General features: G+C 58.7%; 53 protein-coding genes and 1 pseudogene (2 of these 54 running past the window's edge). 26 read left to right on the top strand and 28 right to left on the bottom strand.

The genetic code is table 11. From position 1 onward, the window contains the following. Together AU182_RS09000 and AU182_RS08995 are read left to right on the top strand one after the other, a co-directional pair. Nucleotides 1-243 carry the end of a UDP-2,3-diacylglucosamine diphosphatase gene (locus tag AU182_RS09000; protein ID WP_066963917.1) on the top strand. 504 nt of this gene lie to the left of the window's left edge, so only the last 243 of its 747 coding nucleotides appear in the window; its start codon lies beyond the left edge, outside the window; the stop codon is at nt 241-243. A 42-nt stretch (nt 244-285) separates the two neighbouring features. Next, nucleotides 286-1,455 carry a saccharopine dehydrogenase NADP-binding domain-containing protein gene (locus tag AU182_RS08995; RefSeq protein ID WP_153039196.1) on the top strand — a complete coding sequence of 390 codons (1,170 nt, stop codon included), beginning with the start codon at nt 286-288 and terminating at the stop codon, nt 1,453-1,455. 141 nt (nt 1,456-1,596) lie between these two features. Here the strand turns inward: AU182_RS08995 and AU182_RS08990 are convergent, their stop codons facing one another. Then, nucleotides 1,597-2,265 carry a carbonic anhydrase gene (locus AU182_RS08990; RefSeq protein ID WP_066963911.1) on the bottom strand — a complete coding sequence of 223 codons (669 nt, stop codon included), beginning with the start codon at nt 2,263-2,265 and terminating at the stop codon, nt 1,597-1,599. A gap of 120 nt (nt 2,266-2,385) precedes the next feature. Between AU182_RS08990 and AU182_RS08985 the strand changes: the two genes are divergently transcribed. Next, nucleotides 2,386-3,336, top strand: coding sequence for a hydrogen peroxide-inducible genes activator (locus tag AU182_RS08985; protein WP_066963908.1), 951 nt, complete (start codon nt 2,386-2,388; stop codon nt 3,334-3,336). 13 nt (nt 3,337-3,349) lie between these two features. Here the strand turns inward: AU182_RS08985 and AU182_RS08980 are convergent, their stop codons facing one another. Continuing rightward, nucleotides 3,350-3,814, bottom strand: coding sequence for a DUF3429 domain-containing protein (locus AU182_RS08980; RefSeq protein ID WP_066963905.1), 465 nt, complete (start codon nt 3,812-3,814; stop codon nt 3,350-3,352). Between the two features lie 102 nt (nt 3,815-3,916). On the opposite strand from AU182_RS08980, the gene AU182_RS08975 reads away from it, so the two are divergent. After that, a complete protein-coding gene (locus AU182_RS08975; RefSeq protein ID WP_066963903.1) occupies nt 3,917-4,177 on the top strand; it encodes a DUF3081 family protein in 261 nt (86 codons plus the stop codon). A gap of 28 nt (nt 4,178-4,205) precedes the next feature. Here AU182_RS08975 and AU182_RS08970 read toward each other — a convergent pair whose 3' ends face one another. Beyond that, on the bottom strand, nt 4,206-4,838 hold the full coding sequence (locus AU182_RS08970) for a tRNA-(ms[2]io[6]A)-hydroxylase (RefSeq protein ID WP_066967806.1): 633 nt from the start codon (nt 4,836-4,838) through the stop codon (nt 4,206-4,208). Between the two features lie 233 nt (nt 4,839-5,071). Between AU182_RS08970 and AU182_RS08965 the strand changes: the two genes are divergently transcribed. Continuing rightward, nucleotides 5,072-6,043, top strand: coding sequence for a hypothetical protein (locus AU182_RS08965; RefSeq protein ID WP_153039195.1), 972 nt, complete (start codon nt 5,072-5,074; stop codon nt 6,041-6,043). 42 nt (nt 6,044-6,085) lie between these two features. Here AU182_RS08965 and AU182_RS08960 read toward each other — a convergent pair whose 3' ends face one another. Genes AU182_RS08960 through AU182_RS08950 form a run of 3 tightly spaced genes read right to left on the bottom strand, consistent with a single transcriptional unit; the run spans nt 6,086 to nt 7,962 of the window. Continuing rightward, the gene (locus AU182_RS08960; protein WP_066963900.1) at nt 6,086-6,529 is read right to left on the bottom strand and encodes a DUF2383 domain-containing protein; all 444 of its coding nucleotides are present in this window, start codon (nt 6,527-6,529) and stop codon (nt 6,086-6,088) included. Between the two features lie 14 nt (nt 6,530-6,543). Continuing rightward, nucleotides 6,544-7,467 (bottom strand): lipid kinase, encoded by a 924-nt coding sequence (locus tag AU182_RS08955; protein ID WP_066963896.1) that lies wholly within the window; start codon nt 7,465-7,467, stop codon nt 6,544-6,546. A 33-nt stretch (nt 7,468-7,500) separates the two neighbouring features. Continuing rightward, nucleotides 7,501-7,962, bottom strand: a complete 462-nt coding sequence (locus AU182_RS08950; RefSeq protein WP_066963893.1) for a DUF1289 domain-containing protein — start codon at nt 7,960-7,962, stop codon at nt 7,501-7,503. 382 nt (nt 7,963-8,344) lie between these two features. On the opposite strand from AU182_RS08950, the gene acnB reads away from it, so the two are divergent. From acnB to AU182_RS08935, 3 genes are all read left to right on the top strand, one after another. Then, on the top strand, nt 8,345-10,960 hold the full coding sequence (gene acnB, locus AU182_RS08945; RefSeq protein WP_193754318.1) for a bifunctional aconitate hydratase 2/2-methylisocitrate dehydratase: 2,616 nt from the start codon (nt 8,345-8,347) through the stop codon (nt 10,958-10,960). Between the two features lie 84 nt (nt 10,961-11,044). Beyond that, nucleotides 11,045-11,476, top strand: a complete 432-nt coding sequence (locus AU182_RS08940) for a hypothetical protein (RefSeq protein ID WP_153039194.1) — start codon at nt 11,045-11,047, stop codon at nt 11,474-11,476. Then, nucleotides 11,473-11,943, top strand: a complete 471-nt coding sequence (locus AU182_RS08935) for a hypothetical protein (RefSeq protein WP_066963884.1) — start codon at nt 11,473-11,475, stop codon at nt 11,941-11,943. Before AU182_RS08940 ends, AU182_RS08935 begins: the two co-directional genes overlap by 4 nt. Before the next feature lie 61 nt (nt 11,944-12,004). Here AU182_RS08935 and AU182_RS08930 read toward each other — a convergent pair whose 3' ends face one another. After that, a complete protein-coding gene (locus tag AU182_RS08930) occupies nt 12,005-12,574 on the bottom strand; it encodes a hypothetical protein (protein ID WP_066963881.1) in 570 nt (189 codons plus the stop codon). 229 nt (nt 12,575-12,803) lie between these two features. Between AU182_RS08930 and AU182_RS16915 the strand changes: the two genes are divergently transcribed. Continuing rightward, a complete protein-coding gene (locus AU182_RS16915; protein WP_227718307.1) occupies nt 12,804-12,971 on the top strand; it encodes a DUF72 domain-containing protein in 168 nt (55 codons plus the stop codon). Here the strand turns inward: AU182_RS16915 and AU182_RS08925 are convergent. Further along, entirely contained in the window at nt 12,959-14,068 is a 1,110-nt protein-coding gene (locus AU182_RS08925) for a MipA/OmpV family protein (protein ID WP_066963877.1), read from the bottom strand. The genes AU182_RS16915 and AU182_RS08925 overlap by 13 nt on opposite strands. A gap of 153 nt (nt 14,069-14,221) precedes the next feature. Then, on the bottom strand, nt 14,222-16,462 hold the full coding sequence (gene katG / locus AU182_RS08920) for a catalase/peroxidase HPI (RefSeq protein WP_066963874.1): 2,241 nt from the start codon (nt 16,460-16,462) through the stop codon (nt 14,222-14,224). 280 nt (nt 16,463-16,742) lie between these two features. Between katG and AU182_RS08915 the strand changes: the two genes are divergently transcribed. The 3 genes from AU182_RS08915 to AU182_RS08905 are packed head-to-tail and all read left to right on the top strand — an operon-like array spanning nt 16,743 to nt 21,630. Continuing rightward, a complete protein-coding gene (locus tag AU182_RS08915; protein ID WP_066963871.1) occupies nt 16,743-17,867 on the top strand; it encodes an efflux RND transporter periplasmic adaptor subunit in 1,125 nt (374 codons plus the stop codon). Beyond that, nucleotides 17,867-21,028: an efflux RND transporter permease subunit gene (locus AU182_RS08910; RefSeq protein ID WP_066963869.1), complete on the top strand. Its 3,162-nt coding sequence runs from the start codon at nt 17,867-17,869 to the stop codon at nt 21,026-21,028. Before AU182_RS08915 ends, AU182_RS08910 begins: the two co-directional genes overlap by 1 nt. Beyond that, nucleotides 21,025-21,630: an exopolysaccharide biosynthesis protein gene (locus AU182_RS08905; RefSeq protein WP_227718199.1), complete on the top strand. Its 606-nt coding sequence runs from the start codon at nt 21,025-21,027 to the stop codon at nt 21,628-21,630. Before AU182_RS08910 ends, AU182_RS08905 begins: the two co-directional genes overlap by 4 nt. Nucleotides 21,631-21,657: 27 nt before the next feature. Here the strand turns inward: AU182_RS08905 and AU182_RS08900 are convergent, their stop codons facing one another. From AU182_RS08900 to AU182_RS08895, 3 genes and pseudogenes are all read right to left on the bottom strand, one after another. After that, the gene (locus AU182_RS08900; protein ID WP_066963866.1) at nt 21,658-22,974 is read right to left on the bottom strand and encodes a mechanosensitive ion channel family protein; all 1,317 of its coding nucleotides are present in this window, start codon (nt 22,972-22,974) and stop codon (nt 21,658-21,660) included. A gap of 193 nt (nt 22,975-23,167) precedes the next feature. After that, nucleotides 23,168-23,443, bottom strand: a complete 276-nt coding sequence (locus AU182_RS16745; protein ID WP_369802083.1) for a cation:proton antiporter regulatory subunit — start codon at nt 23,441-23,443, stop codon at nt 23,168-23,170. Nucleotides 23,444-23,458: 15 nt separating this feature from the next. Next, nucleotides 23,459-24,382 (bottom strand): annotated as a pseudogene (locus tag AU182_RS08895) (RimK family alpha-L-glutamate ligase); the annotation flags it as partial. A gap of 462 nt (nt 24,383-24,844) precedes the next feature. On the opposite strand from AU182_RS08895, the gene ahpC reads away from it, so the two are divergent. The 6 genes from ahpC (at nt 24,845) to AU182_RS08865 (ending at nt 31,578) form a co-directional block, all read left to right on the top strand. Further along, nucleotides 24,845-25,411: an alkyl hydroperoxide reductase subunit C gene (ahpC, locus tag AU182_RS08890; protein ID WP_066963860.1), complete on the top strand. Its 567-nt coding sequence runs from the start codon at nt 24,845-24,847 to the stop codon at nt 25,409-25,411. A 205-nt stretch (nt 25,412-25,616) separates the two neighbouring features. Further along, nucleotides 25,617-27,224 carry an alkyl hydroperoxide reductase subunit F gene (ahpF, locus tag AU182_RS08885; RefSeq protein WP_066963856.1) on the top strand — a complete coding sequence of 536 codons (1,608 nt, stop codon included), beginning with the start codon at nt 25,617-25,619 and terminating at the stop codon, nt 27,222-27,224. Between the two features lie 247 nt (nt 27,225-27,471). Continuing rightward, nucleotides 27,472-29,019 carry a DUF1214 domain-containing protein gene (locus tag AU182_RS08880; RefSeq protein ID WP_066963853.1) on the top strand — a complete coding sequence of 516 codons (1,548 nt, stop codon included), beginning with the start codon at nt 27,472-27,474 and terminating at the stop codon, nt 29,017-29,019. Between the two features lie 237 nt (nt 29,020-29,256). Then, on the top strand, nt 29,257-30,348 hold the full coding sequence (locus tag AU182_RS08875) for an alkane 1-monooxygenase (protein ID WP_066963850.1): 1,092 nt from the start codon (nt 29,257-29,259) through the stop codon (nt 30,346-30,348). Nucleotides 30,349-30,460: 112 nt separating this feature from the next. Then, nucleotides 30,461-31,006, top strand: a complete 546-nt coding sequence (locus tag AU182_RS08870) for a DUF2058 domain-containing protein (RefSeq protein ID WP_066963848.1) — start codon at nt 30,461-30,463, stop codon at nt 31,004-31,006. A 17-nt stretch (nt 31,007-31,023) separates the two neighbouring features. Continuing rightward, nucleotides 31,024-31,578 (top strand): DUF1415 domain-containing protein, encoded by a 555-nt coding sequence (locus AU182_RS08865; protein ID WP_066963845.1) that lies wholly within the window; start codon nt 31,024-31,026, stop codon nt 31,576-31,578. A gap of 27 nt (nt 31,579-31,605) precedes the next feature. Here AU182_RS08865 and AU182_RS08860 read toward each other — a convergent pair whose 3' ends face one another. From AU182_RS08860 to AU182_RS08850, 3 genes are read right to left on the bottom strand one after another with little or no spacing between them, the layout of a single operon-like run. Further along, on the bottom strand, nt 31,606-33,363 hold the full coding sequence (locus AU182_RS08860) for a SulP family inorganic anion transporter (RefSeq protein ID WP_227718198.1): 1,758 nt from the start codon (nt 33,361-33,363) through the stop codon (nt 31,606-31,608). Between the two features lie 40 nt (nt 33,364-33,403). Next, the gene (locus AU182_RS08855; RefSeq protein ID WP_066963843.1) at nt 33,404-33,811 is read right to left on the bottom strand and encodes a TIGR01244 family sulfur transferase; all 408 of its coding nucleotides are present in this window, start codon (nt 33,809-33,811) and stop codon (nt 33,404-33,406) included. A gap of 19 nt (nt 33,812-33,830) precedes the next feature. Further along, on the bottom strand, nt 33,831-34,709 hold the full coding sequence (locus tag AU182_RS08850; protein ID WP_066963840.1) for an MBL fold metallo-hydrolase: 879 nt from the start codon (nt 34,707-34,709) through the stop codon (nt 33,831-33,833). Between the two features lie 181 nt (nt 34,710-34,890). On the opposite strand from AU182_RS08850, the gene AU182_RS08845 reads away from it, so the two are divergent. The 5 genes from AU182_RS08845 to AU182_RS08825 all read left to right on the top strand — a co-directional run bounded on the left by AU182_RS08845 (nt 34,891) and on the right by AU182_RS08825 (nt 40,268). After that, entirely contained in the window at nt 34,891-35,217 is a 327-nt protein-coding gene (locus AU182_RS08845) for a helix-turn-helix transcriptional regulator (RefSeq protein WP_066963837.1), read from the top strand. A gap of 9 nt (nt 35,218-35,226) precedes the next feature. Further along, nucleotides 35,227-35,661, top strand: a complete 435-nt coding sequence (locus AU182_RS08840; protein WP_066963835.1) for a YeeE/YedE family protein — start codon at nt 35,227-35,229, stop codon at nt 35,659-35,661. A 4-nt stretch (nt 35,662-35,665) separates the two neighbouring features. Continuing rightward, the gene (locus tag AU182_RS08835; protein ID WP_066963832.1) at nt 35,666-36,088 is read left to right on the top strand and encodes a DUF6691 family protein; all 423 of its coding nucleotides are present in this window, start codon (nt 35,666-35,668) and stop codon (nt 36,086-36,088) included. Between the two features lie 90 nt (nt 36,089-36,178). Beyond that, nucleotides 36,179-37,915, top strand: a complete 1,737-nt coding sequence (locus tag AU182_RS08830; protein ID WP_066963829.1) for a SulP family inorganic anion transporter — start codon at nt 36,179-36,181, stop codon at nt 37,913-37,915. Nucleotides 37,916-37,994: 79 nt separating this feature from the next. Continuing rightward, complete coding sequence (locus AU182_RS08825) at nt 37,995-40,268, top strand: ATP-dependent helicase (protein WP_066963825.1); 2,274 nt, start codon at nt 37,995-37,997, stop codon at nt 40,266-40,268. 11 nt (nt 40,269-40,279) lie between these two features. Here the strand turns inward: AU182_RS08825 and AU182_RS08820 are convergent, their stop codons facing one another. From AU182_RS08820 to AU182_RS08790, 7 genes are all read right to left on the bottom strand, one after another. Continuing rightward, a complete protein-coding gene (locus AU182_RS08820) occupies nt 40,280-40,978 on the bottom strand; it encodes a DUF4919 domain-containing protein (protein ID WP_082859320.1) in 699 nt (232 codons plus the stop codon). Beyond that, complete coding sequence (locus AU182_RS08815) at nt 40,959-42,221, bottom strand: patatin-like phospholipase family protein (protein ID WP_227718197.1); 1,263 nt, start codon at nt 42,219-42,221, stop codon at nt 40,959-40,961. The genes AU182_RS08820 and AU182_RS08815 overlap by 20 nt, the downstream gene beginning before the upstream one ends. A 206-nt stretch (nt 42,222-42,427) precedes the next feature. Continuing rightward, nucleotides 42,428-43,432 (bottom strand): YhdH/YhfP family quinone oxidoreductase, encoded by a 1,005-nt coding sequence (locus tag AU182_RS08810; protein ID WP_066963819.1) that lies wholly within the window; start codon nt 43,430-43,432, stop codon nt 42,428-42,430. Between the two features lie 47 nt (nt 43,433-43,479). Further along, nucleotides 43,480-44,685 carry a protease SohB gene (sohB, locus tag AU182_RS08805; protein WP_066963816.1) on the bottom strand — a complete coding sequence of 402 codons (1,206 nt, stop codon included), beginning with the start codon at nt 44,683-44,685 and terminating at the stop codon, nt 43,480-43,482. A 52-nt stretch (nt 44,686-44,737) separates the two neighbouring features. Next, a complete protein-coding gene (locus tag AU182_RS08800; RefSeq protein ID WP_066963810.1) occupies nt 44,738-45,388 on the bottom strand; it encodes a cation/multidrug efflux pump in 651 nt (216 codons plus the stop codon). 57 nt (nt 45,389-45,445) lie between these two features. Next, nucleotides 45,446-46,267 carry an NAD(+) diphosphatase gene (gene nudC, locus AU182_RS08795; RefSeq protein WP_066963805.1) on the bottom strand — a complete coding sequence of 274 codons (822 nt, stop codon included), beginning with the start codon at nt 46,265-46,267 and terminating at the stop codon, nt 45,446-45,448. A gap of 53 nt (nt 46,268-46,320) precedes the next feature. Next, nucleotides 46,321-48,018: a hypothetical protein gene (locus tag AU182_RS08790; RefSeq protein WP_066963802.1), complete on the bottom strand. Its 1,698-nt coding sequence runs from the start codon at nt 48,016-48,018 to the stop codon at nt 46,321-46,323. A 312-nt stretch (nt 48,019-48,330) separates the two neighbouring features. Between AU182_RS08790 and nhaB the strand changes: the two genes are divergently transcribed. Beyond that, complete coding sequence (gene nhaB / locus AU182_RS08785) at nt 48,331-49,863, top strand: sodium/proton antiporter NhaB (RefSeq protein ID WP_066963799.1); 1,533 nt, start codon at nt 48,331-48,333, stop codon at nt 49,861-49,863. Nucleotides 49,864-49,961: 98 nt separating this feature from the next. On the opposite strand, the gene dnaQ is transcribed toward nhaB, so the two are convergent. Genes dnaQ through AU182_RS08770 form a run of 3 tightly spaced genes read right to left on the bottom strand, consistent with a single transcriptional unit; the run spans nt 49,962 to nt 52,001 of the window. Beyond that, entirely contained in the window at nt 49,962-50,687 is a 726-nt protein-coding gene (gene dnaQ, locus AU182_RS08780; protein ID WP_066967783.1) for a DNA polymerase III subunit epsilon, read from the bottom strand. A 4-nt stretch (nt 50,688-50,691) separates the two neighbouring features. Further along, on the bottom strand, nt 50,692-51,129 hold the full coding sequence (gene rnhA, locus AU182_RS08775) for a ribonuclease HI (protein ID WP_066963796.1): 438 nt from the start codon (nt 51,127-51,129) through the stop codon (nt 50,692-50,694). Between the two features lie 56 nt (nt 51,130-51,185). Beyond that, entirely contained in the window at nt 51,186-52,001 is an 816-nt protein-coding gene (locus tag AU182_RS08770) for a class I SAM-dependent methyltransferase (protein ID WP_066967780.1), read from the bottom strand. A gap of 150 nt (nt 52,002-52,151) precedes the next feature. On the opposite strand from AU182_RS08770, the gene gloB reads away from it, so the two are divergent. Continuing rightward, on the top strand, nt 52,152-52,910 hold the full coding sequence (gene gloB / locus AU182_RS08765) for a hydroxyacylglutathione hydrolase (protein ID WP_066963793.1): 759 nt from the start codon (nt 52,152-52,154) through the stop codon (nt 52,908-52,910). Between the two features lie 214 nt (nt 52,911-53,124). After that, nucleotides 53,125-54,696 (top strand): LysM peptidoglycan-binding domain-containing protein, encoded by a 1,572-nt coding sequence (locus AU182_RS08760; protein WP_066963790.1) that lies wholly within the window; start codon nt 53,125-53,127, stop codon nt 54,694-54,696. Nucleotides 54,697-54,829: 133 nt separating this feature from the next. Here AU182_RS08760 and AU182_RS08755 read toward each other — a convergent pair whose 3' ends face one another. The 3 genes from AU182_RS08755 to lon all read right to left on the bottom strand — a co-directional run. Further along, entirely contained in the window at nt 54,830-56,722 is a 1,893-nt protein-coding gene (locus AU182_RS08755; RefSeq protein WP_066963788.1) for a SurA N-terminal domain-containing protein, read from the bottom strand. 201 nt (nt 56,723-56,923) lie between these two features. Further along, nucleotides 56,924-57,196 (bottom strand): HU family DNA-binding protein, encoded by a 273-nt coding sequence (locus AU182_RS08750; protein ID WP_010132873.1) that lies wholly within the window; start codon nt 57,194-57,196, stop codon nt 56,924-56,926. 390 nt (nt 57,197-57,586) lie between these two features. Continuing rightward, nucleotides 57,587-57,671, bottom strand: partial view of an endopeptidase La gene (gene lon / locus AU182_RS08745; RefSeq protein ID WP_066963785.1) — the end only. It continues 2,321 nt past the right edge of the window; 85 of the gene's 2,406 nt are visible here — the last part of the coding sequence; its start codon lies beyond the right edge, outside the window; the stop codon is at nt 57,587-57,589.

The following is a 57,671-nucleotide window of genomic DNA, read 5'->3' as shown; positions in this document are numbered from 1 at the left end:
GAAGACATCATGGATGTGACCCCGGAAGAAGTGGTGAAGGTGATGGGCGACCACCAGGTACGCACCCTGATTCACGGCCACACCCACCGCCCCGCCCGCCACACCCTGACCATTGACGGCCAGGCAGCGGAACGGCTCGTGCTGGGAGACTGGGGCACACTGGGATGGTGCATTCGTGCAGACGACGCTGGAGAGCCTGGCCAAAAGGGACTTGAACTGATCCACTGGCCCACGGCAGACTAGCGCTTCACGTGTATTACGCGCCAGGGATCAGGAGTCTGCCAGTTGTCGTCTTTAAAAATGTTGCGCAAGCGGGTTCTGATTCTTGGAGGTTACGGTACCTTCGGCAGCCGCATTGCCGAAATGCTCAGCGATGAGCCAGACCTCCACATCATTCTCGCCGGACACGACCGCTTCAAAGCCGAACTTCTCGCTAATCGCCTGCAAAAACCGCCGGCCGATCCCGATTCATCCGCCTGTACCTTCGAAGGCCTGCGCCTCGACCACCACTCCGTGAACCTGGCAGCCCAGCTCAAGGCCCTGAACCTCGATCTTCTGATTCATTGCGCAGGCCCCTTTCAGCGACAGGATTACCACGTGCCGGAAGCCTGTATCGCGAACGGCATCCACTACCTGGACATTGCGGACGCCACCGGATTTGTCGGCAACATCGCAAGCCTGGACCAGAGCGCCATCGAGTCCGGGGCCGCCGTCATCAGCGGGGCGAGTAGCTTGCCCGCCCTGAGCTCCGCGGTACTCAAGGTCCTCAGCGCATCATTCTCACACATCGAAGACGTCGACATCAGCATTGCCCCCGCGCACCGCATCAGCCGCGGTTTGGCAACGGTGCGTGCCGGGTTTGAGTCTCTGGGGAAAACTTTGACGCTGACCCGCGACGGTCAGCCGGTAGCAAGCTATGCCGGTGGCGACTTGCGGAAAGTCACACTGGGCCACCCGGTGGGCAAGCGCCTGGTGTGCAACTTCGATGTGCCCGACCTGAAGCTCGCGCCGGAACACATGCCCGGGATAAGAAACCTGCACTTCGGCACCGGCGTGCAACCCCGCCCACTGCAGTGGGGACTGGCCCTGTGCGCACGCCTCGCGCGTATTCGCCGACCGGCGTTCCTCCCCGACCCATTACCCTACCTCGCACGCCTCGGTCATTGGCTGGCAGCGCGCTGGCCCGGGGGCAGCAATCACGGCGGCATGCTCATTGAGGTGGGTGGACAATGGAAAGGCCACCGCGCCCATGCGCGCTGGCAGATTCTTGGACTCAACGGCGATGGCCCGTGGATTCCCGCAGCACCCGCCGCCGCCATGGCACGCAAACTCATTCACAGTAAGCGCGTTGCCGCTGGGGCGCGCCCCTGTTGGCAGCTGCTGTCACTGGACGAGATTCTGCGGGAACTGGCACCCTATTCTGTGGTGACTTCCGTGGAGCTTCCGGATTCCTGAACGCAAAAAAAAGCGAGCAATCCGCCCCGGGTATCCGGAGGCATCCTGCTCGCGCTCTACTGGCGGACTACCAAACCCGCCCAGCCAGTCTCATTCCACCAGCCTCTCTCAAACAGCCCCTCTCAACCACCGCAGGGCCTATCAGCAGCAGTCGTTGCCGCCCGCCTCCGGCAGGTCGCCAAAAATAGCGCGGTAGCGCTCATCCATTGGCTTGAAATCGCGTGTTTCCTCATCGAAGCAGAGCACTTCCCCGCTGCCGATGTTGTACACCCAGCCGTGCAAGGTAACCCGACCACTCGCCAGCCCGGTGGCAACCGCCGGATGCGTGCGCAAATGCTGCAACTGCTGGACGACATTTTCTGCCGTCACCTCATCCAGATTCTCGGTGCTCAGGGAGCCGTTGCGGTCACGTACAACCTCGGTGGCAGAGCGGCAGTGCCCCAGCCACTCCTTCACGTGCGGCAGGCTCTCCAGCTTCTCAGGTTCGATAGCTCCCTTCATGGCGCCACAGTCGGTGTGCCCACATACCACGATATGGGAAACCCCCAGGGCAGCCACGGCAAATTCGATGGAGGCGGTCATGCCACCGGTCTGGCTGCTGTGGGGAGGCACCACATTCCCGGCGTTGCGGCAGATAAACAGTTCACCCGGTTCGGTCTGGGTCACCAGATTCGGGTCGATACGCGAATCCGCGCAGGTGATGAACAGCACTTCAGGGCTCTGCCCCTCGGCCAGTTCAGAGAAGCGGGCTTTCTTGCCGGGAAACACTTCCTTTTGAAACTTCGCCACTCCGGAAATCACATGATCCATAACAACTCCTACTGAACGGGCCTAAGTATTTTAAATGGCGCACATTATTTTTTGATAGTTTAATAAGTTAAAATACCAGCTTCTGATAACCTTTGATTATCACATAAATTTGGAGTACCGGTGCCGACCCAGCCTCAAGCCCCCAGCCTCCGACAGATCGAATACTTTGTCACCATTGCTTCCCACGCCAGCTACCGCCGTGCGGCAGAAGACCTTGGGGTCAGCCAGCCAGCGCTGACCACCCAGATACGATCACTGGAATCCCTGCTTGGCCTGCCGCTCTTCGAGCGCTCGCGCTCGGGTACGCTGCTGACCCCGGAAGGCCGGGAACTGCTGGCCCAGGCGCAAAAAATGCTGCTGCTGATGCGCGAACTCAGGGAGAACGCCGAAACCATTGCCCAGGGGCTCAAAACCACTTACAAGTTGGGGGTACCCCCAACCCTCGGTCCCTATCTGCTACCCAAGGTACTCCCGGCGCTACACGCCAGCCACCACCGACTCAAACTGTATGTTCGCGAGGGGCCTCCGCAAAGCTTATTGCGCGGTCTCGGCGAAGGCACCTATGACATCGCGATTGTGCCCCTACCGATGGAGCGCGCCGACCTGGCGGTCGAGCCCCTGTTTACCGAACCGCTCAAGTTCGTCGTCCCCGCCGATCATCCACTGGCAGGCAGAACCACGATTGAACCTGCGCAGCTGCGCGGGGAAAAAGTGCTCACACTGGAAGGGCACCACCACTTTCATCATCAGGTGCAGGAAATTTGCCGCGATCTGGGGGCCCATCTGCAACGGGACTACGAGGGTACCAGCCTCGATACCCTACGGCAGATGGTGGTGATGGGGCTGGGCGTAACCTTCCTTCCGGGGCTGTATGTACATTCAGAGATGCACGATCACGAGGCACTGCATATCAGCGAGCTGCAGGGTAAACCGGTGCGTCGACTGCACGGCCTGGTGTGGCGTGCCAGTGCCCCGGGGCGCGGGCTGTATCGAGAGCTGGCAGCGCAAATTCGTGCGTTGGTGCGAGCGCGCTTGAGCGATGTGGTGGAGGTCATCGAGGAACACCGCTAACGCGGCTCTTAATTTATCGCCATAGCAGCGCGATCATCAGCACATGGCAGGCGACCACAAAATACGTCACCCGGCTGCGAGTCTTGAAGTAACCGGTCAGGTCCGGGCGATTTGGCTTCCACCGCGCCTCCGCCCGCTCCACGAACACATACCCCAGCGCCAGCGCGGGCAATGCAGATCGTGTGTCGTAGAATAACAGCGCGAGCCAGGCGGCCAGCGCAACGAGATTGCTCGCGATCATGAGGCGAAAGCGGTAAGGATGATCCACCCGATTGAGCGCACCGCCCCACCAGATACCGCACAGAAAACTCAGTATGACCGAGCTATACGCGGTGAACAGCAGGCGTCCATCCACCCCTGCCCACGCATACCCGGTGAGCGCCATGGCGACGCCAATAGCAAATGGCACCGCTCCCAGGTAGGCAAGCCGGTTGAACAATGGCGTATCGCCGTGACCATGAGTTGCTTCGCGCGTCATCTTGTCATCTATGCTGGGTAAACAGGAGATACACTCGAACCACCGCGCGAGCGCGCGGCGAGCGCCGCCCTAAGCTTAGCCCACCAACCACCGGGGACACCCATGGAGCACGAGTATAAAATCGACGTCAAACAGGCACTGCGGGTATTTGACAAGATAACCAGGGAAGGAGAAAAAACCGCACACGGATGGCAATACCGCGGACTCACCGCCAGCACTGACTTTGACGGCTACACAGTATTTTTACGCTCACAGACGGTGGAATTGACCATCTTCTTCCACAACAAATTCACCGTGAATTGCACCAAGCCCACCGATCTCGAAGATTTCGTCGCGCTGATGAACAAAATCGACCGCGCCTGAACAGGCGCGACAGGCGCGCCCCGAACACTCAGGCCAGCCCGGGCACACCGCTGTGAAAGCGGAATTCGCCGTCCCCGCCTTCTACCAGCTTTCGCTCCACTTCCAACAACGCCGTCACCCTCGGCCCGATGTCTTCATCGCTGGCGTTCTGCGCCAACGTCAGATAATCGCGGAAATGGCGCGCTTCCGACTTCAGCAGTGACAGATAAAACTTCTGCAACTCGTCATCGAGGTGTGGCGCGATCCGCGCAAAACGCTCGCAGGAGCGCGCCTCGATAATCGCTCCGCAAATGAGCGTATCGATCAGCCTGCCCGGCTCCGCACTGCGCACTTCTTTGCGCAACCCCGCCGCGTAGCGGGACGCGGAAATGTGCGGATACGCGATGCCGCGCTTCTTCATAATGGCGAGCACCTGCTCGAAGTGTCGCAATTCTTCCCGGGCCAAACGGGACATCTTGTTCAGCAGATCAAAATTGTCCAGGTAACGGAACATCAGGTTAAGCGCGGTGCCCGCCGCCTTCTTCTCGCAGTTGGCATGATCCACCAGCATCACCTCTGGTGCCGCGAGCGCAGCCTCTATCCAGGCGTCGGGGGTGCGGCACAGCAGAAATTCGTGGATAGCTGAAAGGTCGGGTATTTCGGTAGACACTTCGATGGACATGGTTGCCTGGGGGTTATTACAGGTGGAGATGGCGGGCAACCGCAGATGCTCTGCACCGATGCCCAAGGGAGGCGGATTATACCCCCTCCCCCACCCTTGGCTAACCCTTGTGCGGTGAAACTACTCCCGGGTACTACGGAGCCCCGCGCAGGGGGGAGCTCGAGGCTGAGGTAAAGATTTGATAACGGCTTAATAAGTGGATAGTATTTTCCGCACCAACACAGGAGCTTCCAGTGACCGCATCCACCACAGACTCCGAAAGACGTCGCAAGCTGCGCGCAATCGCCGATCAACTGCCCCGTGCAATGGCGGATTTACACCGCGATGCGGCTGCACTGGACAGCGCACTGGAAGCAGTGGAACACGGCACCCGACGGTGGGAAAGCTATCTGCTGCAACCCCTGTTCGCCCAAGAAGCCGCGACACAATTGCACGGCGACTTCAAGTCACCCCACTGCCTGGCCGGCAAACTGTTTGCACAACTGGACTACAACGATGAGGCCGGAGTTGTGGATGCGCGCAATACGCTACAGATTCCCGGGCTACTCGCTGTTCCCCCACACATCATCCCGATCGCCCAGCAGCTCAACAACAGCAAGCATGCGGTGCAGCGGCTCACTGGCGAGTTCAAAGACTTACTGGCAGACCGGGCCACCCTGGAACGCAACGAGCGGCTGCGGGAGATACTCGCTGACTCCGGCTACCCCCGCGCCCACCTGAGGCAGTGCTATCGCCAGATTCTCCTGTGCCCCGACAAACCCGACGCAATTGCCCTCAGCTGGGTCAAGGCGCGCAAATCTATCCGCAAGGTTTCGGTGCAATGGTGCGAAAAAAAGCTGGTTCAGCTGGATCCCCTGGGGGAAGACACGGGCATTCAGTACCAACGCCAGATTCTGGCGGACCTGCATCCGCGCCAGCACCTGCTGTTGCGGCAGGTTCAGGTGCAAAGCCGGCCCAACCTGCAGGCCGCAGAAATTTTTTACGATGATGGGGAAAACGGGGACAGCGAGGGGGAGCGATATCGGCAGATCGGCTACTCGGCAATGCCGGTGCTGGTAAATGGTGGAGATTCGGGTGCGCTGCCGGAATTCACGCGGGTGGAACACAACCCGCCTGCCAGCCGCAGGCGGCAACGGCGTGACCTGAAGATCGCGCCGCAGCCGCTGCTACCAGCACTGCGGGTACACCTTTGCACCACCAATTGACACCTGACACCTGACACCTGACACCTAAGGCACGGGGAGGAACTATTCCCCAAGATAGTCCGACAGGCGGGCGACGGCGCCCTCAACGGACTGCCGGCAGTCATTCAATAGCGCGGGCGACTGCGCTTCAAGCGCAGTGAAGTCCTCGCTCCGCACGCGTGCGGCGAGCGCCTTCTCCCCTTCCAGACGATGCGTAATCACACCGGCCACCTGATCCTGCGCGAATAAGGTTTCCAGCCGCTGCTCCAGTAATTCGAGAGTTTCTTTATCTCTGTCCGGCGCACTCGGCAGCTCGCCCTCGTCGCGAATCTCCTCCGCGATCTGTTCCGCAAGGCGCTCGCGATCACTGGCCAGGCTTTTGCACAGCGCACTGGCTGCGGGGTCCTGTAAAAATTGCGCGGTTTGTTGGTAAATGTCCGCACTTTCCTGCATCGCCAGATGCAGGTCATTCAGTGCCATCTGGCGATCCGTTCGCATCAGGCTCATAGAAAACTCCCCCTTCAAATCCTTTTCTTTTCCACTAAAGGCGACTGCTTGGGAACCAGCATTTCCAGGGCCGCGGGCTTCACGGAAAAACTGGCCGGCGTTTTGGTGACAGGTTCACCATCGGCATGAATTTCCATCTCGGCAGGCTCTGTCTGCACGTAAAGCTCGTGCGCCGATACGGAAAACGTGCGTTTTGCGAGATCATGTCGCCCGCCACGCAGCAGCGGCGCGAGCGTAAACAGCTCCCACAGAGTCTGCGGTCGCAGACTGTATATATGTAGCAGAGCATCATCGATACGCGCATGCTGATCAACCACATTCCCGCCGCCGTAGAAACGACCGTTCCCCACGGCCAACTGGATAGATCGCATGGCGTGCTCGGTGCCATCCACCCGAATCCGCAGCTTGAAGTGGCGATGCCGCGACAGCGCTGCGGCAAATGCCTTTAAATAACTGAACACGCCCCACCGCTGCTTGACCTCCGGCGTCAGTTCTTCCGTTACCTTGACACCCAATCCGAGGTTCGCCACGTTGAAGAAGTGATGTCCGTTGACGACGCCAAGGTCCACCCGCGCTGCAACCCCATCAGCGATGACGTCGAATGCCTGCTCGAGGTTGTCGATGCCCAGTGAGCGGGCCAGGTCGTTGGCGGTACCCAGCGGTAGAATGGCGGCCGGCAACCCGCTTTCCAGAAGCGCAGGAATACAGGAGCTCACGGTACCGTCGCCACCGCCGATGACCACCAGGTCGACATCCTCATGTCGCTCAGTGATCGCGCTACACGACTGCTCCGGAGAGTCAGAATCTACCCGCAGCAGCTCGAGGCCGGACGCCTTGAGGCGCGCGCAGCCCGCCTCAAGGTCGGCTTGTCCGCCCTGACGGCTTCCCGGGTTCAGGATCAGTAAAGCCCGGCGCTGATTGCCAGTTGCACGGCTGATAGCGTTATTCCCTGTGGTAATTGTTCCCGCGCATCACGCGCGCTGCAGTCCGGGCGCGACAAACCGCTGGTAATAGGCCAGCGACAGTGCGTAGAAATCTTCATCGATACGACGCCGCAGTTCCACCAGCGATGCACCCCGTGCCGCCGGTGTTGGGCGCAATCCATAGTGCGCGAGATCGGCAATCTGGCTTGCCCCTGCGCGCAGCAGTTCAAACACCCAGCAATAGGGGTTCTGATCTTCATTGAAACGAATTTGCTGATGCCGCATCTGGGTCAAGAGCAGGTCTGGGTCCACAATCTCAAGCTGGCTGCGCACCGCATTGGCAAGATACCCGTCACGGCGTTCGGCGATGATGCGCCGCTGCTCCTCGGAATACGCATTCCAGTCAATCACTTCGTGGGCGAAGCGCTTGCATCCACGACATACATTGTCACCAATACCGGTGGAGCACACACCGATGCAGGGCGTGCGTACTTTTTTGTAAATCGCCATGCAGCGAAAACACCTCGTCGACCAAACAGACTAATAAAACGTGTGAAAAGCGGTGGCACAGAATAGCATTTTGCGTGCCGCGTTTCGTCATCGGAATGTCGTCGCTGCGTCATTCACACGATGGATATTAGATGCGACAAATGCGATTGATTCCCACTATTGGGACGGGCAAAATACGACCTTTATTGATGCGATGAATGCTCACAATTTGCGTAAGTTATTGATTTTTCAACGAACTTAACAGGGTTATCGATTTTATTGTAGAATTCGGCACCCGTTTCCAGCGGCAACCGATGTAATTCCCGAGTCCGGCCGACACACGACCGCCGGATTCCTAAAAAAACGCTGTTGGTTTTACCCCACACACAAGAGGGACATTTCCGTGCTTGAAGCCTATCGCAAACACGTCGCCGAGCGCGCCGAACAAGGTATCCCACCCAAGCCCCTGAATGCTGAGCAGGTTGCTGGCCTGGTCGAGCTGCTGAAAAATCCGCCCGCGGGTGAAGAACAGGAGCTGCTGGAGCTGATCACCAATCGCGTTCCGCCAGGCGTGGACGAAGCGGCTTACGTCAAAGCCGGCTTCCTCACCGCTATCGTCAAAGGCGAAGCCGAGTCCCCGCTGATCGACAAAGAACACGCCACCAAACTGCTGGGCATGATGCTGGGCGGCTACAACATCGCCACCCTGGTCGACCTGCTGGACGACAAAGACCTGGCCAAGCTGGCCGGCGAGCAGCTGAAAGGCACTCTGCTGATGTTCGACGCCTTCCACGACGTGGAAGAAAAAGCGAAAGCCGGCAACGAAGTGGCCAAGGACGTAATCAACTCCTGGGCCGAAGGCGAGTGGTTCACCAAGCGCAACAAGGTGCCGGAAAGCATCAAGGTTGCGGTCTTCAAGGTCACCGGCGAAACCAACACCGACGACCTGTCCCCGGCCCCGGACGCCTGGTCCCGCCCGGACATCCCCCTGCACGCGCGCGCCATGTACAAAATGACCCGCGATGGTCTCACGCCTGAAGAGCACGGCGTTACCGGCCCGATGCAGCAGATTGAGGAAATCCAGTCCAAAGGCCTGCCCGTTGCCTTCGTGGGTGACGTTGTGGGTACCGGTTCTTCCCGTAAGTCCGCCACCAACTCCGTACTGTGGTTCTTCGGCGACGAACTGCCGGGCGTACCCAACAAGAAAGGCGGCGGCATCTGTATCGGCGGTAAAGTAGCCCCGATCTTCTACAACACCATGGAAGACGCCGGCGCACTGGTGTTCGAAGCACCGGTAGACGACCTGAACATGGGCGACGTGATCGAGATCCGTCCCTACGAAGGCAAGATTCTGTCGGAAGACGGCAAAGTGCTGTCCGAGTTCGAACTGAAGTCCGACGTACTGCTGGACGAAGTGCAGGCCGGCGGCCGTATCAACCTGATCGTTGGTCGTGGCCTCACCACCAAAGCCCGCGAATCCCTCGGTCTTGGCGCTTCCGACCTGTTCCGCCTGCCAGAGCAGCCGAACGACACGGGCAAGGGTTTCACCCTGGCCCAGAAAATGGTCGGCAAGGCCTGCGGTGTTGAAGGTATCCGCCCGGGCACCTACTGCGAGCCGAAGATGACCACCGTTGGCTCCCAGGACACCACTGGCCCGATGACCCGCGACGAGCTGAAAGACCTGGCGTGCCTCGGCTTCCAGGCCGACCTCACCATGCAGTCGTTCTGTCACACCGCGGCTTACCCCAAGCCCGTGGACATCGACACCCAACACACCCTGCCGGACTTCATCATGAACCGCGGCGGTGTTTCCCTGCGCCCGGGTGACGGCATCATCCACAGCTGGCTGAACCGCATGCTGCTGCCGGATACCGTGGGTACCGGTGGTGACTCCCACACCCGCTTCCCGATGGGCATTTCCTTCCCGGCGGGCTCCGGCCTGGTGGCGTTCGCCGCCGCTACCGGCGTTATGCCGCTCGACATGCCGGAATCCGTACTGGTGCGCTTCAAGGGCGAAATGCAGCCGGGCATCACCCTGCGCGACCTGGTACATGCGATCCCTTACTACGCGATCCAGGAAGGCCTGCTGACCGTCGAGAAAAAAGGCAAGAAGAACATCTTCTCCGGCCGCATCCTCGAGATCGAAGGTCTGGACAACCTGACCGTCGAGCAGGCGTTCGAACTGTCTGACGCCTCTGCAGAGCGCTCCGCCGCTGGCTGTACCATCAAGCTGCCGGAAGACGCCATTGCCGAATACCTGCGTTCCAACATCACCCTGCTGCGCTGGATGATTGCCGAAGGCTACGGCGACAGGCGCACCCTGGAGCGTCGCGCACGCGCCATGGAAGCCTGGCTGGAAAAACCGGAACTGATGAGTGCCGACGCCGACGCCGAGTACTCTGCAGTAATCGAAATCGACCTGGCGGAAATCAAAGAGCCGATCGTGTGCTGCCCGAACGACCCGGACGACGCCAAGCTGCTGTCTGACGTGGCCGGCGATAAGGTAGACGAAGTATTTATCGGCTCCTGTATGACCAACATCGGTCACTTCCGCGCCGCCGGTAAGCTGCTGCAACAGCACAAAGGTGGCATCTCCACCCGCATGTGGATCTCGCCACCCACCAAGATGGACGAGCACCAGCTGATGGAAGAAGGCTACTACAACATCTACGGCGCAGCCGGTGCCCGCACCGAAATGCCGGGATGCTCTCTGTGCATGGGTAACCAGGCACGCGTAGCCCCCAACAGCACCGTACTGTCCACCTCTACCCGCAACTTCCCGAACCGCCTGGGTGACGGTGCCAACGTGTACCTGACCTCCGCGGAACTGGCTTCTGTGGGTGCAATTCTGGGCAAACTGCCGACCCCGGCGGAATACCAGGAATACGCCCAGAACCTGAACTCCATGTCTGCGGAAATCTACCGCTACCTGAACTTCGACCAGATTGAGGAATTCCAGAAATCTGCCGAAGAAGGTAAGCGCATTGCCGCGACCGAGATTCAGGATGTTGTTGTTTAAGTGACAGGCTGAGCTTCAGGAAGCCCCGCTCGCGAGAGTGGGGCTTTTTTTTGCCAAACGAGATTCCAGTCGAATGGAGGTGCTATGAAATTAAACTGGGAGATAGACAAAGATCGGGCGCTCACTGGAGCCTCGATGCAGAATGAAAGTGAACACAACATTCACCATTCAACTATTGTTGGTGCCTCGGAGCAGGACATCCAGCTCGCTATTGATGCAAGCGTTGAAAAAGCCTGCGATCTCCTGGATAACAACATTCAGGACGATTCCCGATACCTGCTGTTCGGCTGGAACAGCGAGGCATCAATACTGACCATCGTGGTCACCGACGACGACAAACGGCACGATTCCCGTGATGTGGTGCAGTGTCATTTTGTCAGCGGTGATCAGCAGCCGGACCCCGAAGACATCCAGTTTTGGATCAAGGACTACCTGACGACCTGCGCACCGTTCTTACGCTACTCCCTGATCGCGGCCTTCCATCTGGGATCCCGAGCAAGCTGCACGCTACTGTGAAAGAGCCAGACTATCTGGGGCCACCCCGACCGGCACTCATCCTCTATCTTCCCCACCGCCCCCAAGGCCTGGATGAACTGATCGCTGCGCCGGATGCCCAACAGTTAATGGAAAACAATTCCAATCACTGGCGGAAAATCATGACCTTGCTGGCGAAGGTTGCCAGCCCGCAGGCGGAGTGGCGCAGTTTCAGGGACGATGCGCTGTTTGCCCATACCGCGCTGTGCTTTGCGCCGCGCCTCGAGGATGCGCCAGGGTGGCACTGGATAGGAGGTAAGGAGAACCTGCAGCGCTTTACAATCGAAGACCTGAATGCAAAGGCTTTGAAGGGTGCGCCAGAAGTTGCTCTGGACATTGAGAAGCGTGTGCTGCTGACCCCCTACCCCGACTACCGCCAGCTCAGTAATGCGACCGTAGCCGAGATTCGCACAGCGCTGGAGCGCGCGGGTTTCTATAGCGGGAACTAGGGACGGCCCGCTAAAACCGTCCCGGTGCGCCGCGAGAGTACCTCAAGACCTCCGCTTCACCTCAGCGACGAGAAAGCGTCGATCCCCGGGCATCGAGCCCTGCCAGAATCGCCTTCATCTCGTCCGCTTCTTCCTGCGCCTTCTTGGCTTTCGCCGCTGCAATCCTCGCCTTTTCCGCTTCGATGCCGGCCTTGATGGCTCGCTCTTTCGCGGCGCTGCCGGTACGCCCGATCGCCAGCTTTTCCTTTACCGGCTTGGCCGGTTTCTTGTTGGCCGCGGCACCGGCTGCCGGCTTTACGCGGGTCACGCGGGTTTTTGCCTTGGGTGCCAGCGCGGACTTGGTGGTTCCCGGCTTCACCGTCTTGATACCAATGAGACTTTTTGCATTGAACGAGTCAAGTGCCTCTTCCACCATTTCCTGTAATTCCAGGCGGTCTTCCGCCACGGCAAACAGGCTCGGGGTGAAAGCGCTGGCACCAAACTTCTTGAGTTCATCGTAAAACGGATGATCGATCCCCAATGCAAGTGCGGCCTGGATTTGCTCGAAACGGGCTTCCGGGGATACCCCTTCACGCGCCGTGCCAACCCATACCTGGTCCGTATCTTCATTTGTCAGGGTGAAAACGATCATAGAACTTCAGTCAACCTCTTCTTGCTCCGGATGGTGGATCGACGGCCTGAGCCCGATTGCCGACCCACCGAAAGGCCGCGCATTCTAATGATTTAAAAGTAAAAGTGCAGACTTGACTTGAGGATCAAGCCGATTACCTTCGCGCGGAGAGATTTGTCACTGAAATGTCATGCATCTGCCCTATTTCCTCGGTTGCCCAAAGTGGTAGCACCCGGCGCGCTCTACACCACTGCAACGCTACAGTCAGATGCTGAACTGGGTGGAGGGCAACACCACGTTCTACGAAACCCCGCCGCAAGCGCAATGCGCTGCCGCTCAACGAAAAACAGCCCCGAATAGGGGCTGTTTTTTCACGCTGGAGCGCGGACGATCAGAGGGTAGTGATCAAAAGGTATAGGTAATCGCGGCAAAGCCCTTGAGCACGTAGTCATCGTCCACGATGGGGCTGTCCGCGATGTCGTCCCCCAGGTACTCGGCGTTGATATCGATCACCAGGCGCCAGTGCTCGGTGATCTCCAGCATACCGCCAATGCCGCCTTCGAGGGTAACCGTGCTGCCTACGTCATAGGCGGGGCGACCGACGATAGCCGCCCACTGTGGTACGCCAAAGTCGTAGTTGGCCAGGTCACTGCTGAGCCAATTCACACCAAGGGACGGCCCCCAACTGATATTTCCGTTCTGGAAGCCTTTTGACACGCGCAGGGCCGCGGTACCGCCGCCAAAGCGATCGAGCACATCGTGCTGATAGCGGAAGTCCACATCGATCTGGTTGGGGCCGTCATATACCAGCCCCACTCCGGCCATCAGGGTGTTGTCCCTATCGCCGAGTCCGACCAGAATCGGGCTGTCGTCCTCTTCATAGGCACCGATGCGATAGGTCGCGTTGACCGCAAAGCGGAATTTGTCGCTGCCCCAGAGACCATAACGGAGACTCGGGCCCACCCACTGCAGGCGCTCACCGAAATAGGTGATGGCCGGAATCACCTGAGCGACGGTGGCATCAGAACCAACATAGGGGCTGCTGCGAGCAATCACCCCCAGGCCGACACCCCATTGGCCAGACTCACCCAGCACCTGGTACAGCTCGACATCAATACTGCTCACCTCACCTTCGGCAAGGTAAAAGCTGGCGCGCTGGAAACTGGGTGGCCCCTTGGGGCGATAGCCATTGGAGAGCGCGATGGGCTCTTTGGGTATACCGATAAACGTCCGGTCGAGCGCCTGATCGTTATTTTGATCGGCATACACCAGTAGCGCAATTGCGCCCGGGGCCACGCGAGTCAGTCGGTAAACACCCTCCGGGTTGACCGGCATCCGGAATTCTTTACGGGGGCTGCGGAAGTCACCAAATGCATCGGGATCATCGTAAATCTGGAATACCAGAGTGCCTTCGCTCGGTGGATTGGCAACGCGCACCTGGAGCTCGGCGCTGCTGGCAGTGCCGACAAAACACAACGCACAAATAAAACACAATCCGGCAATCAGTTTTTTCATGGGGGATTTCACGTCCGATCGGAAGTTCAAGTAAGTCATACGTAACAGCAACCTCACCAGATCATCACCCCAAACACAACAACAGGCGGCCAATTGGCCACCTGCGTTGGAACGGGTATCCCGTAATTATCGTGAACCGATACCTACCGGGGCTTAATCGAACCGATCGAGATTCATCACCTTCGACCATGCTGCCACGAAATCGTTGACGAATGCCTGACTGGCGTCCTCCATGGCATAGTACTCGGCAACCGCACGCAACTCGGAATTTGAACCAAAAATCAGGTCCACCGGTGTGGCTGTCCACTTCACTTTACCGGTCTTGCGGTCTTTGCCTTCGTAAACACCATCACCCGAAGACGATTTGGACCATTCATTATCCATGCTGAGCAGATTGACAAAGAAGTCATTAGTCAGCGTGCCAGGTTTATCGGTGAATACCCCGTGCTTTGAATTACCCGCGTTCGCTCCGAGCACCCGCATGCCGCCAAGCAGTACCGTCATTTCCGGCACGGTCAGGGTCAGCAGGTCCGCGCGGTCCACCAGCATTTCCGTCGGAGGCACAGAGTTCCCTTTGCCGTAATAATTCCTGAAACCATCCGCCATCGGCTCCAGCCAGCTAAAGGACTCGACATCGGTCATTTCCTCCGTGGCATCGGAGCGCCCCGGCTTGAACGGCACATGAATGTTGTGCCCTGCCTTCTTCGCCGCCTCCGCGATCGCGGCATTACCAGCCAGCACAATGGTATCGGCCAGTGACACCTGCTTACCGCCGGATAGGGATTTGTTGAACGATTGCTGGATAGATTCCAGCTTGCCCAGCACCTTGCTCAATTCCTGAGGGTCGTTCACCGGCCAGTCTTTCTGCGGTGCCAGCCGAATACGCGCACCATTGGCGCCGCCGCGCATATCCGAACCGCGGAAGGTGGAGGCCGAGGCCCACGCGGTGCGTACCAGTTGGGGAATCGTCAGCCCGGATGCCAGAATCTGCTCTTTAAGCTTGAGGATGTCGCGCTCGTCGATGGGCTGGTAATCCGGTTTGGGTAGCGGATCCTGCCAGAGCAGGTCTTCTTTGGGCACTTCTGGTCCGAGATAGCGCGCTTTCGGCCCCAGATCCCGGTGCGTCAGCTTGAACCAGGCGCGCGCGAAGGCGTCTTCCAGTTGTTGCGGATTCTTGTGAAATCGCTCGGAGATTTTCCGGTAGGCGGGATCTTCCCTCAGGCTGAGATCCGTGGTGAGCATGATCGGCGGATGGCGCTTATCTTTGAGGTGCGCGTCCGGCACCATATTGGCCGCATCCGGGTCTGTGGGGATCCACACTGTGCCGCCGCCCGGTGACTTGGTCTTTTTCCACTCGAACTTGAACAGGTTGTCCAGGTAATTGTGGCTCCACTTCATCGGGGTAATTGTCCAGGCGCCCTCCAGGCCGCTGGTGCCGGTGTCTTCGGCATTGCCCTTGCCGCACTTGTTTTTCCAGCCAAACCCCTGCTGCTCAATCGACGCCGCCGCGGGTTCTTTGCCGATACAGTCCGCCTTTACCGCACCGTGTACTTTGCCAAATGCGTGACCGCCGGCGATCAGTGCCACCGTTTCCTCGTCATTCATGGCCATGCGCCCGAATGAGAGTCGAATTCTCTCCGCCGCTGATTTCGGGTCCAGATTCCCGCCGGGACCCTCCGGGTTCACATATATCAAACCCATCGTCGTGGCGGCCAGATTGCGGTCTGCGAGCTTCTTGCCCTTGAAGCGCTTTTCGTGGTCCAGCATCTGGGTTTCCGGCCCCCAGTACACCAGCTCCGGCTCCCAGTCGTCCACACGGCCGCCGGCGAAGCCGAACGTCTTGAACCCCATGGATTCCAGCGCCACATTACCGGTCAGGATCATCAGGTCTGCCCAGGAGAGCGCATTGCCGTATTTCTGTTTCACCGGCCAGAGTAGCCGCCGGGCTTTATCCAGATTGGCGTTATCCGGCCAGCTGTTGAGCGGGTCAAAGCGCTGCTGACCACCGCCGGCACCACCGCGACCATCGCCCACCCGGTAAGTGCCCGCGGAGTGCCACGCCATACGGATCATCAGCGGACCGTAATGGCCGTAATCCGCAGGCCACCAGTCCTGGGAGGTGGTCAGCGTCTTCTCAATGTCTTTCTTGACCGCATTCAGGTCCAGACTGTTGAACGCCTTGGCGTAATCAAAATCGTCCGCCAAAGGGCTGGAGGATGGTCCATGGTCGCGTAACGGCGAAAGATCCAGCTGATCCGGCCACCAGAAACTGTTGGGTTTGGGCTCGCCCGGTGCCGGCGCTTCCTGCGCCTGCGCCTGTAGAGAGATACTGGCGGACAGTGTCGCCACCGTCATTGCAATGGCCGTACACAGTGTTGTGGCTTTTTTAAGCATGTCACTGCCTCCTGAGAAGTTGCTCGCGGTTCTGTTCTTTCTATTGCTGGGTTTGAATATAGGCACTCGTACAAGGTGTATGGCCAGAATTAAATGCATTCCACGCCAACCATCGGAGAATCCCAGAAAATTTCGCGTAGCCCAGCAAGGCGACCGGCACCACCCATAGCGCCAACCAATGGCACTTATTGGTTTTGCTGATTGTCCAGCGGCGACTACCGACAAAGCCTGAGTAGAGGATTACTACACTAGCGAGAGCCACTTTTTTAATTTCCCACCTATGCAGTCAGTCAGCGCCCTGATAACCGCCCTGATCCTCGGCCTCGGTACAGTTTCTGCCGTTTCGGCCGAAGACACGAAGAACGCCACCCCCATTGCCGTTGAGGCGGTGGTCGCGCGCGCGCAGCCGTTGATTGAGGAAGTTCCGGTCACCGGCAGTATTACCCCCCTGCGACAGGCCCTGCTCTCCGCGGAGGTCGCCGGGTTGATCCGGGATATTCATGCGGATATTGGCGACCGGGTAAAAAAAGGCGACCTGTTGCTGACCCTCGATCAAGAGCTGGGCAGCATCCAGCGGGACGCTGCCCTGGCGGAAGTTGCCAAGGCGCGGGAGTTACTGGCCGATAGCCGACGCCGCCTTGCAGAGCTGCAGCAACTTGTGGGCAAAAATCACGTGGCGGAAACCGAAGTGGAAAGCCTTGGTTCTGAAGTGCGCGAACGCAGCGCGCAGCTACAGGCGGCCCAGGTGGAAACCGAACGCCTGAGCGCCGTGCTGCGGCGGCATCAGGTAGCGGCGCCCTTTTCCGGTACCGTCAGCCTGCGTAAAGTGGATATGGGTGAATGGGTAGAGCCCGGCACGGCGCTGTTTGAGCTGGTGGATACGCATTCCCTGCGTGCGGACTTCCGGGTACCGCAACGCTACTTTGCCCGCATCCAGCCGCAGACAGCGATCCAGGTTAAGCTCGACAGCGGCAAAACCTTCAATGCTCAGGTGGAGCACAAGGTTCCCGTGAGCCGCAGTGGCAGCCGCACCTTCCTGCTGCGCACTACTATCGACACCAAGCAGCAGAATCTGGAACTGATCCCCGGTATGTCAGCCTCTGCGATACTGCAGCTCAAAAACGAGCAGCAGGGTGTCGCTGTGCCGCGAGATGCGGTACTGCGTTACCCCGATGGGCGCATCACCGTTTGGGTAGCGGCACCTGGCAGCCAGTGGGGCGCGGTTACCACGGTCAAGGAGCAGCCGGTGACGGTTGGGCTCAGCTTCAACGGCCTAATCGAGATCAAAACCGGCTTACAGGCGGGGGCGCGGGTCATCGTGCGCGGCAACGAAAGCCTGCAGACCGGGCAACAGGTCCTGCTCAAGCGCGCCCCCAATAAAACGCCGGAAACTGGTGGCCCTTGATGTTCGAGCAGATCATCAAGCATGGCATTCTGGTCACGGTCACGGTGCTGATCATTGCCATCCTTGGTGTGGTGGCCGCGTTGCGCATTCCGGTGCAGATGATCCCGGACCTCGAAGTGCGCACCATTTCCATCCGCACCAGCTGGCCCGGGGCCACACCGCAGGATATCGAAAAGGAAATCCTCATCGAGCAGGAAGAGTACCTGCGCAATATCCCGTATTTGCAGGAGCTGCAGTCCACCGCAGACCTTGGCTCCGCGTCCATCGAGCTGGAATTCCCGTTCGGCGTGGACATTCTCGAAACTCAGATTCGCGTCAACAACGCCCTCACCCAGGTGCCCTCTTACCCGGAGAATGTGGATGAGCCCCGAGTCTATGCCACCTCCTTTTCCTCCAACGCCTTCATGTACTTCCGCGTGGCGCCCCTGCCCGGTAACCCGCGCGGGTTGGATATGGACATGCTGCGGGATTACGTGGAGGACAATGTGCGCCCGCGCATGTCAGGCGTACCGGGCGTGGCTCAGGTGGATGTGCGCGGCGGCGCAGAGCGGCAGATTCAGATACGACTCGACCCCAAGCGGCTGACCGAACGCAATCTCACCCTCACCGACGTGCGCGCTGCAATCCGCGAACGCAACCGGGACATCTCCGGCGGCGAGGTGGAAAGCGGCAAGCGTCGTTATCTGCTGCGCACCCTCGGGCGCTTCAAGGACCTGCAGGAACTGCGCGCGCTGGTCCTGCGCCGCGAGGGTGACAGTATCGTGCGCCTTGGGGATGTGGCGGAGATCCAGCTGGATCATTTCAAGATTCGCCGCCAAGCCTACGTCAACGGGCAGTCGGTGATCTTTCTGTCGGTACGGCGCGAGAGTGGCTCCAATGTCATCGACATCAAGCGCGCCATGCTGCGCGAGGTGGCACAGATCAACCGGGAACAGCTGGAGCCACAGGGCATGCAGCTGGCGCTCACCGCGGATGATGTGGGCTACGTGGAAGCCTCGGTGTTCAATGTGTGGAAGAACCTGGCACTGGGCGCGCTCCTCGCCACTGCCATCATGTATGCCTTTCTGCGCTCGATGCGCGCAACCGCCCTGGGCGTGGTGGGTATCCCCATTTGCACCATTGCCGCGTTTATCGGGCTGATGGTGGCCGGGCGCACCATCAATGTGATTTCCCTCGCCGGGGTCGCCTTCTCCATCGGCATGACTCTGGACAACAGCATTGTGGTGCTGGAGAGCATTGAACTGGAGCGCCGACGCGGCCTGGATCGGCTGCAGGCTGCCATCCGTGGCGTACAGCGCGTGTGGCCGGCGGTACTGGCCTCCACGCTGACCACGGTGATGGTGTTCCTGCCGGTGGTGTTTATTGCGGAGGAAGCCGGGCAGCTTTACTCGGATATCGCCATCGCCATTTCTGCATCCATTCTCGTTTCCATGCTGGTGGCGATTACGGTGATTCCCACCGCCAGCGCGCGGCTCCGTTTTGACGGCGCACGTGAGAAATCGCGTACCGACAAGCTGGAACACAGTCGCATACGCCATAGGGTGATCGACGGCATAAGTTGGCTGATCTCCTCCAACACCAGACGCCTCTACTGCATCGGACTGACCGTAGCCACCAGCCTCGCCATTGTCCTGCTGCTGACACCGCCGGCGGAATACCTGCCCGAGGGTGAAGAGGCGAAGACCTTTGCCAGTATGAACGCGCCCCCCGGGTACAATCTGGCCACCATGCAGGAAATCGGCCTGACGCTACAGGAATATTTCCTGCCGTTTCTGGACATGGATGCGGAAGCCTTCGATAACGGCGAGGCTGAAGTGCCGGCGATGAAATTCTTCATCCTCAGTGTGTCGCCCCAACGCCTGCGGATCATCGCCGAAACCAAGGACCCGCGGCATATCGACGAGCTGATGAGCGCCATTGTGCGCAAGTACGAGCAGTATCCGGGCATGCGCGCCTTTGCCACCCGCGGCTCCATTATCAGCAGTAACGATGGCGGCACCCGCAGTGTGAACCTGGATATTTCCGGTGCCAATCTGGCGGACCTGTATCAGGTGGCCCGCACAGCCTATGACCGCGCGCGGGAAATTTTTGACAATCCCAACATCCAGACTCAGCCGCCCAGCCTGTCGCTGGCACAACCTTTGCTGCAGGTAAAACCGCGATGGGAGCGGGCCGCGGAAGTGGGCATGAGCGCGGAAGATATCGGCTTTGCGGTGGCCGCACTGACCGACGGGACCTTCGTCAATGAATTCTTTCTCGACGACGACAAGATCGACATCTACCTCTACAACCAGCAGGGGCCAGAGGCCACCATAGAAACCCTGGAGCAGATCGTGGTCGCCACCCCCACCGGTGCGGTGCTGCCGCTGTCAGAGCTGGCCACGATTGAGGAAACCGTCGACACCGCCACCGTGCGCCGTATCGATGGTCGTCGCACCGTGAGCCTGAATATCATTCCCCCCCGCTCCGTGGCACTGGAAACCGGTGTGGCCGCGGTGCGCGAGGAACTGGTGCAGCACATGCGCGACAACGGCCAGGTGCCGCTCGGTGTTTCCATGAATATTTCCGGTGCCGCCGACCAACTGGATGCCACCCGCGCGTCGCTCGGCAGCAATTATCTGGTGGCACTGGCCATCATCTACCTGTTGATGGTCGCCATCTTCGCCCACTGGGGGTACCCGCTGCTCATCATGACCACCATTCCCCTGGGCATTGCGGGCGGTATTGCCGGGCTGGCGCTGCTGAATCTGGTGGGCGCAGTGCTGCGCGGCATGGGGTTTGAAGGCCTGCACCAGCCCTTCGACATGATTTCCATGCTGGGCTTTCTGATCCTGATGGGCACAGTGGTCAACAACCCCATCCTCATCATTCACCGGGCCATCAGTAACGTGCGGGACGAAGGCCTGCAAGCAGTGGAGGCGGTTCAGGAAGCCGTGGACTCCCGCCTGCGCCCGATTGCGATCTCTACGCTGACCACCATCTTCGGCCTGGCACCGCTGGTGTTTCTGCCGGGTGCGGGCACCGAACTCTACCGGGGCGTGGGTGTCATCGTGATGGCGGGCATTATCGGCGCTACACTGGTAACCCTCACCATGTTGCCCTCGCTGACCGTGTTCGTGCTGGAGTGGCACCAGCGCCACACCGAGACCAATCCTCAATGAGATCGCAGTACCCGGAAATGCAGGAAGAAATCAGGAACCTGACACAACTGCTGTTTCAGCTGGAGCAAGGAACCCGTGGGCAGGATCGCGTGTCGATCGCGCAGGTGCTTGAGGCATTGGGGCAGCGTTCTTTTGCCCCGCTTTTGCTGGTTGCCGGGCTTATTCTGTTTTCCCCGCTTTCAGGTATCCCCGGCGTACCCACCCTGATGGGGCTTCTGATACTGCTCACCTCGGTACAGATGTTGATGCTGCGGCGCCACCTGTGGCTACCGCAGTGGCTGTTGAGGAAATCCATCGCCGGCCCTCGCTTCCACCGGGCCCTGCAGTGGCTGCAGCGCCCGGCCGCGTTCATCGACCGCTGGCTGCGGCCCCGCCTGCCCGCTCTGGTGCATCGCGTGGGGACTTACCTCACGGCACTACTGTGTACGGCGATCGCAGCGGCGCTGCCGGTGATGGAGCTCCTGCCCTTCTCGGCCACTATCGCCGGGCTGGCATTGACCGCATTCGGGCTGGCGCTGGTTGCCCAGGACGGACTGGTCGCACTGCTCGCCCTGGCCGTGATGGGCTCACTGGCCGGGCTGGCGATGCTGGCTTTGGTCTGAAGGGCGCTGGTTAACAACCCACGAGTATCAGGCGTCCACCGGGACCTTCTTTTCCGGCACACTGACGAGACGCACATCGCGCTGCGGGAATGGAATCTCGATGCCGTGTTTCTGCAGGGTCTCGAGGATCATCAGCAACAGATCACCACCGACCCGGTTGCGTCCGTCATCGATCCCCTCCATCCAGAACTCCACAAACATATTCACCCCGTTATCACCGAAACTGTCGATTTCGCAGTCGGGGCGCTCTTCAAAGGGTACCTTGGGTCCGCTCAAAACTTTCGGATGACTGGCAACGGTTTCCTTGATGATTTCCACCAGCTCGCGGACATTGGTGTTGTAGCCAACCCCGAAGTCCACACGGTAGCGCTGTTTTTTGTTTTTGTGTGTCCAGTTGATAAACGAATTCGATACGAACTTTTCATTGGGCACCACGATGTCTTTGCCATCGAAGGTTTCCAGCGTGGTCGAGCGCATATTGAGCTGCGTGACCAGCCCCTTGCGGCCATCTTCCATCTCGATGTAGTCACCGACGGATACCGAGCGATCGAGGATGATGATGATCCCCGATATGAAATTCGAGGCGATTGTCTGCAGGCCAAAGCCAATACCCACACCAACCGCGCCACCAAACACCGCAAGTGCAGTGAGGTTGATGCCCATCAGCTGCAGAATCAGCACCGCGATAATGACGAACAGGCCAATCTCAAACAGTTTGGCCACGACTTCACGGGTGCGGAAATCCAGGGTTTCCTGCTTGCGGATGATGGTCTGCCCGGTGGAATTGGAGACCCGGCCCAGCCAGAACAACAGCGAGCCAAAGATGGCGGTGCGCACAATGCCATAGGCGGTCAGGCGAATATTCCCCACCTGTATGGCCATTGAGTCCAGCACCTGAACCACGTCATCCAGCACCCCCAAGACATAGAGGAACAGGATCGGCATACCCACCCAAAGAAACAGCTTCGCCACCGTGCCGTTGCGGATCACCGTGCGCACGAACGAGCGGAATAGGAGCACCAGCGCCACCGCCAGCGCAAACTGCACCAGCCAATTGCCGCCACTCACCATCGGGACAAATGCCGCCGCTATTTTCAGCAGTAGAATCGCGAGAAGCGGAAACAGCAACTTCCCGCAGCGAAACAGCAACAGGCGTAAAGGCTGGTTCTCCGGAGACGCCGGCGGGCCTGCCAGCACCGGCAACAATTTCAGAATGCGCTGAGACAGGACCCAGGCGAGCACGTAGACCAGCAGAATGATGACGGCCTGGCTGAACGCCTCCGGCGAAGTGAGTGCGGCCTGCCACTGCGACCACGTGCTTGCTAAATCGAACTCGGTGTCCATTGCTTAAATCCAGATAACTGTCTGTGGATCAGCGCCAGCAATCCACTCGCGTGATCGCGCCGGCCGCCATGGGACTGGCCAGCGCTCCGATTTTACGGGGAGAGTGAAACACAGGCAGCGCCGCCCGGATACCGAACCGTTGGCACAAACAGCCGGCGCCCAGCCGCCTATCCGAACCACCTAGCCCAGTCTGCTAATCCAGCACCTCGGCATCCGACGCGCTATAGGCATCCGCGGGCAGGTCCGCAACCTCTGGCTGACGGCGGCGGCGAGTCTTGACAGGAACCATGCCACGCATGGCTTCCAGCTTGCCAAAGCACAACAGTTTGTCGTTGGGCTCAAGCACTCTCGTGTGCTTGGGGTTTGGAATGATCTTGGCACCCCGGTACAGGGTAAGCACATTGATATCGTGTTCATCCAGCTGCGTCTCGGCAATCGTCTTGCCCACATACCCGGATCCTTCCGGAATATAGATTTCGCTGACACCGTAGCCCCGGCTGACCGTCAGCCGCTGGCGCACATCGATTTCGGGGAAATCCACCTGCGCGGCGATATATTCAATGACCGCACCCGCCACATCGAGGCCGGTGCAGGTCTCAATACCCTCGAGCCCCGGAGAGGAGTTCACTTCGAGAATTTGCGGGCCAGTACTGCCTTCCAGCATATCCACCCCCGCCACCTGCAGCCCCATAATCTGGGTGGCACGCACGGCGGTATCGATATACTCCTGCGGCAGGTCCACGGGCTCCGCAATACCACCGCGGTGCACATTACTGCGAAATTCCTGGCCCTGCGCCACCCGGCGCATGGCCGCCACCACCCGGTCGCCCACCACAAACGCGCGGATATCTTTACCCTTGCTCTCGGCAACGAATTTCTGGATCAGCACATTTTGTTTCTGCGCCTGCAGCAGCTCGATGATGGCTTCCGCCTGTTTGACGGTGTCGGCCAACAGGACGCCGATACCCTGGGTGCCCTCAATCAGTTTGATTACCACCGGCGCCCCGCCGACGCGCTCGATCGCCGGCAGGACGTCTTTTTTGTTGTGCACAAAAGTGGTTCGGGGAATACCGACTTGGTGCCGGCTGAGTAGTTGCAGGCTGCGCAACTTATCGCGGGAGTTGTTGATGCCGTGGGCAGTATTTGCACAAAAGACATCCATCTCCTGAAACTGGCGTACAACCGCCGTGCCGTAATAGGTAATGGAGGCACCGATACGCGGCAATACCGCATCAAAATCGGCAATTTGCTTTTGCCGGTAGTAGAGATCGGGGGCGCCGCGCTCCAGGTCGATGGCGAATTTGATGGTATCCAGCACGCTGACATCGTGACCGCGGTTGACCGCAGCCTCCTTCAAACGACGGGTGCTGTAACAGTTGGGGCCTCGAGAGAGTATGGCGAGTTTCATAAAGCGTTCCTTGGCTACATGGCGAGTAACGTGCGGTAATTTTCCGACGAGCGCGGGTAGACCAGATATTTTTGTTTTCAGTTTGCCAAGTGGCGGAAGCACCACCGAGGCAATCGACGATTGCCCTACTCTATCATTTTTATCTGGTGGGGCTCGCCCTGCGTGAAAACACGCCTGACAAGCGTAGATCAATACCCGCCGAATACAAAAAGAACGCCGCCAGACCTCCGGTGCCCACGACGCCGCTGCCAGTGAACCCGCCCCTCACCCGAACCCGCGCACGCCACAGCTTGCCGCGCACAAAATCTATCCACCCATGGTCACTGATAGCTAGGAGCAATCAACACCATTTAAATCAATAATTTCAATTAAGCATGGCCGCCCAATAGTATTTCCCCCGTACCCGATAACCCACGCCCTGCAGCCCAGGGCGCACATTCTCCAAAGAGACAAGGAAATACCATGGCTAACTACATCAACAGTGAAATCAAACCCTTCAATGCCAAGGCCTACCAGTCTGGTGATTTTTTCGACGTATCTGAGGCAGACCTGAAGGGCAAGTGGTCCGTACTCTTCTTCTACCCGGCAGACTTCACCTTCGTGTGCCCTACCGAGCTGGGCGATCTGGCGGACAACTACGCCGAGTTCCAGAAGCTGGGAGTCGAGATCTACTCCGTGTCCACCGATACCCACTTCACCCACAAGGCGTGGCACGACACTTCCGACACCATCGGCAAGATCCAATTCCCGATGATCGGCGACCCCACCGGCACCATCACCCGCAACTTCGGTGTGATGATCGAGGAAGAAGGCATCGCCGACCGCGGCACCTTTGTGATCGACCCGGAAGGCCGTATCCAGATCGTTGAGATCAACGCCGGCGGCATCGGCCGCGACGCTCAGGACCTGCTGCGCAAGATCAAGGCCGCCCAATACGTTGCCGCCCACCCGGGTGAAGTCTGCCCGGCCAAGTGGAAAGAAGGCGAAGAAACTCTGGCGCCGTCTTTGGATCTCGTAGGAAAGATCTAAGTACTACTTTGGCTTTTACGAAGCAGTGAAGCCCCCGAGAAGGTGCTGATGACGGGGGCAACCTTGCGAAACCTTCCGCGAGAGGGACCTCGCGGAAGAGCCCCCATGGATGGGTTCACGGCGTGTTTCGCAAGGTTGCCCCCGTCAGCAGTACCGCCCCAGAACTTCGCCAAAACCACGAATTACCGAATACCAGGACACACCGATGTTGGACGCAAACGTAAAGAAACAACTGGACACCTATCTGCAGAATATCGTTACGCCGATCGAGATCAGTGTGTCCGCCGACAGCAGCCCCAAGGCTGTTGAACTGAACGACCTCGCCAGCGAAATCGCAAGCCTCTCCAGCAAGATCGAACTGAAACAGGAGAACCGCAAGCGCACCCCGAGCATGGCCATTGCACCGGCAGGGGAAACCCCGCGCGTCAGCTTCGCCGGCATCCCCATGGGACACGAGTTCACCTCGCTGGTACTCGCCCTGCTGCAAGCGGGCGGCCACCCGTCCAAAGTGGACCCGGAGCTGCAGGAGCAGATTCGCTCTATCCAGGGCGAGTTCCATTTTGAAACCTATATCTCGTTGTCGTGCCAGAACTGCCCGGACGTGGTCCAGGCCCTGAACCTGATGGCGAAACTGAACCCGAACATCACACACGAGATGATCGACGGCGCACTGTTCCAGGAAGAGGTCGACGAGCGCCAGATCATGGCGGTGCCAGCGGTGTACCTGAACGGTGAGCACTTCGGCCAGGGCCGCATGGATCTGGAAGAAATCGTGGCCAAAATCGACACCGGCGCCGAGGCGCGCAAGGCCGAAGAGCTGAACGAGCGCGAACCTTACGACGTGCTGGTGCTGGGCGGTGGCCCCGCCGGCGCCGCCGCAGCGATTTACGCCGCGCGCAAGGGCATCCGCACCGGTCTTGTGGCCGAACGCTTCGGTGGTCAGGTGATGGATACCGTGGGTATCGAAAACTTTATCTCGGTCCCCTACACCGAGGGCCCCAAATTGTCCGCCGGCCTGGAACAGCACGTAAAAGAATATGGTGTGGACATCATTACCGGGCAGCGCGCGGCCCAGCTGAAGCGTGACCAGCTGATTGGGCTGGAACTTGAAAACGGTGCCACCCTGGCGAGCAAATCCGTGATCCTCGCCACCGGCGCACGCTGGCGCGAGCTGGGTGTACCCGGCGAGGCCGAGTACCGCAACAAGGGCGTGGCCTACTGTCCGCACTGCGACGGCCCTTTCTTCAAGGGCAAGCACGTGGCCGTGATCGGCGGTGGTAACTCCGGTATCGAGGCTGCCATCGATCTGGCGGGAATCGTCAAGCACGTTACCGTGCTGGAGTTCGCCGACACCCTGCGCGCCGATGACGTACTGGTGCGCAAGGCGCGCTCCATGGCCAACATCGACATCATCACCAATGCACAGACCACCGAGGTGCTCGGCGATGGCAGCAAGGTCAATGGCCTGCAGTACACCGACCGTGTCAGCGGCGAAAGTAAACAAGTGGATCTGGCGGGTGTGTTTGTACAGATCGGACTGGTGCCGAACACCGAGTTCCTCAAGGACAGTGGCCTGGAAATGAACCGGATGGGTGAGATCGTGATCGACAGCCGCGGTGCTACCTCCATCCCCGGCGTATTTGCCGCCGGCGATGCCACCACCGTGCCTTACAAGCAGATCGTGATCTCCATGGGTGCCGGTGCCACCGCCGCACTCGGCGCCTTCGACCACCTGATTCGCACTTCCGTCAGTGATGAGCCGGCGGAATCCGTGACAGGTTCCGCGTCAGAGCCCCTGTCGATGGCCAGCTGACCGCTGCACCAAACCCCAAACCCCAAACCCGGATACCGGTTTCCCAGCGGTATCCGATCCTCCCCCTGCGGTTACCCCAACCGCGCACACTGGGAAACATCCTCAATGATTGCAGCCGGCGCCAGCCGGCTTTTTTTGGGGTAGACCATGCCTAACCGGACTGGCGCGTAATTTCGTCTACGCTTGCTACACAGACGTTCTCAAAAAGTAACGTCACACACTGTTTCTGGCTGGAAAGGGAAAGACAATGGGCAATCTCATGCAGATTCTGAGGCACCGTCCACCGCACTACTTCACCCTGATGCTCCTCGGTACCCTGATCTCCGGTATCGGTTTAACCGGTTGTGGCAGCGACCATGAGCGCAACGCGCCATCCGAGCAGAGCCAGCATACGACTGAGGTGTCACAGGAGGTGTCACAGGAGGCATCACAGCAGGCGAACGGTACCGCTAGCGGCGCGCAAACCAATACCGAAGGCCCGGATGTGGCCATGAGCGATACGTTTATCCAAGACCTGGTGACCCGCTCCTACCCGTATGTGGCGCTGTACAACGTCAATAACAAGTTCGCCGCCAAACAAGGTGGCTGGAATACCTGCTCAGCGGACACCCAGCTCAAGGATCACACGACGCGCGAAATTGCGCGGCCCAACAACGACACCCTGTACATCAGCTGCCTGCTGGATCTGCGCACCGAACCCGTGATTCTCAAAATCCCGGCATTTGACTCAGACTACGCCTCCCTGATGATCACGGCCTACGACCATTACGTGAATGTGCCGCTGTCTACCCGTGCTGGCGATTTCAAGAAACCACTGACTCTTCTCCTCTACAGCGCACGCACAAAAAACTACGACGGCGCACCGGTCGAAGGAGTCGATAAGGTCTTTGAAGCCAGCGGCGACTTTGTCTCTGCGGTATTCCGCGTGATGCCCCACAGCCAGGACAAAGACCGCTTTGGCAAAATCCTCGAGCAAATGAAAAGCGTCACCCCCGCGCCGCTGAATACATTTCTTGGCAAGCCGGCCATACCTGCTGAGCCGATGAACTTTCCGGCGGTGGGTGAAACCGATGTCGCGGTGTTTGGCGATAACCTGTTTGAGGTGATGCAGTTTGTGTTCAACCACACCACATTTGACCCGGACAACCCGGAAGATCAATCCGTACTGACTCTGTACAAGCACTTTGGCATTGCGCCGGGGAATACGTTCGACCCGGACAAGGTGGCCAACGTCGACAAAATTCGCATCCGGGACGTGGCCGAGCGCATCCAGAAAAAAGGGCTGGCTTCGAGCGCAGATGACGCACTCATGGCCAGAATACAGCCAAAAATGTTCCAGCCAAAGGGCCAGACCGATCTCGAAACCCTGCTGACCGTATCGATATTTGGCCCCATCGGCCTGCCCATGGAAGAAGCGGTTTACCCAAGCATCACCACCGCCGATGGCAAACCAATGAATGCCATGCACGATTACGTACTGCGTATGTCCGTCGATGAATTGCCCCCGGCAGGTGCCTTCTGGTCACTGACACTGTACGACCTGAAGGATGGTTTCTTCATCCCCAATGAACGCAAAAAATACAGTGTCGGCCAGAATGCGGGTATGAAGCTGGATGATGATGGGGGAATCACCATTTATATCGCCAAAGACAAGCCCGACGGTGTGCCGGAGGAAAACTGGTTGCCCATCGAACGGAAGGACCTGGATCTGAGCCTCACCATGCGCATCTATGTGCCGGATCTGAAGAAATACGCCAACTGGACTGCGCCGAAGGTCGAACGAATCGACCAGTAGACCTGCACACTTCCCCGCCAACCTTCCAGCGCCACGGCAACATGCCACTGAACATGCCACTGAACAGACCACTGGAAGGTAGCGGGAATCCGCGCAAACCGGGTAGTATCAAGCCTATCAGCGCGAGCACCGCGGTGACCGCACTGCTGTTACATGCCGGCCGACTTCCGGCCGGTCCAACGCTGACCTGTTACGGGAATTGCAGTAGAGACCCGCCCGTTTGTTGGAGCAACGCGTATGACACGCACCGAAACTCCCATAAGCCGAGGCAGAGCACTGCGCTACGCTTTCGCCTACTTGCTGCCAATTATTGTCTGTTTCAGCCTGCTAAAAGGCGGCTTCTGGCTCGCCGCGCCGCTACTCTACCTCTATGGCGTACTCCCACTGGCAGAGTGGCTGCTCCCCCAGTCCACCAGAAACCTGCCGGAGGACCAGGAGGCCCACGTCGCAAAAGATCCGCTGTACGATCTGCCTCTACTTATGGCCCTGCCGGTTCAGTGTGGGGTGCTGGTGCTGTTCTTTTCGCGCATTCCTGGCTATGCACCGCTGGAACTGCTGGGCGGTACCCTGAGCGTTGGCTTGATGTGCGGTGTTTTCGGCATCAATGTAGGCCACGAATTGGGGCACCGCGCCGACCGCTTGGCACAACGGGTCGCTCAGGCACTGCTGATGAGCTCTCTCTACACACATTTTTTTATTGAGCATAATCGCGGCCACCACCGCCATGTGGCGACCCCCGAGGATCCCGCCAGCGCCCGCTACAATGAACCCCTCTACCGTTTCTGGTGGCGTTCGATCACGTCCGGTTACATCTCTGCCTGGCAGCTGGAAGCAGAGCGCTTGCGGAAACTGGCACGCGCGCCCCTCGGTATCCACAACCAGATGCTGCAATTCCAGCTGGCCCAGCTGCTGCTATTGGCGGCCATCCTTGCGACATTCGGCCCTGTTGCCCTGGTCTGCTTTATCGGCGCCGCCACCATTGGCATATTGATGCTGGAAACGGTCAATTACATCGAGCACTACGGTCTCTGCAGGGCGACACTCGGGCAGGCCGCAATTGGTGCAGCGCGCTACGAACGAGTCCAACCCCGACACTCCTGGAATTCAGATCACTGGCTGGGGCGCCTCTCCCTGTTTGAGCTGACCCGCCACTCCGATCACCACTTCAGGGCCAGCCGCCGCTACCAGATACTCCGCCATCACGACGACAGTCCCCAGTTACCCGCCGGCTATCCGGCAATGATGCTGCTGGCCTGTGTGCCGCCGGCATGGTTCCGGGTAATGAATCCCCGGGTGGACGCCGTGCGACCTGTACCCGCCCCGCAATAGCCGCCCGACCGCTCGATCCTGGTGAGCATTTTTTAACTTGCCCGGTCGACTAGGCTACAATGGCGCCGGTGATACACCCGTTCCGCGCACAACCCAGTAGGTACCCAGTCCCATGGCATCTCTCCAGGATCAGCTCTTGAAGGCCGGCCTTGTCGATAACAAACAGGCCAAGAAGATCAGTAAAGAAAAACGCAAACAGAACAAGGTGGCCAAGAAGTCCGGCGAAGCACAGGTCGATGAGGCCAAGCAGGCCGCAGAGGCCGCCCGCGCGGCCAAGATTGCCCGGGACCGGGAACTCAACGCCCAGCGCGAGGCCGCCGCACAGCAGAAAGCCATCGCGGCCCAGATCAAGCAGATGATCCAGCACAACAAGCAGCCCAAGGGCGCCAACGGTCGCGACGATGTGGCCTACCACTTCACCTTCGAGAAGAAGGTAAAGAAAATCTATGTTTCCGCTGCGGTACAGGAGCACCTGACCGCGGGCCGCCTGCTGATTGTTGGGGAAGGCGAGGAATTCGAGCTGGTGCCGCGGGTCATTGCCGACAAGATCGCCGAACGCAACCCGGCCATGGTGGTACAGCCACCGCAACAGTCCACCCCACAGGACGAAGACGACCCCTACGCGGGCTACGAGATCCCCGACGACCTGATGTGGTAACCCTTGGGGGATATGTCATGACCGATAGTGACCCGATTATCGCCCAGGTCGAGCAGTGGCTAAAGGACGTAGTGGTCGGGCTCAATCTCTGCCCGTTTGCGCGCAAGCCATTGCGTGCCGGGCAGATTCGTTTTGTGGTGAGCGATGCCACCAGCGACGAGGTGTTACTGGAAGAGCTGCAGGACGAGTTTCAGGTACTCGACCGCACCCGGCCCGAGGAAGTGGAAACCACCCTGCTGATCCTGCCCACACACCTGCGGGATTTTCACGATTACAATTTTTTCCTGGGGGAGGCTGAGCGGCTGCTGCAGCGAGAGGGCTATGAAGGTACCTACCAGGTAGCCAGCTTTCACCCCCATTACCAGTTCGCCGGCACCCAGCCAGACGATGCGGAAAACCTCACCAATCGCGCCCCCTACCCCATTCTGCATCTACTGCGGGAAGAAGGCCTCGAACGGGGACTGCGCAATTACCCAGACCCAGAAAGCATCCCGCACAACAATATCCTGCGGGTAGAAGCGCTGACGGAGAAAGAGAAGCGCGCACTGTTCCCCTACCTCTTCTCTCCGTGATCACGGCATCGCACAAAATGCCAGTACTCAGGTCGAGCAGCCGGTACTGTTGTGCCGCAATTCACTGAATGCCTGATACTGCGTAAAGAAAATCTTCCCGGAAATTTCATTCAAAAAGCCCGAGCGCTGCAGGCTGTCCATTACCGGCCCCTTCACTTCAGACAGGTGCAGGCACACCCCGCCCTCTGCCAACTGCACGTTAATGGATTCCAGGGTTTCCAGCGCGCTCCAGTCAATTTCGTTGACCGCGCTACACATGAGAATCACATGGCGAATTTCCGGATTGGACGCAACATCGGCGTAGATACGCTCCTCCAGAAACGCGGCGTTGGAAAACATCAGGCTCTCATCCACGCGAATAGTGAGAATTTGCGGCACCGTGAGTACGGTATGCCGTTTGATATTGCGAAAATGCTCTGTACCCTCTACCAGCCCCACTTCGGCAATATGCGGCTTGGAGGTGCGATAAAGGAACAGCACAATCGATGCCACCACACCGCAGGACACACCGGCTTCCACCCCAAACAATAGCGTGACCACGATGGTGACGAGCACAGCAAAAAAATCACTGGGCGAGAAGCGCCAGGTTTTCTGCAATATGGAAAAATCCACCAGTGATAGCACGGCAACGATGATGGTGGCCGCCAGGGTGGCCTTGGGCAGGTAGTACAGAAACGGAGTTAGAAATATCGCCGCCAGCGCGATGCCAATAGCGGTAAATACACTGGCGAGCTGGGTCTCGGCGCCCGCGTCAAAATTCACCACCGAGCGGGAAAACCCACCGGTGACCGGGAAACCACCGGATACCCCGGCGGCCATGTTCGCTGCGCCCAGGCCGATCAATTCCTGATTCATATCCACTTTCTGGCGACGCTTGGCCCCCAGGGTCTTGCCCACCGAAATCGATTCCACATAGCCGATGATGGAAATCATCACCGCGGGCATCCACAACTGCTGGATCAATGCCAGTGAAAAACTCGGCCAGCCGAAGCTCGGCAAGCCACTGGGAATTTCCCCCACCAGCTTTACGCCCCTGGACTCCAGATCAAATCCGCTGGCGAGCAAAACGGTAACGATCACCCCCACCACCGGCGCCGCCTTGACCACCAGCGCAGCGGCATTGCGCGATAACGAACAACGCTGCAGCAGCGCCACCGCGCCGCGTCTTGACCAGAACAAAAACGCTACGACGCCAGCGCCCAGTAACAGGGTATAGAGATTGATGCTGCCAAGACCGGCGTACATGGAATGCAACAGTTCGGGCAGGTTATCCCCGTGCGCCGAAACTCCCATCAGGTGCTTGAGCTGACTGAAGGCGATCAGAATCCCGGATGCGGTGATAAATCCGGAGATCACCGGATGCGACAGGAAATTGGCAAGGAAACCAAGGCGTAGAATCCCCAACAACAAGAGAAACAGGCCGGACAGGAGGGCCAGCAACACCGCCGCCGACAGATAGTCGGCCGTACCCTGCGCGGCCACCTGCCCCAGTGCCGCCGCACTCATCAGGGACGCAACAGCCACCGGCCCCACCGACAGCGTGCGGCTACTGCCAAACAGGGCATAGGCCACCAGCGGCGCGATACTGGCATACAGCCCCACCTCCGCCGGCAGCCCCGCCAACAGCGCGTAGGCGAGGGATTGCGGAATCAACATGATGGTGACGATAACCGCGGCCAGCAAATCCTTGTGCAGGGCTGCCAACGAATAGCCACGCAACCAGGTCACGGCGGGAACCACACGGCCCAGCACCGGTGAAGTGTCGTTTTTGGAAGTCTCTCTCACCAACACAATTCCTCTGGCAGGCGTCCCACTGGTAGGCGTTTTAGTAGGTCACCAGCACCCCACTGATATCGAAGCCCGCCTGCTGTGCAGTCTGTTGCAGCTGTTTCTTGTCGGCGCCATTCAGGCAGCTGGCCGCCGCCCACAGGTTGGCAGAACGGTTGCCTGTACGGCAGAACGCATGAATCGTTTTGCCGCTGTTCAGCACCTTGGCAAATTCCTCGCTGTGCGCGGGCTGCATCTGGCCTCTGGAAAACGGGATGGCGATAAACTCCATACCCGCCTCGGTCACTGCCTGCTCCAGCTCCGCATAGGAAGGCTGCCCCTCTGCTTCGTGCTCCGGGCGATTACATACCACGACCGTCACCCCACCTTTCGCCAGCGCCGACATTTCGTTCAGTGCCGGCTCCGCGGATACAGACACCTGCTTATCGAGTTGCTTGATTTCCATCACGTAGTTACTCCAGCCGTTACAGTTTGTTAATCGGCACCTTGAGGTACACGGTGCCGTTGTCTTCCGCCGGCGGCATTTGCCCGGCGCGAATATTGACCTGAATCGAGGGCAGGATCAGCCGCGGCATGCCCAGGGTGGCATCCCGCTCGCTGCGCATTTTTACAAACTCGTCTTCGCTGATACCGTCGTGCAAATGGATGTTGCTGCGCTTTTGCGCACCCACGCTGGTTTCACACCGATGCTCGCGGGTGTCGTTGGGCGGGTAGTCGTGACACATAAACATCCGGGTATCTTCCGGCAGTGACAGCAGCTTTTGCACCGACTGGTACAGCGCCCGCCCATCACCACCGGGGAAATCGCAGCGCGCGCTGCCCACATCGGGCAAAAACAGGGTGTCACCCACAAATAGGGCATCCCCGATAAGCCACGCCATGTCCGCTGGCGTATGCCCGGGCACGTAGATCACTCGCCCTTGCAGCTCACCAATGGTGAAGGTGTCGCCATCGTGGAACAGGTGGTCGAACTGGGAGCCATCCACCAGAAACTCTTTTTCCAGATTGAACACGTCGCGGAAGATGCTCTGCACCTGGCGAATATGGTCGCCGATGGCGATCTTGCCGCCGAGCTGTTCGCGAATATACGGCGCGGCAGAAAGGTGGTCCGCATGAGCGTGGGTTTCCAGCACCCACTCCACGGTCAGTTCGTTGTCGCGCACGAACCTGACAATTTTTTCCGCACCATCCGTACCGGTACGCCCCGATGCCTGATCGAAATCCAGCACCGCATCAATCACAGCAGCACTGCCGCCAACCCGGTCGTAAATCACGTAGCTCCAGGTTTCGGTGTCCTGGTCGAGGAAGGCTTGCACAAGGGGGCGCGAGGCAATAGCGGTCATGGTCTTCTCCCATCTGGTGATCCCGCGAAGCATCATAGATGATTTAGGAATAACTTAATAACTTTGGGAAATATAACTTCCGTTACTATACATTTCAATATAATATTTTTTGTGAAAGTATTAGCGGGTCGCCACCAGGTGACACGACAACACCCAAAGAGACCGCCCAAGTAGCACCACCATGCCAGACAGCAGTGACAGCCAGCTCGATAACCAGCTCGACAAAATGCGCGCCGCCGCGGGGGAGGCCTCCTTGCTGTTGCGCTCACTCGGAAACCAGGATCGCCTGTTACTGCTGTGTCAGCTGAGCCAGGAAGAACTGTGCGTCAGCGAGATTGAAGAACGACTGGATATTCGCCAGCCAAGCCTTTCGCAACAACTGGGTGTCTTGCGCCGGGAAGGCCTGGTCACAACCCGCAAGGCGGGCAAGCGGGTCTACTACCAGGTAGCTGACCCGAAGGTCCTGTCCCTGCTACAAACTTTGTATCAACTGTATTGCGCGGAGTAGCTCACCACCATGAACATAGACTGGAACGCATTCACCCCCCTGACCGCCCTCGCCGGCGGCATATTGATCGGCTTGGCCAGTGCCTGGCTAATCCTGATGAATGGCCGTATTGCCGGTATTTCCGGCATTCTCGGCGGCCTGCTGAACAATGAACGCGGCAGCCGCGGCTGGCAGTTTGCCTTTGTGCTCGGGTTACTCGCGGGGCCAGCGGTCTGGGCCCTGTTCCACACCCTTCCCACCATCGAAATCAACGCCAGCTACCCGGTTCTCATCGCCGCCGGCCTGCTGGTGGGTATTGGCACCCGCTACGCGGCAGGCTGCACCAGCGGCCACGGCGTCTGCGGGCTGTCCCGCCTGTCGCCGCGGTCACTGGCCGCCACCATGACCTTCATGTTTGGCGGTTTCGCCACGGTCTACATTGTCCGTCATCTGCTGGGGGCCTGAAGCCATGAATAAACTCACCATCTCCGCTTTTGTCTCCGGGTTGATTTTCAGCGTTGGCCTACTGCTCTCCGGCATGGCCAATCCCGAGAAAGTCCTCGGGTTTCTCGACCTTTTTGGCGCCTGGGACCCGTCTCTGGCACTGGTAATGGGCGGCGCCATCGCCGTGGGCCTACCCGCCTTCCTGCTCGCCAAAAAACGCGAGCACGCCATTTTGGGCGAGCCAATTCACCTGCCCGGCAATCGCAAGCTCGACCGCCGGCTTGTGCTGGGCAGTCTGGCGTTTGGTATTGGCTGGGGACTGGCCGGTTTTTGCCCGGGCCCGGGGATTGTCGCCACCGGTGCGCTCCAGCTCGGCGCCCTGGTATTTGTATTGGCCATGGTGAGCGGAATGCTGGTGTTCCGCGCACTCCAGGCACGCTCCGGCTGAGCCCTGATTTGCAGGGCCAAACTGGCCCTGCCCCCGCAGCAGCAGCTATCCTGATGGAATCCATCAGGCCTCTGGACCACTACTGCACACGTGAAGCGGGCATACCGACTGATACCCAACTGGCTGAGAAACTACCGCCGCCGGTGGCTGGCTTCTGACCTCACGGCGGCGCTGGTTTCCGGCATGTTGCTGGTGCCCCAAGGGCTGGCCTACGCGCTGCTGGCCGGCCTCCCCCCTCATGTGGGCCTCTACGCCAGCCTGATCCCACTGATCGCTTACGCCGTCTTTGGCAGCAGCAGCGCCATGTCCGTCGGCCCCGCTGCTGTCCTCTCCCTGATGACGGTCTCCGCCCTGACTCCACTGGCCGCAATCGGCAGCCCCGAATACATCGGCGCCGCCCTCGTGCTGACACTTCTGAGCGGCCTGTTCCTGTTCGCCATGGGCCTGTTCAAGCTCGGCACCCTGGCGAACCTGCTCAGTCACCCGGTAATCAGTGGATTTGTCTCCGGTGCCGCCGCACTGATTATTGTTGGCCAACTCCCCGCGCTGCTGGGCATAAAAGCAGACGGTGAGACCGCGTCAATAAAACTGTTTCATATCGTGGAGCACCTACCCGACGCCCACCTGATCACCATGACGTTCGGTGTCGCCACGGCCGTAGTGTTGATTTTCAGCCGTCTGTGGTTGCCCATGATGTTGTTCCGCCTCGGCGCACCCAAACAATTCGCGCGCCTGGCGGCACGGTTGATGCCAATGCTGCTGGTGCTGTGTGCCATTGGGTTGGTGCACTGGCTGAAACTCGGGGACAAGCTGGATATCGTTGGTGATATTCCGGCCGGATTGCCGAAGGTGGCGCTGCCGGACCTAGACGGCAACCTGGTGTACCGGCTATTACTGCCTGCACTGATTATTTCCCTGCTGACCTTTGTGGAGAGTCTTTCCATCGCCCAGGCACTGGCGACACAGCGTGGGGAACGCCTGAACGCGGACGGGGAACTCCTCGGGCTTGGCGCCGCCAACATCACCAGTAGCCTCTCCGGCGGGCTGCCCGTGGCAGGGAGTTTTTCGCGCACCGCGGTCAACGCCGAAGCCGGTGCCGTCTCGCCATTGGCAGGCGTACTGGCGGCGCTGATGATGGTGCCCGTACTGCTGTACCTCACCGGCCTGTTCAGCGAGCTGCCACTCACCGTGCTTGCGGCCATCATTATTGTTGCCGCAGCAAGCCTGTTTGATTTTCGCGGTTTCATTCACAACTGGCGCTACGATCGCACCGATGGTACCGCCATGTTATGTACCTTTATGGGTGTGCTGCTTTTTGGTGTCGAAGTGGGCATTGCGCTGGGGATTGGTCTCTCCTTTGCCACCCTGATCTGGCGCAGCAGCCGGCCACACATCGCCGTCGTGGGGCGGATGCCAGGCACGGAGCAGTTCCGCAACGTCCTCCGGTACGATGTAGAAACCCACAAGGACATTCTATTCCTGCGTATCGACGAAAGTCTGTTCTTCAGTAATATCAGCGCCGTGGAAGACCGACTGCTCAGCGAGCTGAAACGCCACCCGGACACCCGCGACCTGGTATTGATCCTGTCCTCGGTGAGTCGTATTGACGGCACTGCACTGGAGCGGCTGCACCAGATCAACAAGGACCTGAGACGTCGCAGCATTCGGCTGCACCTTTCCGAAGTAAAGGGACCGGTACTGGACCGCCTGAGCCGCTCCAAACTACTGGAAAAGCTCACCGGTCGTATATTCCTGTCGTCCTACATTGCCGAGCTGGCACTGCGCCACGGTAACGAAGCGCCGCCCGCCGAAGAGGAGCCCGCATAAAGCCCTGTACCGTCACGACCAATACTGGCAATATATACAGTATTTTTCAGTGTTTGCAGCTACGCGGTACAGGAACTCCATGTCAGGTGACACCTCCCATCTCCCGGAAACGCTCACGGAAGAGCAGCTTGCCATCGCCAACCATTCCGGCGGGCACGCAAAAATCATTGCCGTTGCCGGTTCCGGAAAGACCACGGCCCTGCTCTACTACATCAAAAACCGACTGGCAGCCGGCGTGGCACCCGCACGCATACTGGTACTGATGTACAACCGCAACGCGCGAGAAGATTTTGCCCAACGCCTGGCAAACCTATGCGGCAACGCCATCCCCCCGGTCAATACCTTCCACAGCCTGGGATTCAAGATTTATCAGCGTCTGATCGCCCGCGGCCAGATTGAACACACCAATCTCAAACCCCTGCCGCAATCTGTAGTCCAGTTGCAGATCTGGAAAGCCATTGAGGCCTGTGCGCCACCGGCAGAAATTGAAGACATCCGCGCGCGCAAGCAGTCAGAAACCGAGGCTGCCGAGTTTTTCATCGATTACACAAAGACCGTACTCAGCGGTGACCTGAGCGCGTTTCAGCGTCTCAAGCTCGGCGATGAATACCTGTATTTCCTGAAGGTGTTTCGCCATTTTGAAAACTGGCGACGCGCACAGAACGCGGTAACCTATGCGGACCTGATTTATGACCCGGTCATGCTGTTTAGCCAGCAACCGGAGATCGCAGAGCAGTATGGAGGATTTTACGAAGATATCCTGGTAGACGAGTATCAGGACATCAACGAGATCCAACACTACCTGCTGCGTGTTTTACATGGCAAATCCGGCAACGTCATCGCCATCGGCGACCCGGATCAAACCATTTATGAGTGGCGCGGGTCGCGCCCCGAATTTCTATTGCGGTTGTTCGATGGGGATTTCCCGCCGTCGAATATTTATCAGCTGAGCCGCACCTTCCGCTACGGCCACAGCCTGTCGTTGGCGGCCAACCACTTCATTCACAATAACCGTGAGCGCGCAGATATTTTTTGCGTGTCCGGTAACCCCCACGCCGAAACCCAGTTACAGCAAGTGCATACGGAAAATGAAGGCAAGTGGCTGGTGGAACACATCCGCCGCTGCCAACAACAGGGCACCTCGCTTGCCACCATGGCGATACTGGTTCGGCTCTGGTCACTGGCCGCACCGCTGGAACTCGCCCTGCTGGCCAACAACATTCCCTATCGCTCTGGCAACCGCAATACGGTTCTGTCCCGGCGCGAGCTGCGCCCCCTGTTCTGGAGCCTGAATATCGCCGCCGGTCGATTTGCCGAGCAGAGCAGCAAACGCCGCGCCCAGGGTCTCTACGAATGGATGACCGCACCGCACATCCGGATTCCCCGTGCGATTCTCGAACCCATATGTGAACGCCTCGCCCGCCATGAAAAAGGCTGGGGCAAGCAGCTGCTCAAGCTGATTCCGGAGTCCCTCAGCCAGCACCAGTGCAAACGGCTCAGGCAACGCGCGGAACTGCTGCAGCAAATGGAAAAATGGCGTGGTCACGGCGGCGAGCTGGTGCGCCGACAACTGAGCGACCTGGATTATCTAAGCGGGATCGGCGAAGACGCGTTCAATCGCCAGCAAGCAGAGGAAAAGCAGCAAACCATTCTGACCTTCTGCCAGTACCTCGATCAGTTGCACATGCCTGCACGAGAAACGCTGGAACACCTTCAGCAGCTTCAGCGCCAACATCAACAGCAGCATGACGGAGAAGATAACCCCGCCGCTGAGGCACCCGCAGACGCCATTCAAATCACCACCATGCACCAGTCCAAGGGTCTGGAATGGGACCAGGTGATCATTCCTGCGATGAGCGTGCACAATATGCCTTACCAGCCCCAGCGGGACTTCTCTACCCCCGCATCCACGGAAAGTGAGCGCCGGTTGATGTATGTGGCCATGACCCGCGCAAGGAAGCAGCTCTACCTGCTGGCACCCCTACCGGAAACGGATACACGCAATCCCCGCCAATCCGATTCAGAGCAAAAGCCATCGGTGTTTCTTGATGAAATGCACCTGACGCTCAGCAACCTGCTCGGGGAAACCCTGCCCGTGCGCCCGCCAAATATTACGACCCCGGTTCCAGTAACCCGCCTCGCCCTCAGGTATCTGGCAGCCTGTGATTACAACCCCGAGATCAATGCACCGCGCGCCGCGCTGCGTAAACCCCAGCTCGGAGAAAGTATCAAGCACCAGAAGCTGGGCTACGGCAGGGTAACCAAGTGGGAAGATTCGAAAGTGGAAATATTGTTCAGCGATCGCAAGACACGCCGCTTTGAATGGGAAAAACTTTCACAATTTCTGATGTGAAGGGGGGGGAATCATTCCCCCCCGGAGCCCTGCGCGAACTGCTGGCTGACATTGAAAAACAGCGGATACTCTTCACCGGATTCCGGGTCCCGCACCTGCATTTTGTCGTAGATGCCCTGCTTGTCGTACACGATCGACTGATCCAGAACCTGCAGGCCTTTCAAACGCACAAAACCCCGCAGCTCCGACGTGCTGATGGTGAGAAACGCACTCTCCTGGGATTTGCCATCGCCACTATTTTCGATAGAGGTCATCAGTCCCTCCACCATGTAGCGGTGCTGATCTTCCCGTTCAAACTCACCCGCCTGCCCACTGCACACGACACCAATCATGTGTGCTTCCAGGCTCATGTAATTGTGCTTCAACACCTTGTCGACATTGCGCAGGCATTCCTGGAAGTCCGCGCGCTCCACCGACCCGTATGCCTCGGGAAGCCCATCCAGCTTCATGCCCCCGTAAGGGTTGTATTCCGGTGACTTCACATACGCCAGCCGCAGCCGGTCGAAGTCCAGGGTGAAACTCAGCTGATAGGCCTCTTGCAGCAACTGGCGGTATTCACTCTGATTTTGCTGACGCAGTGCCGGCGTGTCGGCAGACTCCTGTACGCCCGAGCTGCCACAGGCGGCGACAAGTCCCGCGAGGCCCAACACCAGGCCACGCAAGGCAACGCTGCGGAAGTTGAATGAATGATCACGAGGGTGTATTGCCATGACTTGCTTCCGTTGTGGGTTTTACCCGCTTTCCAAAAAGGCCCTTCGGCTGTGACTCAACCAGCTGCGTCCGCGGGCGAAGGAAATCACGCAGTTTTTCCTGCTCCCACATCGCGTCCTGGTATCCCAGCTCCATTAACTCGCCCAGATAGGGCTTTTCAAACAGGAGGTAGCTGGCGGCCGAGGCCCCACCTCCAGAAGTTGTTGCCCCGGTAGAACGGAACAACCAGCGCAGTGCCGGCGGTAAATAGCGCACTTTGCGCCCGGCGATACGGTCCAGGCTCTGACTGGGCTCAATCACCGCCGATTCCACCGCGCGCAGTGGCGCCAACCCGGACAATTCCTTTTCCTCCACCGAGTCGAGTAACAGGTTGACCCGATCCAGATGCTCCAGATCTCCCTCCAGGCTGTCAATAAATGCCGCATTGAACAATTGCCCGCCAATCTGCGCCAGAGAAGGCGAATGCCGGGCAACTTTCCGGCGCTTGCCCCAGTGCACCGGGGAACGGTTATCCGAAACCCCCACCACAAATACCCGCGAGGCGCCGAGATGCAAGGCGGGGCTGATGGGGGCCAATTGACGCACCGCGCCATCGCCGAAATAGTCATCGCCAATCTTTACCGCCGGAAACAGAGTGGGGATTGCTGCCGACGCCATCAAATGCTCCACGGTAAGCGCCGTGCGCTCACCACAGCGGCGGAAGCGCCGCCACTCGGTGACATCCTCACCGCCCTGGAAAAAGCTGACCGACTCGCCCTCACTGTACGACATGGCATTGACGCTGACCGCCCGCAGGCGCCCTGCATCGATATTCCGCTGGATATTGGCAAAGGGGATCACCTCCTCCACCAGCGCCCGCAGTGGGCTGTTATCCAGCAATGCCAGTGGCTTGCGCCGTGCCACACCATGATTGAACAGGGAGCGTGAAATGGTCAGGAAGTTGCCGAGCAGACTACCCCAGTTACTGCGGTAGATGTCATCGACGGTGAGCCCCATCCAGAGGTCGTACAAGCGGGCTACGGCTTCCTTGAAGCTTCCGGGGTATGTGGCCAAAACCAGCGCATTTACCGCCCCGGCAGAGGTGCCGCAAATGATCTTGAAGGGGTGCGGCTCAGACTCCGGGGTTAATTCCGCCAGAGCCTTGAGCACGCCTACCTGATAGGCAGCGCGCGCGCCACCACCAGAAAGCACCAGTGCACCGGCATCGAGAATTGGAGGAGGTGGCGGGATATTGACCGACAAAGTTTGCTACCAGATCAACAAAACCGGGACATAATTTCGGAAACGCCCATTTTTCGAGCGACCTGTCCCATCGAAAATTATTGTGGCTATTATGCCTATTCAACAGTCTAGGTCAGAATAGCAGGCAATATCAGCCGTCGATACTGCCTGTGAAGGATGTGGTCACAATCCTGTGCGTACAAGTGCACATTATGACCATAACAGCGTCACCGGGTCATATCGACCACATAGCGACCGATACCATGGCCGCGGTGCAAGCGGGCAAGAAACTCCGGGGCCTGGTCGAGGGCGATATCCTCGGCAATCTTTTCCAGCTGTTCACCGATGTACCAATCACCGGCAAGCTTGCCCCAAACTTCTGCTTTCTTCGGCAGCGGTAACTCCACGCTATCGACCCCGAGCAGACTGATCCCGCGCAGGATGAACGGAAACACATTGGCCTGAAACTGCGCTCCCGACGCCATGCCACAGGCAGCGACACCGCCGCCATACTTCAAGCATTTGATGACGTTGAACAGGGTCTCTCCACCCACCGTGTCCACCGCCCAGGCCCACAGCGGCTTGGCGATGGCCTTGTCGGCAAACGGCGCCAGGGTTTCCCTGTCAAGTACTTTCCAGGCGCCGAGACTGGTCAGAAATTCAGCGGACTCCAGTTTGCCGGTGACTGCGGCCACTTTGAACCCCAGCTTGCCCAGGAGCGCCACGGCAATCGAGCCCACGCCACCGGTGGCGCCAGTCACCAGTACCTCGCCATCGGCCGGACGCGCACCGGCTTCGAGCAGCTTTTCCACACACAGGGCCGCAGTGAGTCCGGCGGTGCCGAGTATCATGGCTTCCCGCGGACTGAGCCCCTCCGGCAGTGGCGCCACCCATCCCGCCGGAACCGCAATCCGCTCGGCAAGCCCACCGGCCGTGTTCATGCCGAGGTCGTAACCGGTGACGATCACCGGATCACCAATAGCAAAGGTATCACTCGCATCGGCGATTACCGTACCTGCCGCATCGATACCCGGGGTATGCGGATACTCCCGGGTAACCGCACGATTCCCAAAGGCCGACAGGGCATCCTTGTAATTCAGCGATGAATGGGAAACCGCGATGGTGACCGGATTCTCCGGCAGGCTGGAGGTGTCGAGGGTGACAATGGCCTGGTCGTATTTGCCCGCGGCAACTTCCTCAACGACCATGGCCCGGTAGGTGTTGTCAGACATAACTTTTCCGTAAGCGCATTCTGGTGAACAAACCGTGCGAGGCTATCTCACTGTGCCTGATGGCGCCACGCTGCAAGACGGGAAAGCACTCGCGCGAGCGCGCTCTCGATCCCCGCCTGTGTCGCGAAGCCAATTTTCTTGGCGATATTCTGCCGCTCTTTGTATTCCACCTGATACAGGTCGGCATTCTGCGCCCGCGAAGTCAGGTATTCATCCGACGTTTTCAACTCGTCGACCAGCGCAAGATCCAGCGCCCGCTGTCCGAACCAAACCTCGCCGGTGGCCACTTTTGCGATATCCAGCTGCGGACGATATTCGGAAACAAAATGCTGGAAGAGCGTATGAATTTCTTCCAGGTCGCTCTGAAACTTCTCTTTCCCTTCCGCGGTGTTTTCCCCAAACATGGTCACTGTACGCTTGTACTCACCCGCGGTAAAAAGCTCGAAGTCCACGTCATTACGTTGTAACAGGCGGTGGAAGTTTGGCAACTGCGCAACCACGCCAATGGACCCGAGCATGGCAAAGGGAGCAGCCAGTATGCGGTCGGCAACACAAGCCATCATGTAACCGCCACTGGCAGCCACCTTATCGACGGCAATGGTCAGTTTCACTCCCGCACTGCGCACCCTGGCCAGCTGGCTCGCCGCCAGGCCGTAGTTGGCCACCATGCCCCCGGGGCTCTCCAGAACGACCACGACTTCGTCGTCTTTCTGGGCGACCTGCAGTATTGCGGTAATTTCTTCCCGCAGATTGGAAAGCGCACTGGCCTTGATATCGCCATCAAAATGCACAACGAACAGGCGCTTGCGGTGTTCACTGCCCTCAGCATTTTGCGGTTTGGCTTCGCCGACAACCGAGGGCTGCCCCGCTGCTTCGGCATCCGCCTCGGCCTGCTCTGCGGGCTGGGCTTCCTGCGCCTCCGCCGAGACGGAGTCCTTGTTCTTTTTACGGGCTTTGGCCTGCGCCTTGAGTTCGGCTTTATGCTGCTTGGCACGGGCTTTGGCTTCGGCCTTGCGATCCTTTTCCTGCTGCTTTTTACGCTCCGCGTAGTCAGCGTCATCCATGACCGCTTCCAGGAGGGTTTCTTTCATGTCCTGATAGCGGTCATTCAGGTGCGTCACGGCAATATGCCCCGGTTGCCGGTCTTTCATATGCGACCGGTTTGCCACCACGATTCCGATCACCACCAGCAGCGCAACAACAACGGTCACTACTTTTGCCAGAAACAATCCATATTCACTGAGAAATTCCACTCAACCCCCAAATTCCGGTTTTCTGATTTGGCACGCAGGCGAAGCCTGCTGCCTATTGCCATTCGTTCAGTGCAGTGCGCGCCTGTTGGTTCAGCGGTCGCGCCAGCAGGCCGGTGTGACTGATACGCACTTCGTACACGGCACCATCCTGCATCGGTAGAAAGGTAGCGCTACCGTACACGGCGTCCACCACCGGCACACGGTTATCCATGTCACGCAACAGGCTCCAGACATCCACACCATTTCCACTTTCGTCCAGGGCGTGTACCGAGCGTTCCTTGGTGCGTTCATCCTGAAGCGTGAGATAACGGCCGCTGAGTCGATCGAGGCGATAGGCCGGCTCAATGCCCCACCGCGCCAGCACGCCTTTCCATTTCAGCATTCTCGCATCCAGTTGCCACTGGTCGCCGTACAACTCAAACTCCTGAGAGATACCGTCTTCATCGGCAAATTTCACCATAAAGTGCTGATTGCCCATGCGCTCGAAACTCACCGTGCCGACGCTGTGCTCTTCTTCCAGATTGCGGTAACTGTATACGTCCAGCGCCACCAGAACGATCAACAGCGCCCCCGCCAGCAACAGCAGGCCCACGGCTCCCCGCAGAAACCCGAACAGCCAATTCCCCTTCAGCAAAACCTTACCACCCCAAAACACCAGCAGCAGGGCGATGAAGGCAATCAGAAACGTAATCGCGATATACATTGTCTTTGCCTCGTAATTTGGCGAGATTGTTTGGCGGGGTTACACCTCACCCAGCATTCAGTCCATTTCAATAAATGTGCGAATCAATTGCCCGGAAAGCGTCTCTACCGGAGGGATGTCTTCCGGCACCTGCGAGCGGTTATACCACCGGGCTTCTGAGATTTCCTCTTTGTCGGGAACCAGCGTACCGCCGGTTGCCTCGACCAGATAACCGATCATCAACTGCCCAGGGAAAGGCCATGACTGGCTACCCACATAGCGCGCCGCCCCGGTTTCAAGGCCCACCTCTTCGTAGACCTCCCGGGCCAGGGCCTGCTCGGCGTTTTCCCCCGGTTCGATAAAGCCGGCCAGCGCGGTGTGCAGGGCCTTGCGGTGGCGGGCGTGGCGGGCCAGCAGGCATTGATCCCCGCGGGTTACGAGCATAATGACACAGGGTGATATACGGGGATATACCGCCAAAGAGCAGTGCTCGCAAACCCGTGCGCGATCGCGCGAATGGTAAATGGTCTGGACACCACAACGGCCACAATACTGGTGGTCAAGATCCCAGTTCACCACCTGTGTCGCGCGCCCCACCAGAAAGAAAAGCGACTCGTCCACGGCACCCAGCAGGCTCCTTAGCCCTCGCCATTCACAACCAGGGATATCGACCTTCATGGGCAAGTGATGCACACCACAGGCACCGCCGCGCCACTCACCGAGGTAGTGACTATCGCTGATGCCCTGCTCCGAAAATTGGTGGGCCGCTGGAATCTGAACAGGAAGCACACGGTGCAGTGGCCCCTGATGAGAGCACAGTACTTCGCCGCCGGAAACTACGATGTGCCAGTGAAATTCCGGGTGTGGTAACACGCACCCGGCAGAATTGAAGTCTGTCATAGCAGGTTCGAATTCGTCCGATATCGAGCCCTAGACTGAATCATCGAGCGATATCAAGCAACCTCCACCGGATAACCGAGGGCCTCGAGGCTCTCTACCGCCAGATCCAGGGATTGCTTGTCGGCCTGACGGTGGAGCTTCACTTCGCCCAGGTAGTATTCCAGGCTGATGATGGCATCCGCAAAAATTTCCAGGGACTGCTCTACCGCGGGAGCCACGTTCTTCTGATCGATCACCGCATCGACGAAATGGGTGAGACGCTCAACCACGGCCGCCGCGCGCGCGAGGCCCACCACCACCAGGCCACCGCGCACACTGTTCAATGTGGTGGACACATTGCGAATGTGTCCGTGATCGAACCCCGAATCGGCATAAGAGCCCAGCGCACGCTTGATCAGTGACAGGCCCGCTTCGGCTTCTTTCAGCACCGCGAGTTCTGCCTCGGCCAGCTGGCTGCGCTCCGGGGCGATGTCCGCCTGACCGGTCTCGTCCAGCTCGATGCTACCGCTCTGGCGCAGTGCACGAATGGTGCTGTCGACGGCCAGAATCTGATTGGTCAACTGCTGCAGTGCGTTATCGGCAGCGCGGCCGCCAGTGTGTGCGCACGTCCGGTAAGCGGACAGGGAGCCCGCCAGGTTTTCGCCGATGCGACGGAAGTTGAGCAGCACCAGCGTATTGGCGATTCGCCGCAGGGTCTCTACCAACCCACCCTCCTCATCGAGATCGGCAGAACCCAGGGTTTCGGCGTCGTCCAGCATTCGCCGCACACCAGACAGCTCCTCATCCAGCGCATTGGCGACAGCGGCAATCGCCGTGGCACCCGGCCCGCCGAGGCTTGCGCGGTCGCGCTCCAGCTCCGGCTCACGATAGGGCAAAGGTTTGATACCAAAGACCTGCAACAGCCTCTCACCCTGCTCCGAAGGACCCGCAAGCGCCAGCCAATAAAGGCACTCCTTGATCAACACAGGCGGTGCAGGCTGATCCAGGGCGGCGTCACCCTCGCGACAGATATTGCGCAGGCGACGATCCAGCATACTGAAGACCATCACACGCTGCCGGTTCACCAGCATTTCCCGGGACGCCATGGCGCTGAGTGCGGAGCCCGCAACCGACCAGAGTTTGCCATTGGGGCGGCCGGCACAGACGCTGGCAATACGCTGCAGGGCGCGGGCCATCATGGTGTAGGCCGGCCCAGAGGGCTTGCCCTTCAGCAACGCCAGTAATCCCACCTGATACATGTGCCGGAAACGACGCACAAAGGTCTTCAGGTCTTCCGACATCACTGCCGAGGACACAGCCCCCGGCACATTCGCATCCAGGCGGCAGCGCAGGAACTGGCTCTCTGGCACCGGCGCCTGGGCGCGGGAGAGACGCAGGTTATTGATATAGGGAACCAGCAGTTCCGGGCGTGGAGTGGCCCGGTTCTGGACAAAATCGAGGTAACGGGTCAGCACATAGAATGCCGTACCTACACCCTCAAGGAGTTCCTCTGGCGACTGCTGGCGGTCCTGCAGCAGATCCCCCATGGCGACCAGCATTTCCTGGGCCAAAAGCTCCGCGGCTTTCAGCTGAATCATCTGCAGCACACCGGTAACCTGACGCAGGCCCTGGATGCTCTTTTCCAGGGCGGCTTTGTTCGCGTGGTCGGCGGCAAACTGGTCCAGGTGAGCGGCAGCCCCTTCAATACTGGCTACCAGCTCGTCTTTTACCAGGCTGACGGAGGTCAGGTTGATTTCGCGCAATTCACTCATTGCCTACACCACTGCAATTTTCTTTCTATTTATTTAGACCCAGCCCACCCGTATACCACCGGGTGGCTTCCCTTCCCGCCGCAACGAACGCGCAGCGGGATACTGTCAGGCAGAAGGGCAATTTATACCAAACCGCACGATAGTCTACCTTTCACCCCCGATTTTCTACCGAACAATCGACAAAATAGGATGGCAAACCGGGCAACCGGCAAAACCAATTGAATTTTCCGGCAGAAATGGGTAGCTTCCCGCGCGCCCCGGGCCAACGGCACCGAGGCCCGCCCTACGGAGAACCAAGGAAGCATCACCGGCATGAACGCGCTCGACCACACCCATTTCATCCCAGGCGGCAGTATCGGCCGCGCTTTCCGTGCAAACTTTCTCGGTGAGGCTCCCAACTGGTACAAGTTGACCATTGCTGCTTTTTTGATCATCAACCCGATCATACTGTACACGACCTCCCCGTTTGTCACCGGCTGGGTCCTGATTGGGGAGTTTATTTTTACGCTTGCCATGGCACTGAAGTGCTACCCACTGCAACCAGGTGGCCTGCTGGCCATCGAAGCCGTGCTGCTGAAGATGACCAGTAGCGAATCCGTATTTCACGAAGTCACTGAAAATATTCAGGTCATTTTGTTGCTGATGTTCATGGTCGCGGGCATCTATTTTATGAAAAGCCTGCTGCTCTATGTGTTTACCAAGCTGCTGATCAATGTCCGCTCCAAAACCACACTATCACTACTCTTTTGCGGTGTATCGGCCATCCTCTCGGCATTTCTCGACGCGCTGACGGTCACGGCGGTCCTGATCGCAGTGGCCATCGGCTTTTATGCGGTGTACCACAAAGTGGCCTCCAACCGGCAGGCGCATCCGGAGCACGACCACTCCAGCGATGACGCCGTTGTCGAATACCACCGCTCCGACCTGGACCAGTTCCGCGCGTTTCTCCGCAGCCTCATTATGCACGGCGCCGTGGGCACAGCATTGGGCGGCGTGTGTACCCTGGTGGGTGAACCGCAAAATCTGCTGATCGCTGAAAAAGCCGGCTGGGACTTCCTGGAATTTTTCATCAACATGGCACCCGTGACGGTACCCGCCCTTGCTGCCGGGCTCATCACCTGCTTTTTTCTCGAAAAGACCGCCATCGCCGGCTACGGCGCCAAGCTGCCAGACGCGGTACGCGAGGTACTTGCGAATTTCGCCAGGGACCAGGAGCAAAAACGCAGCAAGCGCGATGTAGTAGAACTCTGGGTACAGGGCGTGGTGGCCGTCATTCTGGTGTTATCCCTCGCCTTTCACGTGGCGGAAGTGGGGATTATCGGCCTGATGATCATTGTGCTGCTGACGGCATTCAACGGGGTCATCCAGGAGGCCCGCATCGGCCACGCGTTTGAGGAGGCCCTCCCGTTCACCGCACTGCTGGTGGTGTTTTTCGCCATCGTTGCGGTGATCCACGAACAACACCTGTTCGAACCCATTACGCACTTCGTGCTGAGCCTTGAGCCCGAACAACAGCCCGGCATGCTGTTTTTGGCCAACGGCGTTCTCTCCATGATCAGTGACAATGTGTTCGTCGCCACCGTTTACATCAATGAAGTCAAAACCGCGCTGACGGCCGGGGAGATTACCCGCGAACATTTCGACAAGCTGGCCATCGCCATCAATACCGGCACCAACCTGCCGAGTGTGGCCACGCCGAATGGCCAGGCGGCCTTCCTTTTCCTGCTCACCTCGGCGCTGGCGCCATTGATCCGCCTCTCCTATGGCCGCATGGTCATCATGGCCCTGCCCTACACCCTGGTGCTGACGGTCGTCGCCCTCTTTTGTGTGGTTTACGCCCTGTAGGAAGATACCCACTCCGCTGATTCACGATCCGTCCCACACAACCAAAAATGGGGCCCGAAGGCCCCATTGTGGTTTAGCATCTGGCAGCCGCGCCACAGCTACCAGTAATGTTTGCCGGCGGCCTTTTCCAGCAGACCGATAAACTCCGCGTGCGCCTGCTCCTCCTCGGCGCTGGCACGCAGCACCGCGAGCGGTGCACGGTCGGCACTCAGACGGCGGATTGACCCAGCTTCGCTCTGCTCGGCCTCTGCCCCTTCGCGCTCGTCGCCACCGTTGCCGGACCCCGCCAATGCGAGATCCGTCTGGCCACCGGTCATCAACAGGTAGACGTCAGCCAGGATCTCCGCATCCAGGAGTGCGCCGTGCAAGTCCCGCTGGGAGTTGTCGACGAAATAGCGCTTGCACAGCGCATCCAGGTTGTTTTTCTGCCCCGGATGTTTTTCCCGAGCCATGGTAAGCGTGTCGAGCACCCCGCAGTGGACGGCAACGGACTGCCAACGAGGGCTGCCGAGACGCTTGAGCTCGGCATCAATAAAGCCCACATCGAACGGCGCGTTGTGTATCACCAGCTCTGCGCCGTCGCAAAAGGTCATGAAGTCATCGGCAATCTGGGAGAACACGGGCTTGTCAGCCAGAAACTCGTTGGTGATGCCGTGCACCTCGATCGCTCCGTCATCTACTTCGCGCTCGGGATTAATATATTGATGGTAGTGCCGGCCGGTCAGCTTACGATTGATCAGCTCCACACAACCGATCTCGATAATACGGTGACCGGATTTTGGATCCAGACCCGTGGTTTCCGTGTCGAGAACTATCTGACGCATGGTATCACCCCCCAAGCTCATCGATGCCGCGGTTTGCCAACGCATCCGCCCGCTCATTCCCGGGATTACCGGAATGGCCTTTTACCCAATGCCACTGCACGTCGTGATGGGCAATGGCCTCATCCAGAGCCTGCCACAGATCAGCATTTTTAACCGGTTTCTTGTTTGCGGTTTTCCAGCCGTTTCGCTTCCAGTTGTGAATCCAGCCGGTAATGCCCTGGCGCACATATTGCGAGTCCGTATGGAGGTCCACCTGGCAGCGCTGATTGAGCGCGTCGAGCGCCTGGATCGCAGCCATCAGCTCCATACGATTATTCGTCGTCAAGGATTCGCCACCACAGAGTTCTTTTTCTGCATCGCCACTCTTCAGCAATGCCCCCCAGCCTCCCGGGCCTGGATTACCCCGGCAGGCGCCGTCGGTATAAATGGTAACTTGTTTCAACACAGACTCTTGTCATTCGAACAGGATTCACCGGGCCCAAAGGGCGGACCCGCAGTTTACGGCTTCTTGTGGCGGATGATGTGGCGGTGCTTGGCAGCGACCCGCGGACTGCTGGGAACCGCGCTCAATGCGGGTTTCTTTTCGCCGTGCCAATTGAGCTTGATCGTGCGCATCCGGGCCACTTCTTTGCGCGCGACTATGATGTAAAACCCCCCACAGGGCAAGTGCCAGCGGTTGCCCATACGCTCCATCCAGGCGGTCTTTGCCAGCAGGTCGGCATGCTGGAGCGGCAAGCGGAAGAACCCCCGCTCCGCGGGCGCCGCATGCAGGTCCAACAGGTGCATCCAGTCCGCGATTCGCGCGGCGCGCAGCTGGTTCCCCAGCTGATACGCACTGGCAGAGCGGAATACGCGCGACAATCCCAGCAGGGAAAAAGGATTAAAGCCGATCACGACCATGTGCCCGCCCGGAATCAATACCCGCGCTGCCTCCCTCAATACCTGGTGGGGGCGCGGAGAAAAATCGAGCAGGTGGTGGAGCACCGCCACATCAATAGACTCGGACGGCAGAGGTAACTGCTCAAAGTCCACCACTGCGCCACCGCCGCCATCGACGCAGGGGCTCAGGCGAAACCGATGGTTGATCCGGCTACAGGCCGCGAAGTCCACCTTGCGCGCCACACTCGCCTGCATCAGGTGATACCCGAACAGCCCCTCCACTAGGGGCTGGGCGAGCGCGAGCTGCTGGGTCAGGATCTCCCGACCCAGCGAGCTCTCAAACCAGTCTCCCAAGCTGACACAGGATTGCGCCAGTGAGACAACCTGATCCGTACCGCGATCGAACAGGGGTTTGCGACCCGTTTCTCTGCTCATCTGCAGCTCCTGATCCTCGATAAGGTAAACTGGCATTGCCTGTGCCAGCATGTCAATACAGCCACCACAACCGTGATGGGACCCGGCCTGTGTTAAGGTTGCCCAAACAATAACAGGTTCCAGACTACGTTAGGTTAGCGGGGAGCACCGATGATCACAATCCGCCCGATTCCGGCATTTAACGACAACTATATCTGGCATTTGCATCAAGATCGCGAACATTGGGTGGTAGACCCCGGAGATGCCGCCCCGGTGATACGCTCATTGGATGGGCAGAAGTTGCAGGGTATCCTGCTCACCCACCACCACCTCGACCACACCGGTGGGGTGCAGGCACTCAAGGAAAAATATGACTGCGAGGTCTTCGGCCCCGCGTCGATCCAGGGCGTCACCCGCCCCCTCCAGGACGGCGACCGCTTTTCCCTGTTCGGATATGACTGCGAGGTACTTGCTGTCCCCGGGCACACCCTCGATCATATCGCCGTAGTGCTCAATGAAGACGGCACTACCCACCTGTTTTGTGGCGACACACTGTTCGCGGCCGGCTGCGGACGCCTGTTTGAGGGCACCCCGCAACAGATGCACCACTCACTGTCTCGCCTGGCGGCCCTTCCCGAGGCAACCAAAGTTTACTGTGCACACGAGTACACACTCGCCAACCTTGCATTTGCCGCCGCCGCGGAGCCCGAAAACCCGGATATCCAGGAACGCACGGCCGCGGCACGCGCTGCCCGCGCACAAAATCGTCCAACCCTCCCCTCCACCATCGGAACCGAGTTGCGGACCAACCCCTTCCTGCGCACCGGGTTTCCTGAAATTCGTGCAAAGGCTGCCGCGCATGCAGGCGACACCCTAAAAACTCCTGTAGAAATATTCGCCAGTTTACGCCGCTGGAAGGACACTTTTTGACCAATTTGCATTGACCGGAACCAACCTCCATCTTTAGAATCAGACAATTACAAATCAAAGCTCATACGTTTTACTCGATTACGGTGACGACAGGCCCCTCGAGCCAGTGCCTCGCCGCAACAGTGACAAAGTAGTAGTCAGCACAGTGGGTGAGCGGAACCTGCGTAGCCAGATAACAAGAGCCAACAGATAACGACAGACTGCGGATACCAGAATGGTTTATAAGAAATTTGCTGTTGCGATACTCGCAGCAGCCGTGGGGGCCTGCGCGCAAATAGAGCGTGCGCCACAGTCCGCAACCAGCTCAGAGGTTGCGCCCGGAATCGACGCCAATGCCGATAGCTTCGAAGCCATCAGCCAGAACATCATGGATGCCGCTGAGCCCGCGCTTCCCCCGAACGACATCTGGCAGCGACTGCGACAAGGGTTTTCCCTCGACCGGGAGCTCGATCGCGCCAAAGTAAAGGACTACGTCAACTACTTCTCGTCCAATCAGGGCTACATGGCGCGCGTAACCGAGCGTTCCCGACGCTACATCTTCCACGTGGCGGAGCAGCTTGAGCAGTCCAATGTCCCCATGGAATTTGCCCTGCTGCCGATCGTGGAAAGTGCCTACGATCCGTTCGCGTATTCCCACGCCCAGGCTTCTGGAATGTGGCAATTCATCCCCGCTACTGGGCGGTCTTTCGGCCTGCACCAGAACTGGTGGTACGACGGTCGCCGCGACGTAGTCGAGTCCACCCGCGCAGCCAGTGAGTACTTCAACTACCTGTCCGCCAAATTTGACGGGGACTGGCTACTGGTGCTGGCCGCCTACAATGCCGGGGAAGGAACCGTGCGCCGCGCCATGGAGCGCAACCGCCGCAAGGGCAAGGGCACCAGTTTTTGGGACCTGAAGCTGCCCCGCGAAACCCAGCGCTATGTACCCCAGCTTCTTGCCCTGGCAGAGGTGGTTGCACGCTCCGATCACTACCGCGTGCCACTGCATGATGTGGGCAACACCCCCTACTACACCGCAGTGAATGTGGGCAGCCAGATTGATCTCGCCCAGGCCGCAGAACTGGCGGACGTAGAGATTGAAGAACTTTACCTGCTTAACCCCGGCTATAACCGGTGGGCCACCGACCCCAACGGCAGCCATCGCCTGCTGATACCACAGGATAAAAGCGCACGCTTTATCGCCGAGCTGGAAAAGCTGCCTCCCGAGCAACGAGTCAGCTGGCAGCGCTATCAGGTAGCCCGAGGCGATTCGCTCTCCGTGATTGCCCGCCGCTACGAAACCACGGTATCCGCGATCCAGCAAACCAATAAGCTGCGCGGCAGCCGTATACGTGCCGGCCAGACGCTACTGATCCCCAGTGCTTCCGGACCGAGCGCTCAATACGCCTACTCCATCGACCAGCGTGTACAACGCAAGCAGTCTTCCGGAAACGGTGACAAATCCAGCTATACCGTTCGCCCCGGCGATACTCTCTGGGGCATCGCTCGCTCGCTAAACGTGAAAGTGCGGCAGCTTGCCAGCTGGAACAGCATGGCTCCGGGAGACACTCTCCGCCCCGGTCAGAAGCTGGTGGCTTACACCAAGGCCAAAACCAGCAACGACACCAGCCGCACAACCCGAAAGGTCTCTTACCGGGTGCGCAATGGTGATTCGCTCTACCGTATTGCCAGAAAGTTCAGTATCGACATCAGCGACATTGTCCGTTGGAACAAAATCAGCAAGAACAGCTACCTCCAGCCTGGACAGCGACTCACTCTGTTTGTGGATAGCGCATCGAACGGCTAAGCGCAGCAGGCTACTCGCGAACGTAGCGACTCCAGCGTCTCTCGAAAGTCATAAACGAAAGGCATAAACGAAAGGCATAAAAAAACCGGCGAAAACGCCGGTTTTTTTATTTCTGTTACCCTAGAGGGAACGATCAGTCTGCCACCGAAGACAGCTCGATATCCGCCTTACTCGACAGGTAGCGCTGCACGGCGGCCAGCTCAGCGGCGCCTTGCATGGAAGCCAACTGCTCCATCAGCGCCTCACGCTGCTCCTTGCTCTGACGAGAAAGGTCGCCGGCACGTACATCCCGGAGCTGCACCACGACCACATCGCCGGTATTGAGAACGAATTGCTGCAGGTTTTTCGCGCCGGGCTTGGGGGCATCCATACCAAAGACATGGTTCACCACCTCTCCACGCACACCAAACCCACCCCGACGGGTTTTATCACTGGTTTCCAGAGTGAGGCCCTCTGCACTGGCGAGGTCTTGCAGCGGCTCGCCGGATTGCGCCTGCTCCTTGAGCGAAGCCGCCTTGCTCGCCAGCTGCTCACTGGCCTTGACGCGCTTCAAGCGCTCTACGATCTGCTCCTTGACTTCCTCCAGCGGCTTCACACCCGCCGGCTTGTGGTCCACCACCTTCAAAACCACAGAGTGGTTTTCAGACAGATCAAGCACGTCCGAGGTATTGCCATCTTCCTTCACTTCCGGAGAAAACGCAGCCTCGATCACTTTGCCCTCGGCAGTGATGCCAGCACCGCCCTGACGGGAAAACAGTGGCGACTTCTGCACGCGGACGCCCAGCTCTTCTGCAGGGCCAGCCAGTGATTCTGCGTTATAGGCGAGATCACCCAGGCGACTGATTGCCCCGACAAACTCACGTTCTGCCTCGGCATTGCGCAAGCGGGCAGCGATCGCGGCCTTGCGCTCTTCAAAGCTCGGAGGCTCAGCATCCGCTACTTCAATCAGCTTGATAAAGTGCGTACCCGCTTCCGTTTTCACCGCACCGGACACTTCACCAACTTCGAGGTTGGCCAATGCATCTTCGAACGCTTCCGGGAACACATCACCACTGGTGAAGCCAACATCGCCACCCTCATCGCGGGATACAAAGTCATCGGAGTATTCTTTGGCAAGCGCGGCAAAATCAGCACCACCGGAAAGCTTCTCCTGAACCTGGCCCACTTTTTCCTGGGCTGCTTCGTCATCACCCTCAATCAGGATATGAGCAGCATGGCGCCGGATATTTGCCTGGAAGTTTTTCACTTCCTGCTCGTATTGCGCACGCAGATCCTCTTCAGCGACATCGATATTCGCCGCAAACTGCTCGGGCGTCAGTTCGATATATTCAATGGCAACCTGCTCCGGACGCTGGAAGTCCTGCTGGTTTTCATCGTAATAGGTCTGAACCTCAGCATCAGAAAGCTGAATATCACCCAGCAGCGGAGCCGCCGAAAGCGTCAGATAGTCAAAGTCACGCTCTTCCATCGACACAGACACGACTTCCTCTGCCTCTGCACGGGTGGCAAAAGCACTATCCGCCACGCTGCCAATGTACTGCTGCATGACCATTTCCTGCTCCAGCAGCTGGCGGAATCCAGCCGGGCTGTATCCCATGCGGCGCAGGCCATTAAGGTACATCTGCTGATCGAACTGCCCATTGACCTGGAACCCCGGCATTTGCACGATTTCCCGGTCTACAGAAGTCGGGCTCATGACCATGCCCCGGTCCATCGCGGCTTGCCGCATCACCGAACTGTTCACCAGCTGCTGCAATACAGGGCCACGAAGCTGCTCATCCGTCAGCAGATCTGCCGGCACGTTTTCACCATACTGGCTTTCAATCATACTGCGGCGATTTTGAATCGCTCGCTGCAGATCTAGATTCGAAATTTTTTCGCCGTTGACGTCGGCTACCTGGTCGGCAGAACCGCCACTGGCACCGGTGAAGAAATCAATTCCACCGATCACCATGATAAATCCAAAGAACGCAGCGACGATAATCGCAGCTGTTCCTTTCAGGTTGTCGCGCATGGACTGAAGCATATTCAGCTCCGAAATTTAACTCTATCAATACAAATCTGGATCATTGCTTATTGTTGTTGCAGTGCGACAACGACTGCGTTGCCAGCGTCACACTGAATACGGTCGATAACCGCTGAACCAGAAAAAATTCGACTTTTCAGAAACAAAAAAGGCGCATCCAACTGATACGCCTCTTTGAAGCATTGCAGGTTACAAAGCCTCTTAATTTACCGCGTCTTTCAAAGCTTTACCGGCTTTGAAGTTAGGGATTTTCGCGGCGGCAATTTCAATGGGGTCGCCGGTGCGTGGGTTGCGACCGGTACGCGCAGCGCGCTCTTTGACAGCGAAGGTGCCAAAGCCAACCAGGGCAACCTGGTCACCTTTCTTCAGTGCATCGGTGATGCTGTCTACCATCGCGTCCAGCGCACGGCCAGCGGCTGCCTTCGGAATGTCGGCAGATGCGGCAATGGCTTCAATCAGTTCGGACTTGTTCACGCTATATCCCTCTGTTCTTTATCTAGGTTTCTAGGTGTGTATGTAAGGTCTGTTGCTGCCCTGTTTTTACAAGGCGCAAAGGTGCATTTTTTTTGCAATTAATCTTTGATCGCCCGCGGCTCCCCGCAGCGAAACAAGCCCCGTTTTATACCAACTGCCCGTTGGTGGGTCAAGGAACCATGCGGCTTTGCGGGGAGTTGGACACTTTTGAATCACTCTTGTTCAGGCAGTGTCCGTCGAGATCATTTTTTAACCTGCGATCACGCAGGCCGAGTACTCTACGCGAATTTGCGTCGTCTATTCAATGGTTTTTTTAACACCGTGAAGCAGCCCGGGGAATTACTCTCCCCGGACTGATCGGTGTAATGCGGTGTAATTTCAACCCAAAGCTCAGTGGGTCTGGATCGATCGTTGGGAGCGCTCTTCCGCCTGCTTTTTCAGTGCAGAATACTCTTCATCACTCAGCGGGCTGGGC

Origin of the sequence: Microbulbifer sp. Q7 (genome assembly GCF_001639145.1) — a bacterium.
Lineage (GTDB): Bacteria > Pseudomonadota > Gammaproteobacteria > Pseudomonadales > Cellvibrionaceae > Microbulbifer.
This window is presented reverse-complemented; position numbering and strand designations above follow the sequence as displayed.

What these genes read in the sequence shown, in the direction of transcription:
- AU182_RS08880 (WP_066963853.1), top strand. Translation starts at nt 27,472, where the DNA reads ATGGGCAATCTCATGCAGATTCTGAGGCACCGTCCACCGCACTACTTC.
- AU182_RS08925 (WP_066963877.1), bottom strand. Translation starts at nt 14,068, where the DNA reads ATGAAAAAACTGATTGCCGGATTGTGTTTTATTTGTGCGTTGTGTTTT.
- AU182_RS08940 (WP_153039194.1), top strand. Translation starts at nt 11,045, where the DNA reads ATGAAATTAAACTGGGAGATAGACAAAGATCGGGCGCTCACTGGAGCC.
- AU182_RS08810 (WP_066963819.1), bottom strand. Translation starts at nt 43,432, where the DNA reads ATGTCTGACAACACCTACCGGGCCATGGTCGTTGAGGAAGTTGCCGCG.
- AU182_RS08755 (WP_066963788.1), bottom strand. Translation starts at nt 56,722, where the DNA reads ATGCTTCAGTCCATGCGCGACAACCTGAAAGGAACAGCTGCGATTATC.
- ahpF (WP_066963856.1), top strand. Translation starts at nt 25,617, where the DNA reads ATGTTGGACGCAAACGTAAAGAAACAACTGGACACCTATCTGCAGAAT.
- AU182_RS08960 (WP_066963900.1), bottom strand. Translation starts at nt 6,529, where the DNA reads ATGAGCCTGATGCGAACGGATCGCCAGATGGCACTGAATGACCTGCAT.
- AU182_RS08760 (WP_066963790.1), top strand. Translation starts at nt 53,125, where the DNA reads ATGGTTTATAAGAAATTTGCTGTTGCGATACTCGCAGCAGCCGTGGGG.
- AU182_RS08850 (WP_066963840.1), bottom strand. Translation starts at nt 34,709, where the DNA reads ATGACCGCTATTGCCTCGCGCCCCCTTGTGCAAGCCTTCCTCGACCAG.
- dnaQ (WP_066967783.1), bottom strand. Translation starts at nt 50,687, where the DNA reads ATGCGTCAGATAGTTCTCGACACGGAAACCACGGGTCTGGATCCAAAA.
- AU182_RS08855 (WP_066963843.1), bottom strand. Translation starts at nt 33,811, where the DNA reads ATGGAAATCAAGCAACTCGATAAGCAGGTGTCTGTATCCGCGGAGCCG.
- AU182_RS08930 (WP_066963881.1), bottom strand. Translation starts at nt 12,574, where the DNA reads ATGATCGTTTTCACCCTGACAAATGAAGATACGGACCAGGTATGGGTT.
- AU182_RS08800 (WP_066963810.1), bottom strand. Translation starts at nt 45,388, where the DNA reads ATGTATATCGCGATTACGTTTCTGATTGCCTTCATCGCCCTGCTGCTG.
- AU182_RS08900 (WP_066963866.1), bottom strand. Translation starts at nt 22,974, where the DNA reads ATGGACACCGAGTTCGATTTAGCAAGCACGTGGTCGCAGTGGCAGGCC.
- AU182_RS08970 (WP_066967806.1), bottom strand. Translation starts at nt 4,838, where the DNA reads ATGTCCATCGAAGTGTCTACCGAAATACCCGACCTTTCAGCTATCCAC.
- katG (WP_066963874.1), bottom strand. Translation starts at nt 16,462, where the DNA reads ATGCTTAAAAAAGCCACAACACTGTGTACGGCCATTGCAATGACGGTG.
- AU182_RS08980 (WP_066963905.1), bottom strand. Translation starts at nt 3,814, where the DNA reads ATGACGCGCGAAGCAACTCATGGTCACGGCGATACGCCATTGTTCAAC.
- AU182_RS08870 (WP_066963848.1), top strand. Translation starts at nt 30,461, where the DNA reads ATGGCATCTCTCCAGGATCAGCTCTTGAAGGCCGGCCTTGTCGATAAC.
- AU182_RS08910 (WP_066963869.1), top strand. Translation starts at nt 17,867, where the DNA reads ATGTTCGAGCAGATCATCAAGCATGGCATTCTGGTCACGGTCACGGTG.
- AU182_RS08990 (WP_066963911.1), bottom strand. Translation starts at nt 2,265, where the DNA reads ATGGATCATGTGATTTCCGGAGTGGCGAAGTTTCAAAAGGAAGTGTTT.
- AU182_RS08825 (WP_066963825.1), top strand. Translation starts at nt 37,995, where the DNA reads ATGTCAGGTGACACCTCCCATCTCCCGGAAACGCTCACGGAAGAGCAG.
- ahpC (WP_066963860.1), top strand. Translation starts at nt 24,845, where the DNA reads ATGGCTAACTACATCAACAGTGAAATCAAACCCTTCAATGCCAAGGCC.
- AU182_RS08770 (WP_066967780.1), bottom strand. Translation starts at nt 52,001, where the DNA reads ATGAGCAGAGAAACGGGTCGCAAACCCCTGTTCGATCGCGGTACGGAT.
- AU182_RS08875 (WP_066963850.1), top strand. Translation starts at nt 29,257, where the DNA reads ATGACACGCACCGAAACTCCCATAAGCCGAGGCAGAGCACTGCGCTAC.
- AU182_RS08835 (WP_066963832.1), top strand. Translation starts at nt 35,666, where the DNA reads ATGAATAAACTCACCATCTCCGCTTTTGTCTCCGGGTTGATTTTCAGC.
- AU182_RS08790 (WP_066963802.1), bottom strand. Translation starts at nt 48,018, where the DNA reads ATGAGTGAATTGCGCGAAATCAACCTGACCTCCGTCAGCCTGGTAAAA.
- AU182_RS08975 (WP_066963903.1), top strand. Translation starts at nt 3,917, where the DNA reads ATGGAGCACGAGTATAAAATCGACGTCAAACAGGCACTGCGGGTATTT.
- AU182_RS08865 (WP_066963845.1), top strand. Translation starts at nt 31,024, where the DNA reads ATGACCGATAGTGACCCGATTATCGCCCAGGTCGAGCAGTGGCTAAAG.
- AU182_RS08905 (WP_227718199.1), top strand. Translation starts at nt 21,025, where the DNA reads ATGAGATCGCAGTACCCGGAAATGCAGGAAGAAATCAGGAACCTGACA.
- AU182_RS08845 (WP_066963837.1), top strand. Translation starts at nt 34,891, where the DNA reads ATGCCAGACAGCAGTGACAGCCAGCTCGATAACCAGCTCGACAAAATG.
- AU182_RS08840 (WP_066963835.1), top strand. Translation starts at nt 35,227, where the DNA reads ATGAACATAGACTGGAACGCATTCACCCCCCTGACCGCCCTCGCCGGC.
- gloB (WP_066963793.1), top strand. Translation starts at nt 52,152, where the DNA reads ATGATCACAATCCGCCCGATTCCGGCATTTAACGACAACTATATCTGG.
- AU182_RS08915 (WP_066963871.1), top strand. Translation starts at nt 16,743, where the DNA reads ATGCAGTCAGTCAGCGCCCTGATAACCGCCCTGATCCTCGGCCTCGGT.
- AU182_RS08950 (WP_066963893.1), bottom strand. Translation starts at nt 7,962, where the DNA reads ATGGCGATTTACAAAAAAGTACGCACGCCCTGCATCGGTGTGTGCTCC.
- AU182_RS08820 (WP_082859320.1), bottom strand. Translation starts at nt 40,978, where the DNA reads ATGGCAATACACCCTCGTGATCATTCATTCAACTTCCGCAGCGTTGCC.
- nhaB (WP_066963799.1), top strand. Translation starts at nt 48,331, where the DNA reads ATGAACGCGCTCGACCACACCCATTTCATCCCAGGCGGCAGTATCGGC.
- nudC (WP_066963805.1), bottom strand. Translation starts at nt 46,267, where the DNA reads ATGACAGACTTCAATTCTGCCGGGTGCGTGTTACCACACCCGGAATTT.